This window comes from Pararhizobium arenae (assembly GCF_001931685.1).
GTDB classification, from domain to species: domain Bacteria; phylum Pseudomonadota; class Alphaproteobacteria; order Rhizobiales; family Rhizobiaceae; genus Pararhizobium; species Pararhizobium arenae.
The window spans coordinates 1-57671 of sequence record NZ_MOOY01000011.1; the positions used below are offsets into that span (position 1 = coordinate 1).

The following is a 57671-nucleotide window of genomic DNA, read 5'->3' on the forward strand; positions in this document are numbered from 1 at the left end:
AATGAAAATGGCTATGGAAAAACAGGCCGCATGAGGCCAGATTAAAAGCCCAAGACTCTCCCCAAAACTGGAGGAAGATTGGGTCTCAGGTCACCACGCCCATCCCGGCAGGCGGGGCGACCACACAGGGGGCTGTTGAAACCGCGCGAGAGAGCGAAGCCATGCGAAAGAGCTTAGCCCGGACGCGCGGTTTTGGCCAGTAATAGCACCTAAAACCGCACGGCCCGCAACCAATATAATTAGTCCGATAATCTTGCATTATCGGACGTTCTTGTCATTATAGAGAAATGGCCCAAATCATCGAGCAAAACAGCGAAAATCACGTCGAGGAGATCTCGGCGCCGTCTTTCAGCACAGCCTCCGGCGGTGATATTTCCGCGCCGGAGGTGTCGGGCGATAGCGCACTCCCATCTCTTGCCGGCAGTGATCACCCACCAGCTCATCTCGCCGAACTTGCCGATCGCGCCCGCGGCTATGTCGAAGCCGCCAGTTCCGCCAATACGCGCAAAGCGTATGCCTCCGATTGGAAGCACTTCTCCGCCTGGTGCCGCCGATCGGGCCTCTCTCCCCTCCCCCCGCATCCGCAAACTGTCGGGCTTTACATCACCGCCTGCGCCTCGGGTGCGGCCGAGCGCGGCATGAAAGCCAATGCGGTCTCGACCATCGAACGACGCCTCTCTTCCCTCTCCTGGAGCTTTTCTCAGCGCGGCTTAACACTCGATCGCAAGGACAGGCATATCGCTACCGTCATGGCCGGCATCCGCAACAGCCACGCCAAGCCACCGCTTCAAAAGGAAGCGGTCATGGCGGACGATATCATCGCTATGCTGGAAACACTGGACCGCGCTTCTCTCCGCGGTATGCGAGATCGGGCCATGTTGCTGGTCGGCTTTGCCGGTGGTCTTCGACGCTCCGAGATCGTTGGCCTCGATCTCAAAGCCGACCAGACTGAGGACGGGCGCGGTTGGATCGAAATCCTCGACAAAGGCATGCTTATTGCCTTGCGCGGTAAGACCGGATGGCGAGAGGTCGAGATCGGTCGCGGCTCGGCCGATGCGACCTGCCCGGTCGCCGCAATCGAGACCTGGATTAAGTTCGCCAAACTGGCTCATGGCCCGCTTTTTCGCCGGGTGACAGGACAAGGCAAAGGCGTGGGACCCGACCGTCTCAACGATAAGGAAGTGGCGCGGCTGGTGAAGCGGGCGGCCATGGCGGCAGGCGTTCGCGGCGATCTGAGCGAAATTGAACGCGCCTTCAAGTTCTCCGGCCATTCCCTGCGGGCTGGTCTTGCCTCCTCCGCTGAGGTCGACGAACGCTATGTCCAGAAACAGCTCGGTCACGCGTCCGCAGAGATGACCCGCAGATATCAGCGGCGGCGGGATCGCTTCCGTGTGAATTTGACCAAGGCAGCAGGGCTTTAGGTGACCCTCCCCTGCTCTGGAGTGAAATCATAAGAGGAGAGCGCAGTGCCGAATTCTTCGCTTAGCGCTTCAATTGAAATCGGAAGCTAAAAGCCAGCGCCCAGCGCGCCCGCGTGCTTTTAGCTCAATGTCACTTGAGCAACGTTGTCCTTATAATCTTGCTTAGGATCCGAACCGAGCAGCAACTTCAATCCGGCCCAAAGGCTTGACCCGTCCTTCCAGATCTCAGCTCGCTGAGCGTCAAGCCGGAGGAGAACCAGTTTGGGATCATCCTTGCCGCCCTCATACCAAGCTGCCACGAACCGGTTCCATAGCCGATCGATGACTGCCCGGTCGTTGTCTATGACGAGGTCGCCGTGGATGGACGCGAAAACGTCATGACCCTTCGATGCAAAAGTAGCGATAGCTCGATGTGCACCTGAAATCTGTCTCACGAGATCGGATTCAGTCGATGTAAAGAACCAGATCGGTCCATGGTCTCCGTCGAGCTGCGCCGTCATCGGCCGTGTGTGACTTTCATCGACACCCGCGAGACCAAGCATCACCGTCATGTCAGATTTCAACGCCTTCCAGAATTTTTCCTGAAGCTCTTCCCGATCTACCATCATTTCCTCCAATGCAAAGTTTCCTAAATAGGCAATGTGACGAAATCGCTTACACAACTTGTGGCTTAATTGACGGAACCGACGCTGGTTGACCCGAAGGCTCTACATCGTCCTCGACTGGAAGCTTCCCATCGGGTGTGAGGTGATCAACTGCGGCAGGTAGATCTCGGCTAAGACGCAGAAGAAGTTCGTCCTTGGCTAAACCTGTCCTAGCAGCAAGCTCGTCGAGCAGTTCTGGGCCAAGCACTTCCGAAAGCTTACGGTCGTCAATCGGTCGATTTTCTCCTGACTGAACCCAGGATTCTGCGGTTTCGCCCTGCCCTCTCTCTTCGAATTGTCGAAGGAGATCACCGAGCCCGGCTGCGAGGCCCCCGCGCGCTCCACTACCGAAAAGACCGCCGAGGCCACCAAGGCCGCCACCTCCTAGAAGGTCACCGAGCCCACTTGCTTGTCGTTCGCGACCGGGTTGATCCTGCGAATTTCTCATCCCGCGGAAAACCTCCGCAATTTTATCCCTGTTCTGATATCCTGCAACCGCGAGGACGCCCAGAAGGGCTTTAAGAGCGCTACTTGCCATGCTAATGATCCCTTGAACTGACTAAACTGGAACACTCGTCGAGCGTGATCACAAGCAACGACCGTGCGAGGCTACAAGTTCCCTCCAGGTGGATCAGCTTGGTCCGTATCTAACGGACAACTTCTAAGCCCTTCGGGAACCAATAGAGTCCATCTGAATTGCAGGTGATCAGTAGTAGGAGGGTCAGATGCCCGAGCACGCGATCTCAAAACGCTATTTCTTCGACATTACGAACGGCGACGGATTTGTCGCCGATGATACAGGGCTTGTCCTAAATGAGAAAAGCAAAGTTGAGGAAGAGGCAACGATGATTTTGGCCGATATCGCTCGTGATGAGCTGCCTGGTAAGCCCGAAGGCAACGCGATCGTCGATGTTCGCGATGAAAAAGGTGAGCGTGTTTACAGTGCCGCTCTCCAGTTTCAAAAACGCTGGATCTCGGCCTATTAGCGATATCGCTTAGACGATTTGGTTGCGTAGCACCCCTGAGTAAGTTACTGAGAACCTTACTTGTGATCGCCTGGGGGGTGGGTGACCCATGAAAAAGCGACTGTTCGCAGTAGCAGCGGCTGCTCTAATCCCAACCCTTGGATTGTTGATCTATAACGAGGTTGCTTCCCGTTATCGTCGATCGGAAGAGATTAACATACAGGCTGCTGCGTCCGCGCGTCTCGCCGCTTCCGAAATTGAACGCATTCTGGAAGGCACCCGCAGTCTGCTCATCGCTGTTTCAGCCATCCCGGCGGTTAACGATCTCAGCGGCGAGGGCTGCACAAAGACGCTGAACAGCGTTGCCAGCCGAATTCCCCAAACGGGCGCGATCCTGCTCATCAATACGCAGGGCAAACTCGTCTGTGATAGCCAGGGACATGTCGCTGGAACCGATTTTTCCGACAGATCCTATGTTCGCGAGGCCTTGCAGGCCAACGACGTCGTTGTTGGCGAGTACACCATCAGCAAACTTACCGGTGTGGCGGTCCTACCGATCGCAATGCCTATTCGGCGCGACGATGAGGTCGTCGGGGTGCTCAGCACAGGTATTCGGCTTTCTTGGCTGCAGCAGCGCATTCAAGAGCGTGGAGTTCAGGAAGGCGGCGCTGTGACCATCGCTGATCGGAACGGAACCATCCTTGCTCGTGCGCCCTTTCCGGAGAAGTTTGTGGGTACGCGTATACCCGAGCGATACCATCATCTTCGAACCGCTAAGTCGCCCGGCACGATTGAAGTTATGAGCCAGGATGGCACGGAGCGGATCCTTGGTTACGAGCCGATCACGCCGTCGAAACCACTCTATGTCAGCGCAGGACTTTCCACGAAAGAGGCTTTTGCGGAAATCAATCGTGCGACATGGGCAGCGGCACTTTCCCTGCTGCTCAGCACGCTGGTCGCGGTGTTTGCAGCCCACTGGGTCGGTAAACGCTTCATCCTCCAGCCAATTGATCAGATCATGGGTGTTCTGGAGCGTTGGCTGTCTGGGGATTCGGCAGCGCGCACGGGAATGCCAGGAACCTTCGAACTCGAGGTTCTGGGACGCTCGCTGGATGCGCTTCTCGACCAGCTTGACCGTCAGCGCGCGGAGATCGAAGAAACCGATCAAAAGCGCGCCCTGCTCGCTCGCGAGCTCAGCCATCGGGTGAAAAACACCCTGACGATCATTTCCGCGCTAGCCCGCCAGTCGTTTCGTAAAGACCGGGACGCAGTTGAGACTTTCGACGAGCGTGTACGGGCTCTGAGCGGCGCTTACGATCTTATGCTGTCAGGCGAAGGGCACAGTACAGAGCTGGGTACCCTTGTTAGCGGTGCACTGCGGCCGTATGCAGATCTCGCAGATGAAAGATGCCATGTTTCAGGCCCCCGGATAGAAATCACGCCTGAAGTCGCGCTCGGTCTGTCTCTCGTCATTCACGAACTGATGACAAACGCCATCAAGTATGGCGCGCTCTCTAACGGATCCGGCCATATCGACATCGATTGGACGTTGACTAAGGAAGAGGTCATGTTTTCCTGGCACGAGCGGGGAGGACCTGCAGTAACCCCACCCGCGCAGGAAGGCTTCGGATCGAAGTTGATCCAAAACGCCATGCCCACTGGAGTGGGCACAAGGATAAAGATTGACTACTTTCCCCAGGGTCTCCGCTTTGTGCTTGTCTTTGCCAACGAGGCAGGCATCCGTGATTAGCCGGCCGCGGTGAAGTGGACCATCTGCTCATCGGCTGAGGCGCCTCACTGGCCGGACTCGTCGTTAGGCGCAGCACGCCAAAGGTTACTTAAGCCGCCCGTACTTGATCGTGGTCACCGCAGCCTATTTAAAATATTCACCGCCGGCCTAACGAGACCGGACCATTATGGATTGTCAGGGGAGTACATGATGGACGACAAAAAACGTCGCCACAGAGGCTCGTCGCCCTTTGGAGATTTTGAACAATCTAAGAAAGTCGCGGTCGAAGAAGAGCGCAAAAAGCGGGAAGCCGAGAAGCTGAAAACCGAGCGGCTTGGAGCTTTGCGCTTGGCCCAGATTCAACAGCAGTCCAAAAATGTTTGATCTTTGCTGATAGAGGCCATGCCGGGGCGTGTCACGGCAACGCCTAGTCGTGCCGCCTGTCCTCGCACGCATGCTAAAGCATGATCCTCGATTGTAAACGCGATCTCAACGACGCGCCCTTCTTCGAACACCCGCACAACAAACGAATTATCGCCGGTCAAGATACGAACCTCATCAATAATGGATGGCCCCAAATCATATCTTGAACGTTCGGCCTACATTGAGCCTTAAAGAAACGATTTCACTATGAAAATCAGAACCCGAAGCACCCGTTAGGTCGTATTCATCCTTCGTTATCCGTCCGGATCCGTCACCCCTCGTTTTTTAGGGGCAAGGCGCTATTCCTTTAGCATCTAATCTGGATACGTGGATGATCTCGGAACTTCAGCATTGGTTGGGGATGGCGAAGGGGCGACGGAGCGTTCGCCACACCTATGAACTCGCTATGAGCGCCATAAGCCTCAGGAATGTGACCGAAGAAGTACGTCTGCTTGCGTGTGACGTTCTGCAACGCGCTGGTCCATTCATCAATCATCCGATTGCCGAAGCAGCAGACTTGCAAGCGATCGAACAGTTGTTTTTGAGATTGAGCAGTGAAATCAGCGCTATAGCGCACGCACCTGATGAGACGAAACTAACTTGTGCAAACGGTCCATCTAGGGCGCTGAATCTTAACGATCTTTTAGATCCTGAAGGTTGAGCAATTCCTCATACATCCTTTCTGGAGATGAGACGTCTCCCGCCCGCTCCTGTCAAGCATCTGTTTTATTTCCACAGGAACGGAACGACAACCCTTATAGTACGCATGATACCTCCGAGGGTTGCACGAAAGTCTCTCAGTCAATAAGCTGCCGACGCGGCAATGACGCCGATGAAATTGAGGGGACGGCATGGCGACCGGTACAGTTAAGTTTTTCAATCAGGACAAGGGTTTTGGTTTTATCACGCCTGAGAATGGTGGGCAGGACGTATTCGTTCACATCTCGGCGGTTCATGGCGGAGCACTGCGGGACGGTGTGAAGGTAAGCTACGAACTCGGTCAGGATCGCAAGACCGGGAAATCCAAGGCTGAGAACGTCCAGGCACTTTGATCGCCGAAAGGCTGAGCTGGGCTGCCCTAAGTTCTGCAGTCTATCTGCATCGATGGTTGCCGACTGTTACAGTTGCCTCTGTACGGCGATCAAACATACAAAACCCGTGGTAGCTTTGCTCCGCGGGTTTTCGTTTGTTGGAATGAAGCGGGATCTCTCCGAGGTGTCTTGCATCTATGCAAGCCTCCAACTCCTTCAGCTCAGCTCAGCTCTCGTCTGTTGCCCAAAGCTCTGTAATCTGTTTAGCTAGCAAAGCCCGCTCTTCAAGGGTTGTAAGTGGCAGCCCCGGGATCTCCGGTACCGCTTGCCGGATGTCATCGAAAATTGCCTGCATGTCCTTCCCCTCGCCCAGCTGCTTCGCGTTGTGTAAGGTCCGGTGTGTTCGGATCAAGCCTGCGTAACGCTGCTGCACTTCGGACATGGTGATGTCGCCGGCAATCCATTCTTCAATCCACGCCAGGAATTGAGGGTCGCGCTCGACTTGAAAGCCAGCCGTCTGCTTCTTTGAAACCGAATGTTCCCAACGCGCCCGGCGTTCCTCTGCAGTCCATCTCGTCATTTCTCATCCCGGTTCGCTGCCATTTGGCTCTTTGCTGTATGACCGCCCGCAACTTTTCGCTCTTGAGCCGGTCGGCTTACTTCTGACGGTCGATCACCTTAGGCGCGAAAGCCTTCAATGTTTCAAAATCGCCCCGCGGAGATGCGACACCTCGGGCGTCGCTGTTTTTTTCTGCCATGTGAGCCCTCCGTTTTGTTTTTAAGTAGAGAGGTGCGGGCGCAGACCAGCATTTTACTATTTTAATCCGGCTTGGCGCGAAAGTGAGGAACGAGCTCCCGCGATCACCACACTAGACATCCGCGTTGAGCTGCCTCATTGAGCATCGAAACGAGGCATGCTGGATAAAAGCGCTGGATGAATAGAGCTCTAGCAGGAGAAGGGCCCCGGAAGGATCAGCACCGGAGGCTCTTTTCTTCTTGCTGGCCCGGAATTTCCACCTGTCCACTGCGGCTGTCTCGACCTTTTGCCTATTGACGGTCACCCCGGAGAAATGCTGCTCTGCGACGCCGGTAGAAATCGAACGCTCTGGCCAACGAGGTCCCTGCTTGATGAGAGGCAGGGGCCTTTTTGTCCGGATCGGACATCAACCCTTGAACCGGTCGAACGCGCTCAGCCGGTGCTCACCAAACGGCGTCGCCTGCCCTTCTCTTTCGATTCGATACCTGAAGCAGAGCAAAATAATCGTCAGCGGCGCAATGTCCATCATCGAAGAAACCGACTGTCCGATGAAATAACCGAGCTTCGTTCCGTCGAAACCGCGGCTGGACCAGTCGATCTCTAACAAGAACGAGCCCACGCCTTGTCACCGAACATGGGTGAGAAAGTATCACAGAATGGGAGATGTCGGGCAATAGCGCCCTCCCCTCTCTCGCCCGCTACGACCAAACGCGAGCTCATCTCACCATTCTGGCTGATCGCGCGCGGCGCGTTCGGGCACCGTCTCACGGCGGCCGCTCGATCCGCAGTTGGCTAGTGCCAACCTCAAGCGGCGGACGAAGATGGCCGGTTGGAGTGGGATGAATATTCAGCGCATGGACTGCGGTCAGGATTTTTGACCGAGGTCGCCAACCGCGGCATTCCCCTGATGGAGGCTATGGAACAGTCGCGACACCGGTCACTACAACAGGCGTTCAGATAGTATAGAAACGCAACACAGCGCAGTGGACCAGCAGCTATGATACTCCGATACGTCGCCGAGACTTTATGCCGGCGCCTCAAATTTCATGAGCAAGCTGAAAATCGTTCTCGTCGGGAACAGGGCGATGCCCTATGAGCGGCTTAATTCTTCAAGGCAAGCCCTGGATAGAGCATTTCGCCCTAAATGCAAATGTTCCCAGAAATACACGAATCAGGCTCACTGAAGCCGCGCTCATCGGGTGCTACAGTTCGGCCTAGACAAGACCTACAAGGACGTTTTTCCAGCCACTCACCTTAGAGTCAAGGAAGCCGACCGCTCTATCGATATAACCGGTATCAGCGGCGTTTTCTACTAAGCTTGCGGGTAGCCGAATGTAAACTTCCACCGTGCCGCGTTCTCAGTTCTCCCGGCTTTCAAACCCGTGCAGTCTGGCGCGTATTAACTGTCCATCTTTGACTTCTCTTAGCGGAAGACATCAGCCTGAAGCAGATGTGGAGATAGTCGCTGCAGTCTCCGACAAGCTCGAACATGGTATTCATTTCCAGCTTTAGGGGGCCAATCAGCCTCCATCAAAGCAAAGCGATTTTTTTGACATGGACCTGTCGGGCATTGAGATGGCGGCGCCATACGCATTCGAACGAGGCGGTTGTTTGATCAAGTCACGCTTAATCTACGCCACGGGAAGCTTCTGTTCCTACGCTTGACCGTTCGCCTCAGATGCCTCAGATCGCTGCTTTCAACGCGGTTAACCCAATGTTTCAGAAAAGAAAATCGAGAAAAAAAACGGCTGACAAGGGACCCTTCTAGGGAGGGATAAGGGCCATTTTCTGCGCCTGCCAGCCGTGCGTCTTGCCAACATCACGCAGTCCTTCGATTTCCTTGCTCACCTGCCTTCAAGAGAGCCATCAGCATCGGCCCTAGCGAAAACTCCCCTCGACCCGCACGCTTGGTCAGATCCCGAAGATAGCCGCCAGCCGACGTTATAAAATTCGATCGCTCAAGAATGCAGGCCACAGCTACAGCGGCATTTTCCGGCCCCATGGCGTTGCACGCCTCCTCGTACGCAGAGGGGCTGACGCCTAGCATCGATCGCACAACGACGGCCGCTTTCATCAGCTCGCGCCAGTGCTCGATGCGCCCGCCGGGTCCGTAATCGGTGATCTGGGGGCAGGCACGAAGGACCATTCCGAGCGGGAACGTCTTGATCGGATCGCGTTCCATCCTCTGTGGTCCATTCAGCTCATTCCTCGTCGGAGGTTCGTCCGCTAACTCTTCGCCCTGCTCTTTTTCAGAGCTAGGTTCAGATTCATTTATAAATTCTGTATTTGAATTCTGTATGTGGCGGCCATTCCGAATGCCATTGCCATGCATCTCGTCAGCTTTAAGCTGGATTTCCAAGATGTTAAGGATCTCTTCCCGGAGAAGCGCCATTTCATCGAGCGTAGTCTCTACCTGAGAGCGGTTCGGGTAGCGGGGGAGGCGAGCGAGGATACTGACATACTGAGACTCCACATGATCCCAGTTGCCGGCAGCGCCCTCTTCGACGGCCGCCGAGATCAATTTGCGCACATCGCGACGGCAGATCGTCAGCGCTTCCCTAGCGCGTCGGAAGCGTGTCCGTTCCCCGGCGACGTCCTGTGCCATCAGGGCAAGCTCCGTGGCACGGGCTAGCAGCGGTGTTAGGTCAAATCCGTAGGCCTGTTCAACCTCGCCATCCCGGTTACGATGCGCGTAGCGTTTACCGTTCGGACTGTCGCGTCGCAGAATGAGGCCGGCATTGACAAGTGCGGCGAGTTGCCGACGCAGCGTCGTCTCGGTCATTCCGTGCGCTCGTACTGACAGTTGAGCGTTGGATGGGAAGACGACCAGGCCCTGGCTCTGTTCGAGCTCCGCATGAGGATGAAACGTCAGAAGGGCATCAAGGACGGCAAGTGCCCGGTCCTGGATCCCCAGGCGTTCCCGTGCCTCACAGACGTCTCGAAAGACCTTCCACTTCTCGATGCGCGTTTCCGGCCGCGGATGCTCGATCGCGATCTGGCTTCGCACCAGGGCGAGCGACATCGGCCGCCGCCCAAAAGGCGTCGTCACATGTCCCGTCTGCATTTTTCTCTCACCTTGCTTCAGGCAAAAGAAATCCGCTCACCAAATCGGCGCCAAGACTCTTGACTGTGATTCCGGGAAATGCGATTCTCGATCCTGCTAGAGATGACGAGAGAGGCTTCCACGGTTCGCCGTTTGGGGGCCTTTTTCTTTTGCGGTTCAGTCTCCGTTCGTTTCAGTTTTTGATCCTTTGTACTCCTCGTACAAACGACCCATGTGGGAAGACAGCCATTCGCTAAATGGCCTGGCTTCAGCATTGGTAAGTTCGATGGCAACCTTCCTTGCCTTCGCATTTATTACCATGTTCAACGCGCGATCTGTGGAGGTCCAATCCCGGACAGGAGCTTCAGCCTTCGGTTTCTTGGCGGCTGACCGGGCCTTGTATCGCTTCAGGTGATCATGAAGTTTGTCGAAGCGGTCGCCTTCAGGGAGGGCCTGAAATTCGGCGGACTCCACTTGCTCAATCGCAACCTTGGACAGGGCAGGGGTAAGGACAAGTTGACGGAGGCTCAGCCACCGGTCGCGTCCGATTTTCTTGGACGCACCCAAGGCCGTGATGACCGATGCCGGCACTGCCTCGACGACCGAGAGCATCTTTGACAGCATCGCTTCATCGATGGCAAGCGAGGAACGAACAGTTTCCTTGGTCATGCCCGACGCAATCAGGTTCCGGGCGAAATAGGCGCGCTCAATGAAAGACAGGTTGGAACGGGCCGCGTTTTCCTGACCCTGCACGATCGCCGAAGCGGTGTCGTCGAGCTGCTTTACGATTGCCTTGACCGGGACTCCAAGCTCGCGCGCGACCCTGAGGCGACGATGGCCGAACACCACCATATATCGCTTGGCGTTTGTCGAGCTCGGACGAACTAGAATAGGTGTTGTCTGACCTGATTCCCTGATCGCCTGAAGCAGTTCCTGAAATTCTTCCCCATCGTCGGACAGACGGTCGGCAACGAAAGAGGCATCGATCTGCCGCGGATCAAGATCCACGATAACCTCGCCTTCCAATAGCTTCTTGGTGTTCTCGGCCATATCCTCGATGGAGCGCACAACCGTCTTAGCGGCTCCTGTCATGCCGTATCCGGGCTTGGTTGGCGTCTGGCTTGCCGAGATGGCCGCCATGTCCAGCTTGGCGAATGGATTTTCACGCGACATGGCTGGCCTCCGGACGAACGTTCAATTGCGACAAGCCATTCATCGCGCTTTCAAAAATGGCAGAAAAAACGGCTGACAAGTTTCTCATTTTCGCCCCCAAACACCATGGATGAGTTCGACGATTTCCGCGTTGGCGGCATTGAGACTTTCCATAGCCCGATCGTAGGTCGCGCGGACGAACTCGCCCCGCTCGACCTCGTACAACGTCTGCTTTTTGATCGAGGCATCTGAGATCGCCGTGGATTTTACCACGTGGTTTCTCAGCATCTGCTGTGCGAACATCGACTGCATGAACCCGACCATCTGCGTCTGGGGAATATCCGTCGGCTCAAAGCGTGTGATCAGATAGCGGAACCACTGCACCCGCATCTCCGCCCCGGCCTCTGCAACCGGTCCCATGATCCCACCGAGCATCATGAGAAACTGGCTCATCGACATGATGTCCAGCATTTGCGGGTGGATGGTGATGAGGATGCCTGTCGAGGCCATGAGTGCTGTAATCGTCAGATACCCTAGCTGAGGAGGGCAGTCGATGACGACCACGTCATATCTGTCATCGACCTGCTTCAAGGCACTGGCGATCCGCATATAGAACAGCCGGCCGTCCTCCCCCTTCCTGGACGAGATCGCCAGCGGCACGTCATATTCATATTCCTGGAGAACCAGGTTCGCCGGGACCACATCCAGTCCCGGAATGTTGGTCGGCTGGATGACGTCCGCGATCGACTTTCGCTCATCGTCAAAACGAAGCGCCTCGTAAAGAGAGGCAGTATCATCAAGTTCAGGCTGGATCCCGAACAGCGAAGTCAGAGAGGCCTGCGGGTCAAGGTCAACCGCCAGCACACGATGACCGGTGAGGGCGAGATACTGCGCAAGATGTGCGGCCGTTGTGGTTTTGCCGCTGCCCCCCTTGAAATTGACGACCGATACAACCTGCATCGGCTCTCCTTCCCGGCGCCGGGGAACATAGTAGCGCTTGTCAGACTTCTTGTTTGCCTCGAGATAGTCCCGGAGCTCGAGCATCTGGTGGGCCGTATAATACCGACGTCCGCTGACCGACTCGATCTCTGGGCCCTTGCCATCAGAATGGAGTTGCCTCAGATGTGTCTGCGTCACCCCCATGAAATCGGCGACTTCCGCGAGCTGGAACTTGCGCAGTCCCTTGCGAGCGTCCGGCGGGTACTGCTGGCTGCGCAACATATGCAATGCGCTTGAGATCTTCGACCCCTGCTGGGCGATCTCTATATCAAACCTGTTTTGCAGCTCGGTGCTCATTTTGCGAACTAATTCCCGGATGTCTTCACTTTCGAAAAAATGGCTTTGTGGCCATCATTTGCGAAACTATCATCCGATTCCTATCACACCGCAAGACATTTAAGGTTAACAACAAGTTAACGCCGTTGTCGGAAATCGGCCTGGATCAACGAATCCACGATATCTTTCCGCCAGTTAGGCAGATTCCATCAGTTGCGTATAGTCAGTGGAAACTGCAGATCTGCAGTTGCGGCAGCCGCTCTCGACTGCCCAGGCACTTATTGTTGACGGCTGCTTCGTCGTTCATCAGGCAGAATTACGGACTGCAGATCTGCAGATGGCCACACCGGTATTCAGGTGATCTTTTTCCGCATGTCCGAAAAAACCGGAGAGAAAAATGCGGATCCTGACCATCCCACCTGATCGCTATGCCGATCATCCGAATCAACTGGCACAGATGCATCGTCTGCGCGCGAATGTGTTCCGCGGCTGCCTCGAATGGGATGTTACGGTCACCGAATCGGGCGAGTTCGACGAGTACGACAGGTTCGATCCTACCTACATCCTTGCGATCACCGACGACGCCCGCGTGGTCGCGTGCGCTCGCCTTCTCTCTGCGCAAGGCCCAGCCATGCTGGAGGTAACTTTCTCCCAGCTCCTGGGAACCGGTTCACTCGGCGCCTCGCCGACGATGGTTGAAAGTTCGAGATTTTGCGTAGACACGTCTCTGGCTGAGGCGAGGGGACGGGGCCAGGTTCATCTCGCTACGCTCACCATGTTCGCCGGCATCATCGAGTGGTCGATGGCCAACGGCTACAACGAGATTGTAACATCGACCGACCTCCGCTTCGAGCGGATCCTCAGCCGCGCCGGTTGGCCGATGAAGCGGCTCGGGGAGCCGAGGGAAATCGGCAACACGGTTGCAATTGCCGGCTTGCTGCCGGCCGATCCTGAGAGCTTCGACCGAGTCCGGCCAATGGGCTATCAGTCCGTCATCTCGGATATTCAACGCCCGAACATCCGGAGCGCTGCGTGACCCTGCTCCGCTCCCATCCCCACCTCGTCCGAAAGCTCCAGAATGCGCTTGGCGATCAACTCTTTGTCGCGCTTGAAGACACAACTGTCGTCGAGATCATGTTCAACCCAGACGGCAGGCTCTTTATCGAGAGGCTCGGGCACGGCGTTGCCCCAGCCGGTGCAATGACGCCGGCAGCCGCGGAGGTTGTCATCGGCAGCGTCGCCCACGCCCTGCAGTCAGAGGCGCACACGGATCGACCGATCGTTTCCGGAGAGCTGCCGATCGGCGGGCATCGTTTCGAAGGTTTACTCCCCCCGCGGTGTCCGGGCCGGCCTTCACCATTCGCCTTCGGGCGTCACGTCTTATTTCCTCGGAGGAGTACGTAAAGACCAAGATGATGACGGAGGCGCAGGCCTCCATACTGCGCAGCGCGATCGATTCTCGCATGAACATCGTCATTTCAGGGGGTACGGGTTCGGGAAAGACCATGCTTGCGAATGCTATGATCGCAGAAGTGGTTGCTACTGCTCCCGACGATCACATGGTGGTCCTCGAAGACACAGTCAAAATGCAGTGCGCTGCGGAAAACGCGATCTCGCTCCATACCAGCGACACGATCGACATGGCTCGTCTGCTGAGAAGCACGATGCGGTTGCGTCCGGACCGCATCATCGTCGGCGAAGTCCGTGACGGGGCAGCGCTCACACTCCTGAAAGCCTGGAATACCGGCCACCCCGGCGGCATCACCACGATCCACTCCAATACAGCGATGTCTGCCTTGCGACGGCTTGAGCAACTGACGGCGGAAGCCAGCCAGCAGCCAATGCAGGAGGTGATCGGCGAGGCTATCGACCTTGTCGTCTCCATCGAGCGACAGGGAAGGGCAGGCGCGTCCGGGAAGTGATCTACATCGAGGGATATCGCAACGGCCGCTGCCGGACCGAACACTACGCCCAAATTGACGAGGACAGCCATGTCGCATAAGATAAAACTTATCGTGGTCTCCCTGGCATTCGCCACTGCAGCGGCAAGCCTTTGCGAGCCCGCGCTCGCCTCTTCTGGAGAAGGGGCCTTCCATGGGAATCGCCGCTGCAACAGATCCAGCAGTCGATCACCGGACCCGTGGCGAGCTTCATTGCAGTGGCGGCGGTTGCCATCGCCGGCGCCATGCTGATCTTCGGGGGCGAGCTGAACGATTTCGCGCGGCGGCTCTGCTATGTGGCGCTCGTCGGCCGCGCTCTTCTCGAGCCGAGCCAGATTGTCGCCGGGAAGAACAACGACTTAGAATTGATCCGCCTTCTAATAACGACAAGGTAACGGTTCAATTCTTGTTACGGTAGACATCGCCTTCGGCCGTTCGATAGATTTAGAGAATCGAGCCACGAAATCTGAGATGTCATCCGGTTTGATGCTATCTAGGCCCGAGCAGAACTTAGTCCCTATCCACACAATCGTCTTAACCCTTCGATCGTCGTATCGGGTTTATCGACTTGCCGGGGCAATTCGTGCCCGGCATATGTCACTCGAGTGAACTGATTGGAGTTGGGCAGATGGCAGCTTCCGGAAATCCCGCATACAGCGCGGCCATGGGCAACTTTGCGGGCATGGCGTTAATTGCCGGCGGCACAATGGCACTGGCTGACGGTCTTCTTGCGGGCCTCGACGCCATCGCAGAAAATCGACGACGCCACGCTTATGTTGACGCGCTCGATGCAGCTGCCGCACATTCCGAAGAGATGGAGCAGGTCGCGCGCGCAGCGGTAACACTGATTGCGGAACTGGAAGGGGAGGTGGCACAGCTGCGCGCGGCCTGCCTTCAACGACAGGAACTGATCGATACCCTCGTTGGTAACACGCGATGACGCCGGCAGAACGAAGCTGGCGACTGCTCCGCCAGACATATGGCGATCTTGCCTACGAACATCCTGAGCTTCACCACATGCTTCTGAAGCTCGGTTCGCTCCCGACCCTGGTCGTCGATAATGCGAAGACATCCCGGCCACGTCGGACGATTACGGCTGCATCGTCGTACCTTGGGTCTGACCGAAATCATTCATAAGACGAGCTCTGACGCGCCCGACGATTGGATTGTCGTGCACAAGGTCAGGAACCGGCCCAGGAACGGCATCTGGCAATCGGTAGCGCTTAACCGACGGTACGCCGTGAACACCCGGGTCCTTGCCGGCACAGAAGAGGCGAATAGCGGCTAATCCGCCATTTCTTAGTGCCGCAAATTCAGCGTCGTCCATTGTCAGCAATGTTGCGCGGACATCCTTGCTGACAGCACTGAGGTCCATGGTCTTTCGTGCCTGAGGAGGAGCCCTGAGATAGCGCAGAACAGCTTCCACTGCATCGCGATTTTCCAACGAGGCGACTTTTCCTCGAGCTGATTTCAGGTCTTCAAGAATATCAGCTTTGGACGTGGTCGGCGTGTAAGAGGGCAGGGGGCTGTCACCTGAGCCGAAGAGCACGGAAAACGGCCAGCGAATGACCTGCTCGCACCAATCGATTACAGACGGAATGGTACTGCAGAGCTTCTTCAAGGTGGCGGCTATCGCGGCGGCGATTCTCGAAAACATGGTGTTTCCTCCGTTTCTGCCACCACAATGCGGAGGTAGATTGCAAGAAACAATGGAACTGACGCGCGACAGGGAAATGACTTTGCACCTTACGGCCGCCGCCCTGATTGGGCGGCGGATAGGTTCGTGCAATGCCAACCGCTCAAGCCGATGCGAGCGCACGGGCGGTTTCGAGGATCTTGGTGACGTCGGTCTGGTGGCGGCGCCATTTCTGTACCAGCGGAATGAAACCGCCGGGGACCTCACGCGCTCCGTCGCAGCGCATTTCATCGCCCGCGATCATATAGACGCCTTGGACCAGTTCCGTCCCATGAACGAGTTCCGATACGACCTGCACCACCTCCGGGGTGACAGAGAATTGAAGTTCGGACCGCACGCCACTTGGCATAACTTGTTTGGAGGCAGCATCATCTGCCGGCGATCCAGCAGCATCCTTCGTCGTCTCTGCCACAGGCTCCTCAGACAGGTACTTCTTGATCGTGTCGAATGCACATCCTGTTTCACGCTGAAGCCAGGAGAACGTCGGCATCTTGCCTTGTTCTGCAAGAAATTTATCGCGAGCATCCCGGATTTTCGCCGCCACCATCGGTCCGCGAAGTCCGGAATAACGCTTCTTCTTTGGTGCAGCGGTTTCCACCTGATTATCTTCGTGGGAGGCGGAGAGAGTTTCGTTGATTTCAGTCATATCAGGTTCCTTTGCTGTGAGCGTTTGGACGGTATCGTGAGTTCCCACCGGGGCAGACATCGTTCCGTCGAGTGTTACCCCGGCCCGACGGCATGCATCGCGCAAGTGCATCGCCGTGACGTCGAGCGACGATCGAGCGACGTCAAACGTGAAGCTGGCCGCCTTGATCAGATGCATTAAGGGTGCCATCTGGTAGCGCTGAGGTGGCTGCCAGGTGCTCGAGGGAGTCGCGAGGGAAGGGGGATTTCGTTTCATTGTTCGGCATATTCTCTCCGGAACAGTTGGGAGCTTGAGCGTTCGCGCTCGGAATATTGGGCTGTCATTCCTGCATGCCTGCGCCTACCCGGAATCCCAGATCGGACCATTGAGCTTGTTGTTTGAGCGCGACTGAGCGTGTGTCGGTTCCGATTTGCCAAGCGTGGCACCGTGCGGAGGGCACTGGTAGACCGCCAAAGTTGACCAACGCGACGCGCGCGAGGCCAGTGCCTGGGCTGCAGATTTCTGGGTACCGGTAATAAAGGTTATCGGCACGCAGGTCGGAATCCGGCCATAGCTCGGTTTGGAAGTTTCCGTAGCTCCAGTACCATTACGGCATGTGGAACCCTGACGCTGACAAGCATTGTCAACGGTTTCCGCGACGATATTGGACTCATGGACTCCCCGTCCCAACCTAATGCTAGCGGTTTGACCGCCAAACCTGGTGGCCAAGGCAAATACGACGCTACTTTCAACTTCACTCATGGAATTTCCCATCGGCTTCATTAGGACCGGCACAGATGTCCGGTGTTACGATCTGTGCTCAAGCTTTCGGGTTGCGCTTCACAACGCGTCCGTCCGTGGCCCAGCTGTCGAACACTATGAAATCGGCGAGCTCATCTTTGGTGGTGGTCGCCACCGCGCCGAGTTCGGCGATCGCGTTGCGCTCCAGGTTCTCGAGAAGCTTGATCGTCGCCGTTAGCTCGGCCGTATCCGTAGAATCTGGATCTGCGTGACCGAGCGCTTGCCGGCCACGGCCCAACATCTCGGGAACCATGATGTCGAGCTCACACCGGATTTCATCGACCCTTGAGAACAGGTTGAGGATGCGCCGGATATCGGCTTTCGTAACGGTGCCCCTTTTCGTCGCCGACGTCGCGCTGTGCAGGGCGACCGGTTTAGCTTTTCCAGAAACAGACGATGATGTCTGCTGTTGGCCCCCCGTCTTTCCAAACGGAGGAATACCTTCGATGTGTTTCAACGCGACCCAGAGTGCAGCGTCGATGACTTCGATCTGGCGGTAGGTGATGCCGGGAGAATTTCGGAGCCATTCACGCTCCGTATGCAGTGAAAGTGAGCCGTCGCTTTCGACAGTGACAAGCTCACGCGCACACGACCAGATGGCGCCATCATCGACAGAGAACTCGAAGTGCAAGGCTTTGATGCCGGGACGGACGTTGATGAGCGTCGAAGCGATGTTTCGGATATCAATCCGGGCCACAACCTCACCATCGACGTCACGCCGCAGGTGGAACTCGTTCAGGACCGCGTCGATCTCCTTGTCGATGTCGGCGACGCCGTATTCTCCGTAGCGCCGACAGGCATCCGCACTCTCGGCAACTGACGTGACCCTGTCATAGATCTCAATCAGATCAATTTCGCTCTCCAGATCATGCCGCAAATCGGCAATGTCACGGCGCAGGTCTTCACATGCATCGAACACCACGATCCAGAACAGCAATTTTGCACGCGGGTCATTCGACAAGCCCTTCGCATCAAATGCCGGGCCTCCGCCGCCGGCTTCGACACTGTAAACAGCGACAGGTGTCCCCCCGGAGAACTTGTGCACTGCTTGATCGTATTTGCTGATACGACCGGTCTGCCCTTCAGTTCTGTCAGCGTAAAACGCTCGTCCTTCACGTCTGGACCGGGCAAGCAACGTTTCATCGATGGCCGCAGAGAGCGTTGGCACATCAGTCCCGACGCACGCGATCGGGCCCTCCACACCATGCTGACCAGCCAGATAGATCAAGGGAGAGTTTGCAGAGACAAGGCGCAGTCGCGACATTTGAATTTCCTTCAGTTTGTAATCGAATGAGATGCTGGTGATGCCGGAGGCCCGGTTGAAGCGAGTGTGGGACAGGTGCCAGGCGCTTTAGCCAGCAACCGCGCCGGTTTCGGTCCGGACGCATCAGAGCGGGGCGAGAGAGAGAGGTGGGAGCGGCCCGAGGAGGAGGAGACGAACCTCCTGATCCGGCGCTTCATGCGTCGGCTCGTAAATCCAGTCGCTCGCGTAACGATTTCCCAGAAAGTCGTCTTCGTCGATATTGTCCGAGCGTTCGAGGACCTCATGCGGCCACTCGGTGCTCGCGCCGAAGAACCGGAAATGAGATGAGGTCGGTCGCCCGCAAGAGCGGACCTGAACCCAGTAACCGATCACATCGAGGGCTTCCGCAGCCTCCGCAAGCTTGAGCTTGCGCGGCCGGTGTGACGCTCTGTCCACGTCCTTGCCGCGAAACCATCCACCATCCGTCTCGATCTCTCTGAACTTCGACATGATGGCGGCGGAAAGTGAGCCATCGCCGATGATCGGCTGGCCTGCGAGAAAGCCTTCGTCATCCTCTTCGAATTCGGATCCGACTTCGGTCGCGGCCGTTACGGGCGAAAACAGAATAGGCATCGTGCCGTCGCGATCTGCCGACCAGATCATCCCGCCGACCATACCGAGGCCGCTCGTCCCCTTATATTGGCCACGCTGCTCGGAGGCCGCGCGCTCTGCCGACAGGTGAAGGCTCGCCGCGATCTTATCCAATCCGCCGATTAGCGTTTTCCCGACGCCGTAGCCAGCACGATTGGGCTCGTCGTCCCATTCAAAAATTCGCTCGTTGTAGATGGTGCTGACGACCGCCTGGTCTTCTGCGATGACGTGTGTCAGACAGCCTTCGAACCGCGGGGTCGCATCGAAGTCGATATGATGCCAGGTTCCTGCGAAAACGATCTTCTGTGTTTTCTCAGCCTGGTATGACTTCGCGGCGGCTACGATTTTGTCGCGGTACCGTTCGATGAAACGCGCCAGCTGGCCCGTCGGATGCGATGGCTGCCCGTTCACGAACCCGTTGACCGTCTCGCCGATCACTTCGATCGCCGCGTCCGGCCCGGCGAAAACCGGGCGTGCCAAGAGATTGACCAACGGGGGCTCGGCGGTAAACTCCTTCACGCGGAACTGCGAGAGGCGATAAAGATCGCATTCTTTCATTGCTTTTGCTCCTTGGTAGCGCGACCCCGTTTCCGCCAGAGCTTTTGGCCGGGGGTGGCGCTCAGATGTTCAGTTTGAGATTTTGTGATTTCCTGGCCGCGGCTCATGTCCTCACGCGGCGATCATCGGCCCGGTGGAAGGCGCGTTTTTCATCGCCAGTGCCTCGGCGTCGCCTGCCGTCGCCTCTGCGTAGAAGCGACACGTGTTCTCCACCAGCAGTGCGCGCCGCGCGGGCGAAGCGTCTGGCGCATATCGCCATGCTCGCGTCGCCAGATCGACGGCTCTTGTCAGCTTAAAGTAAGCGATGCGATGGCGAACGCCTTCATCCCGATATGCATGCCAGTTGAGAATATTGGCATGGTGTCCGTCGCCAAGATCAAGCGTTTCACCTGGGGCGAGTCGCGTCAAAAACGCCGCAGCGCGAGGCGAATTGTTCCAAGGACGCTTGGTCTGGCCGTGCGTCGGGTCGAGCCAGACGTTGCCGATGCGAATCGTCATATGTGCATTTATAGCGTTCGGGAGCTTGGGAGCTTGCGGCGTACCGATGCAGAGCGACTGAACGGTGAAAGCCATCTCTCGGCGAACCTCCAAGCCGGTGCGCGCGATTTTTGCGTCAGCTCGACCCAGGAGATGCAGAGCGTCGCGTACTGTGGTCGCAGCAAGGATGCAGCATCCAACCACTGTGTCCTCCTTGGATCCCCAGATCGGGTCAACCTCAACGGCTGCCCAAAAAGCATCTCCGATCATCTTAGCGAGGCGAAGATCGCGTGCATCCTGATCAGAAAGTGGTTCGTCGTCGAGAAAGGCTACGCATTCATTGCTATTCATGTCGTTCTACTCCGTTCGAGGAGACAACGCCGATTGTCCACGGCGTTCATCTGAAATTGTGTCGGTGAGATGCGTTGGATTTGGCCAGCTGGCGTCCATCAGGACGCCGTTGCGAGACCGACACTGACGGTGTCGTCACCATCGTTATGACGGCAGATGAAGCAGGTGCCGGCGAGCAAGCGGTCGACGTCGTCCTTCCACCGGATGACCGCCCCGTGCTGTTCCTCAAACTTTGTCGCACATGAAAATGCCTGGCCGACAAGACGGTTGACCTGCGTCAATTTCGAGGGATCGTCTTCACCTGCCGCGCTTGCGAGCTTCTTGATCGCATCGTTGTAGGCGGCCAGCGCTTTCAACTGAGCGACGGCGAGGGCGAGCTTTGTGAGAACAACATCGCGCACGTCGACTTTGACATCGTCAAAATCCATACCGCCAAACATCGCGGCATCAGCGACGACCCGAGGCCAATTTGCATCACCATAGGTGAGATGGTCGTCCTGCCGAACAAGATCATAATTTTCGTCCAGCCATTCGAGCGTGTAGTGTACGATGTGTCCATCCACGCTGATCGAGAAAAGGACACACAGGCCGTCGTCTTCTTCAAAAATCGGATCGACAATGGCGATACGTTCCGCCAGCGGTTTCAGAGGCTGAACTTTGATTGTTCGGATGAACAACTCGACGCTCTTGAAACCGTATTGCAGGGCCGCATTTACAGCGCCTTCAAAACCCGCATCAATACAACATTGATCAATCGTATGACGGGCGCTTTCAGCGTGATAGATAGTGCCCTTCTCGTCAGGACGTGTGACAATATACGGCGCCAGATGAATGGCGGTCTGGGCGTTTAGAGCGTCGGTCATGTCGTAGTCCCTTCGGTATTGTTGAGTGCCTTCTGGCGTGGGCAGTTCGCACGCGCCCATCAGTCACCATCGTCGCTGATGGAAACGGAAAGAAGCGTCTTGTTGGGTGGGGTTGATTTTGACGCGCGGCCCGTCAGGCCACGCGCCATGGACGCCTAGAACAGGAAATCCAGCTCATCATTGTCGTTTGCGACCATGTCACGAGCGAGTTTGAGCTCGACATCGACCGGTGTGTGCCGTTGAAGAGCGCGGGCTGCAATGTCGCTTGAAATAAGCGTCTCTGCTTTGGCGATGAGCTTCCGAAGTCCGCGTGAGAACGTTGTGTGTTCGGCAATATCGATCAAAGCCATGAACGCGATGATCAACGGATCGTCCTCCATACTTGCGGCGACGTCGCACATCGCGGAACCGTAAACGAGGGACAGGGGATGGTCGTCATCTCGGCGTTTGTTATCTCCGTCGAGCAACTGCACGTGGCCTGTCGTAATCCAAACCTCCAGATTGAAATCGTCCATTGGCTTGATACGGACCGCTGGCTCTTGTTTCGAAACATGCTCGATGAAGCCTCTGACATCCTTGGCCAGCTCGTCGATGTAGCGATATGCAAAATCCCCGACCGGGCGGTTGGCGAAGATGTTGTCGAGGTAGCTATCTTTCAGTCCTTGCATCGTGTCTCTCCAAGTTTCTTGCGACCAGCGGCGAACCGCGCCACCGTCGCAAAGCGACCGTGTCGGCAGAAGGCAGCCAGTATTTCGTTGAAATGCCTAGAAGCGCCCGCGTTCCCGCATCGCTTCTGCGGGACCACGCCCAGGCGGGCGTTGGCTCCATCGCTTTGTCATCTGCGACGATGAGATTGCAGAACCAGCCGCCCGGTTATATCCAAACTGCTGGCGGGACCGACGATATACCATCAGAGCCTGTGCACCGGCGCCGTATGCTACAGTCGCGTTGACGAAACAAATGAGGGGCGTGGTGGTGATCGTTTTCGATTTAAACATATCCAGCGCTCCTTTCGTTGTTCTCTCAACTGATCCTGTGTCAACGCTGCCGTGGATAACAATTCAGGTCAACAGCGGCGACAGAAGAAAAATGAAATTAGATCGGTGATCGAATTTTGACGATGTATCTGTGTTGACAACTGACACGTAAAACGCGCACCAACGGCCCCCTATACTTACGTAAAATCTTACGGAAATTCTTGAACCATTGTTTTTGTTTAAGCGATCCGAAATTTTATTAAGCGTCTGTATGTGACCCGAAAAAATGTCCCGTATCGTTACAATTGTCTCGTTTTGGCTCACCTTATTGAAAGGCTTCAGTCTGCATGAAGGTCCCCACAGCAAGAGGGGAACACAATGCCGGATATTGAAGTCGAAAACGCAGCCCACGCCGACAAGGACCAGAACGTCGCAATCCCGGTAATTAACAACACGGCAAGACTAGCTGAAATCTTCGACATCATTCGCAATGCAGAGGAGGGCAACCAGGTTCTCCTGCCCGCGGACGTTATTCGGGACCGCGATATCGCCCTTCTGGCGCTGAAAAAGAAGGCAGAGGCCGCCAGAGCCAAACAAACAAAGGTCTACCTTGAGCTTCTCGGCCGCGTGCGCCAGCTTCGCGGCCTCGTTCCAAAAAAGGCGCGTCAGCTCGTCATCATGAATCGTGAATGGATGATATCGCGTTCCGAGGCTTTACGTCTGCTGAAGTCCAGCGAGATTTCAGAAAAGGACGCGGAGCTCTACTTGGCCCACCACGTCACGCCAGACATGATCGCGGCGCTCGCACGGTCGCCGGCGAGGATCGTAGAAGAAGCCCAGATGCTAATCGAAGCCGGTCGAATCTTGTATCCGAGTGATTTGCGCGGAATGAAGATGCGTTTGAACGCCGCCAACCCAGAAAACGCCAATCTCGCGCAAAGCAGAAAACTCAAGCGCGCCGCGTCGGCTAGCGTTGAGATGCGCCTCGGCGAATTCCGTCAGCGTGTCGCCCGCATGGTCCGAGCGCTCTCGCTCGCCTATATGCGTCTGGACTGGACGCGACGGGAGCGTCGGGAAGCATTCCTGCGACAGACCTCCACGGAGGCAGCAAAAACTCTTTTGGCCGAGTTCGACGCGCTGTTCGTACGAGAGATGCCGGTGGTTCGTGACTGGGACCATCTTGACCCATCGGACAATCTCCAGTCGTTAGCCAAGGTGCGGGTGTGCCTTGCCCGCCTCGCTACGGATGAATATCTCCTGCCTTGGGTCTCCAGTTCTGAATATGGTCCCATAGAACTCGTTTTGATCCAGTCGCTTGCCTGGTTGGCTGGAGTCGACGTTGATCACCTGCCGAACATCACCGAGCAATACCTCGTTGACCTGGCGATTGCGGCAGGAAAAATCGAAGACGACCGGATTGCCCCGCACAAGGTGGTGCCAGAGCCCACGAAGCTAACATCGCTGGAAATATGCAGTGGCGCTGGCGGGGCTGCGATCGGACTGCACGCGGCAGGTTTCGCATCGGTCGGGCTTGTCGAGCGCGACGCCGATGCAATCAAGACGTTGGTGCATAACAATCAGATCGGACCGGTCTTCTGGGGCGATGTCCGCGCGTTCGACTTCAAGGAGTACGCTGGCAAGGTCGATCTTTTCGCCGGCGGTGTACCATGCCAACCGCATTCTGCACTCGGCAACAGGGCAGGGGAGGCCGATGAACGTGACCTCTTCGCTTTCTCGGTGAAGATCATCAAGATCGTCCGTCCGAGGGCAGTCATCCTGGAAAATGTCCTCGGCTTCGGTCAACGTCAGACGGCTGTTTATCGGGCTCGTATTCTCGCTGAATTGCGAAGGGCTGGCTATGACGCCGAAGTGTTTGCTGTCCGTGCGGCGGATTATGGGCTCGGTCAGGCTCGCCCGCGACTGGTCCTTGTTGCGATGCGCGACGGATTGTTGAGCCGGTTCAAAATGCCGCCAATCCAGACAGCGGAACCCGTTACCCTTGGGGAGGCGCTTTATGATCTCATGGCAGCCAATGGCTGGCCTGGAGCAGCGCAATGGGCCGATAAGGCCAACCGTCCCGGCCCGACGATCGTCGGAGGCTCCGAGCGATCCGGCACGATGGCGTTCTCCTCAAGCTTTCAGCTTGACGAGTGGGAGGCGCTTGGTGTCGATGGACGTGCGATCGCGCGCTCCGCACCGTCCGCTGATATGCCGATCGATCATATGCCGTCGCTAACACTTGAAATGGGTGCGAAACTCCAGGGCTTCCCGAAGGCGTGGTCTTTCCAGGGGCCTCAGAAAGCACAGCGGCGTCAAATCGCAAACGCATTCCCGCCGATCCTGGCTTGCGCAATCGGCTTGGCAGTCCGCGAGGCATTGACCGGGGTGTCGGTGAACTATGCAAAAGAATTGTCTCAAGAAGTCATTGAAGAGACCGGTCGCCGCTGGACTGAAAAATCCGCAAGCCATGATCCAGCTTGGTCTGCAGCGATCGAGCTGCAACTGCCGCTTGGAAACGCACACATGGAAAGCTTTGTGGAGAGTTTCGCTGGCGGCAGATTCAGGATTGAAGACCGTGCCGCATTCAAACTTCAAAACCAAGAATTTCTGAAGAGAGCGCGTGAAGCAGAAAAAGGAAGAGCTCGTCAGGCCGGTTAACCCCATCGGTTATCCGAATTCTGAAAGGCTCCAGTCTCTCGGATCACTCTGGCCGCTGGCAAACTTCCAGCGGCCAGAGTGGCTGATCATTGCGAGCCTAGACAGAAAGCCGCCTTCTACCCCCCTGTAGGCAACAGGAGGCCAGCTTCAGCAATCTGGTTTTGCCTCTCCTGCGCGATCAACGTTTCGATCCGATTGATGACGGCATGCGCCATCGATTGCCTGGATGAAGTCGCCACAACGCGATCGACGTTTCCGAGTGTCGCAAGAAGACTACTCAGGCCGCGTTGTAACACCAGACCCTCATCCGCTTCGCGATTATCGGTAACATGCGGTAGGTATGCCTCCAGTGCGGCATCGATCAATTTCAAAGTCGTTGCAGAGAGCATCGCGCAGCCTCATCGTATGAGTATCAGTTTGGTATGCTACGAGAAAGCCTCGCCGGCGACAAACCGCTATGGATCGATGGCGAGAAGTGCACGATTTCAAAGTGAGATACGTGAACCGACCTGCAATCTTCGCGGCTATCGAAGCCGTCACCGATCGATATGTCGCGCCTAAATCCTCAACGGAGCGACCGTCGCGTCAGCGACATCAAGGAGCCACTGCTCGTGAGTGCGCCGCTCGTAAGCTTCCGCCGTCATCGTGACCGGGGTCAACCGCCAGGTACCGCCCCCGACCCACGCCCGATGTGGGGGACCTTCGCGCCAGCGAGCGACGATGTCACGCTCCGCAATCTGTTTGACGCCGCCCTCGGCAGTCTCGTTACCATCCTGCGAAACTCTTTGGTCAGTCGTGATCAAGTAAGCTCACTCCGAATAGGTTGGATTGCGACGACGGCAAGCAGGATTGCCTCATCACCAAGTTTCAGCACCTCGTTCTCACCGGGCTGAGGCGAAGACAATGTCGCGACCACTTCATTCTTGATCCGTTTGCGACCGGCATCAACCACGCCGGCGTGACGGTGGCAGATTTTCGAGAACGCGTAACGCGGCGTGACCATAAGGCGCATATCGGCCGTCCGCTGCTTCCAATAGTCCCTTCCAGCTCCTCTCGTCAGCAACACCGGCCAACAGATGGACAACATGCGCCGCCGGGTCAGTGTTGCACGGCCCCCGAAACTGGCGAACGACGTCTCCATCGAGTTCCAGCGTTGCCAAGGGCCTGCCATCGGGATCACGCACCGAGAGAAGGCAATAGTCATTGTCCGCGAGCCTGCTATCGTAGGAACCGAAACCGATGCAGTGATGCATACGGCTACCTTCACGCTGCAGCGCTTTCGGGGTTAGGAGGTGGACCAGCGTGTGGCCGACGCCGAGATCACAGACGAAGCCTTCGTCTTCAGATCCAAGAGGGGCGGCGGCCGCGGATTTGCGATGGCGAAGGCCCTTGTCGGCTTCGCGAACGAGCTCGAAGATTGTCTGGCACTTAACGAGCTTCCTGGGCCGCCCGCTCTCGTCGAGATTATAGAGCCACCGCTCATCCCGCCGTCTTGCAACGATGAGCCAGTCGATCACATGCCAGACATGCACGCCAAAGAAGTCGAGATACAAGGCCGCCCGGCGTTGCCATTTCCGCTGAACGACGTCCTCGGTTCTCCCACCTTGAGATGGAACTCCGTCGATTTGCCACCACATAGGGTCCTCTGAATCGGAGAACGGATCGAACAGGATTTCGGGGTCGATGGCGTCCTGCCTGATCCACCATTGCAGGAAAACGCGGACAGGACCGAGTGCAAGAAGAGTACGGATCGGCAGAAGTTCGCGATCCGGCATATCGAGTGCGCTCGTATATGCAAGTGCCGCGGCGGCCCATTCAGGGTGCGTCGCGTCGGCCTTGGCCTTGCTCATCGCAGTACCTTGCGACGGATATCGATGACGGTCGACGCCGCAGCCGGCGACGGACACAGCCGGTCCATGGAACGAGGAGAAGACCCGTTGGATTTTGCCCGCATCAGGCATTGCTTTCCGCTGATGTTCGGTACCGCGGAATCCTCAATTGCCAAGCCATGCTTCGCAATAACGTTCTTTAATCTTCGATACGGTCTCTCAGCCAATGTAACCAGTCTTGTCATATTCCCGCCGCCCTCTGAGCCGGTGCTGTTGAAGGGATTGTCGAGGGTGGCAATGCAAGCGACAAGGTAACGCCGTGACCTTACGAATTCTCGATTCCAAATTCTGGGTCCGCGTGTCCAAACAAGGGAGTAATGGGGGGAAAACAGCCAAAACCGTGCTGAAACACAGCGCAGGCAAGCCCGTAGGACACTGAAACCGACTCTGGATGATGTCCGGGTCATCCCTTTTCAGGGACAACGGTCATATACTGCCGTCGCTTGAACAGCCGGGCCTGAAGCGCAAGCTTGCACTGATCGCGATCCAGGCCACGCACGGTGACGAGGTGGTCTATGGCCGACGCCAGCAAGCTGTCGTAGGCGGCAAGGATTGAGGGCGGGATCGGGTTGCCGGCCTTGGCGCTCCTGACGTTGCGGATGGATGCCGCCTGTATCGCGGCCGAAAGCGCCTCGTCGACGATATTCGGCTGGACCGGTTTGCCGAGCAGTTTCCGCTTCCGTCGGGTGTTGGCCGACAACTCCCGACGCCTCGACGAAGTTTTGTATTTTCGCTGCATCCCCTGCGCCATAAGCATTCTCCCTGTAACGGCGTGATCAGCACCATGTAACGGCGTGACGACGCAAGACACGAGAGGCCGACCGCGGAAGCGGGTAGGGCGGCGTCGATAAATTATCGATGGGACAGATCTGTCCCATCCGCAATTTGCGCTGATTTAAGAAACTTCGTCCTGATTTTTCTCGATTTTATCCGCTTTTCGATCGAGGCCGGCACATCGGTATGGGTCGAAAACACGCTCTCGAGAACGCGCAGAACCTCGGCTTTCCCGGCTGCGTCGGTCACAATGATGTGGATAGCCGCATCGGCAAGCGCCTGGCGGATATGCGCCGCCGTCGGCTCGACGATACCGTTCTGGAGCGCCTCGGCAATCCGCTTGCGGTGGCGCTCGACGCCGTTAGCAATGTATTGTCGCCTGAGGTGTTTCGGCAATTCCCGTACTGTTGGCGGCTTCTCATCTATGAGCATTGAAAGCAGTTGGAGATCGAGTGCAGACATGTCCATTTCCCTTTGTGCGTTTAAGGAAATGGTGCCGGCCGGCGGTGCACGAAACCAGCGTTTTACAGGTAACCCAGAACTGCAAGCTGCGGCCGCTTACATCAAGCGTCTGCACGCTCCGTATCATATATGAGACGTAAGCCCGACTTACGTACAAGATATGAGACATAGCGGGCGCTTCGATGCCCGGACACATCGAAGGTGCAGCCTCGGATGCCACCCGTTTCGCGACGTCACTGGCGACGATGACTTCGATGTCTGATCACAGGCTCTTCGCATCTGCCGGACAGAGATCACGATTGATGAGGAGGAAAGTCGAGATCGTCAGGCGAGGCTGTGTGGCATCGGTTTTCAGTCCAGATTGGCCCGGATAGGTCCAGGCTCGATTTATGTGCTTGGCGGGCTTGCCTGCCTGTTTCTGGCGGATCGCTCAGCGTCTCTGGTGGCTGACCTCACCTCCCAGTCAACGGGAGTTGAGTTTCCATGACGAAGGAATGCCGGCGCTGGGCGTCGGACGACAGGCTTCAGAGGTTCGATGACCTGCGGAGTGCCAAGGTCACCGGCTGGCCGAGAAGACGCCGCGACGCTGATGGCAAAGGGAACGGAGGGAGAGGAACCAGAATCCACAATTGACGGCAGTGCCACAGGAGAGGTCGGAGCGGTCGCCGGGGAGGAGCTATTCCATTTGTAGTCCGTATGTCCGCAAGTCTCTGTTACGACTTCCGTATTTCTGACGTTTGCCTTGACGATCTGCTCCGGGTCCGATGTCTTCCCAACGACCCGTTCGAATGCCTTCTGCATAACCCGGACGAGCATCGTTCTGTGGCTCTCGGCGACGACGAAGGAGTCGTGGATCGGTAAGACCGGTATGCCGCGCTTGACCGTCATTTCAGTGAGGACGATTTCGGCTATCCTTGCATCCAGTCCTTGAAGACGAAGGCCAACGCCACTGTGGAAACATTCGGCGACGTCGCGGTGGCGCTCTTTGATCGCGTCGATCAGCTCTTCAGCGCCCTGACGATCGCCACCCATTTCCCACGCAAGCGCCCCGAGAGCCGACTTGTAGCACGTCGCATTGACCAGGATGTTGAACGCGGCTTTGCAAAGGTCGCGGAGCTCTTTCGTGCCCTTCCAGCCAGGAATGTCATAGGCGTCGCCGACAAGCTCGATTCCGGCTTCCTGGTAGATGATCCTGGGGTGAATTTGCGAATAGTCGATCTCAACGGTCCGCTCCCCATCAAGACGCAAGTGTTTCCGGTCCTCGGATTTCACGGCCTGCCACCATCCGCCATAATAACGGCCGCCCAGCGTCCACTTGCCATTGAACACCCGGTAAAGGCTTTTGAGCGCCGGATACATCACGTAGTCGCCCTTGCGAAGCGTCACGCCCTCAGCCACGATGCCCTCGGCGTCCAGCACGATGCCTGTCTCGGCCAGGACCTGATTGACCCTGCGGACCACAGCTCGCATGTCGTGGACGCGACCCGATTCAGCGTACGGGATAACATCGCCGTCCTCGTCTTTCATGATGATCTCGCAGCGCACCGGCTCCAGGACAGCATCAACCCGCAACTCTGCAAGCAACGGATTGGGCCGAAACGACGATTGTGTTCCCCGCCGTCCCGGCGGTCGGCGATCGTGATCGACGATGTAGCCGAGCTGCTCCAGGAGGTCGATGGCGGCCGTAACGGTCGCTAGGGTATAGCCTCGGGGAGAGTATTGTCGGCGGCGCTTGTAGTGGCCGGCAGAACGGGAATACGAGATGCGACGTCCCGAGTACATACGCGCGGACATGAGGATATCAGCCGCGATCAGGTGCAGTACATCGTCAGCGGCCTTCGTTTTTAGCTTCGGGAGATGAAGCTTCTCCACAAGCTCGGTATCGGCGATCCGCCACTGATGATTGAGCGGCCGGTCGCGCGATGGGTCGTGGAGCCAGTGATCGTCGTAACTGTGCATCGCCGATGGCGACAATTCATTTTGTATTTGCGTGAACTGCAACTTAATCGATCCCGTCTACGTGGGATTGAATTACTCTCTCCCGACGAGATAAATCGTGCTGCGATTATAGTATCCCGGCAACGAATATTTTGTTGACGCGCGATCGCACTTGATTAACCGGATCAGCCGGCCGCCATTGACCCAGCGCGCCGTGCCCGGCATAGGTGCGGGCAGTGAGGAGATACGGACATGATCACGACACTGCGAATAGCCCGATAGCCCCACGCCCCCGCACAAGCGGCGGCGAAGCTATCCATGTTATCGCAGGAGCACGTCATGTCACGTTACGACACCCGGCCCTCGTTCGAGGCCACGATCGCCCGCCTTCATATTATCGAGTTTATTACCAGGCTTGGCGCTGCGGCGACCGGTACGATTGTCATCGCTGTCCCGACATCGTCGGAAGCCGAGCTGTGGCTCTCGCCGGCCTTGAACTATTTCCGCAAAATCCGGGACGCCGCCGTCAAGGCGATGGCCGAGCTCGTTTTCGAAGACGTCGAGCACATTGGCGACAACCAGCGCCAGCCTTACGACGCGGCCATGCTGACGTCCAACGGCCTGACCTCTGGGTTCAGCGGTGCGAAGTGCATGCTGAACATCACTGAAATGGGCCATGAGGACCTCAAGCATCCTTCGGTCCGTCTCGCGGATGAACTTGTCTATATGCACCTCGATCCCACGCTCGTCATCAAGGCAGCCGCGGAACACGGCCGTGCCGTCACAGTGGAAGAGGCTGAGCTTCTCATCGCTATGCCGCACCGCTACCGCCATATGGCACTGACGTCATCGCGCGCCATCCGTGAAAGCCATACGTTGCACTTTGAAGTTATGGAAAAAGAAGCCGAGCTCAAGGCACAGGAAGGGGCAAAGGAGAGCAAAAAGACGGCCGCACCGGTGCGCTGCGTTCCTGACGTCCGGCCGCTCGACGAGCTCCACGGCTATGGTGATGCCAAGCTTTGGGGTCTCGAGCTTGCCCGAGACGTCGCGGATTGGGAGCGGGGCGATATCGGCTGGTCCGACGTTGATAACGGCGTCCTCCTGTCCGGCCCGCCGGGTTGCGGCAAGACGACTTTTGCCGCCGCACTGGCAAAGACGCTGAACGCTCACTTTGTCGCGGGTAGTTACTCCGCATGGCTTGGAACCGGCGATGGACATCAGGGCGATCTGCTCAAGGGCATGCGTCAGGCTTTCCGAGAAGCCCGTGAACACGCGCCGTCCGTCATTCTGGTTGACGAGATCGACAATTTTATCCAGCGGGGTTCGATCGGCGATGGTAAGCACGACGAATGGATGCGTGGTGTCGTCAACGGCCTCCTAGAATGCCTCGATGGTGCGATCGAACGGCCGGGCGTGATCGTTGTCGGCGCAACCAACGATCCAAGCGGCATCGACGCGGCGTTGCTCCGTGCCGGCCGGCTGGATCGTCATATCGCCATCCCGCTCCCCGACGCCGAAGCACGATTGGCGATCCTTGCGCAGCACCTGGACGTCGACGAAGCCTTCGGCCTCGGCGCTTTCAAGCGACACACAGAAGGGATGTCGGGCGCAGACCTCGAGCGGCTTGCCCGTGACGCACGACGTCATGCCCGCCGAGATGGAACGGAACTACGTCACGCGCACATTGCCCGGGCCTTCCCGCGCCGCGAGCCTCGCACGCCCGCCGAAATCCGGCGCATCGCGACGCATGAAGTGGGCCATGCCATCGTGGCGGCCGCTCTTGGTGGGCGACTTGAACAGGTTGTTGTCCATAAGGATCGCGACCCGTCCTGCGATGGCGAGGTTGCCGGCTTTGCCGCCATCGAGCCGCGCGATGGTCCTCATGACGCGACGTGGTATCTCGACCGGGTCGCTCACATCCTCGGTGGTCTCGCGGCCGAAACTATTGTGTTCGGCAGCCATTCGGATGGCGTCGTCATGGACCTGGCGGAAGCGTCTAACATGGTGACCTACACGCTGACATCGCTCGGCATGGGCGACACGCTGCTGTCCGATGGTCATCGTGATCCCGCCGCATTCGTCAGCGCCCGATCTTACGATCCTGTTCTCCGTCGTCGGGTCGAAGACGTTCTTCAGGAACAGTTGGAGCGAGCGGTGGACATTCTCCTGGCGCACCGCGAGGCGTTCGATGACCTGGTCGAATTGCTGATCTTGCGCGGCCGCCTCGACGGCGCTGTCGTGGCCGAGACAATCGCGTCGTGCGCTGGTCGCGCACCGGCGCAGCTGTCGCTCGCTGTGTAGGAGGGAGGCCGGTGTTTACGCGCAAATTCTATATCAGTGACACCCACTTTATGCATGAGAGGCTTCTCGACATGCAGCCGCGGCATTTCCCTTCGATCGAGGATCACGACGAGCATATGATCGAGCAATGGAACGCGGTCGTCGCGGATACGGATATTGTCTATCATCTGGGCGACTGGGGGTTTGCGTTGTCCAGGAACGCGGACCGTGTCCGCGAGATTTTCCATCGCCTACGGGGTCGCAAGTATCTTGTGATCGGCAATCACGATGTGCGCAAAGACGGCAACCTACACCCCACGCTGGCGGCTCTTGCCTGGGCCGAACCGCCTTCGCACGCCCTTCGAACAAGAGATGGTGGACGCGATCTTTATCTCTCTCATTATGCCTGCCGGACATGGCCAAGTCAGCAGTATGGAGCCTTGCACTTCTACGGCCACTCCCACGGAAAGCTTCCCTCCTGTGGCCGGTCACGGGACGTCGGCGTCGATATGCCTGATGTCGCGTTCACGCCGCGGACATTCGATGAGCTGACAGCTGGCATGGACCTGGGGAGCGCCGCCTAATGACCTCTGCTGCCGACCGACTTCAACCCGTCCCGGTTTCCCACGCAATTCTGTGCCATGGCAATCATCGGCGCATACCCGCGAGCGCGCTTGCGTCTCAGCCATAGCAGGAACTCGACCATCGCATCGCGTTCCGACTTGAAATGCTGTTCACGCGTTCGCCCATACGTTCCGATCCTTCCCCATCGCCGGACGACAATAAAACCGTCGAGGAGAGAGGGCTCGATCGCGACCCGATAAAATCTGGCCATGCGTGCGACGGTGTTGACCTTGTAGATGCAAATGTCGAAGCGCGTGTTCATACGCGGGATACTGCGTCTGGACGCCCGTCCAGGTCCAACAAGACTTTTGAATCGGTCAGTGTCATCCGATTCATTTCCGTGAAGTGTTGGCAAAACTATTTTTCGCCGGCCTGAACTTTCTTGTTGCCGGGTCCCGATATACGGGCAACACTTCTTACATGCCCCGGTTTACAGGGGATCATCTGGAGATCAACCGCCGCGTTGCCAAGCCGACCAGGAGTTCCTGGCCGACCGGAAAACTGTGGCCCTGAAGGACCCCGAATGCCCTATAGCCATCACCTTTACTGCCTGTCAGCCTTCGAACAGACGTTCGATCTTCAAAACGCGCCAGCCGAACGCACCTATAAAGGCCAGCTAGTGTTTTCCGGCCCGGATGCGGCAATCGAAATCCGGGGCTCGATGATCCGTGGTTACATCGACGGCGCACCGTCGCATCCAGAAGGCCAGCTGGCGGCGATGATCGACAACTATGACCGGTCGATTTTGCGCGGCGCGCGAGCCCTGCGGCGCGACAAGGCCGACACTGTCATCCTCTCGGGCAAATGGCACCATATCGAATTCGACGAAGAGCCACGCTTCGAAGCCTACCTCGTGCACGTCGTTTCGCCAGAAGGCGCCGTTTCGACCCGGCGCTATCGCTCCGAAATATTCGATTGGGATGATCCGGGGCTGAACAACGGCGGCGGTTTTGGCTACACGCTCAGAGGGCAGCCGGACGAGGACCCCGGTACGCTCAGACATCTTGCAGCACGCAAGCTGGGTGGGGGCAGGCGGTTTCGCTACGGGCCAGGAGGCCTTCCTGCGCTGGACGGCATTCTGTGGTTTCCCGCCTCAAAGGCTACCCTGCCGATCGTAGCGTCGATGTTCCGCGACGATATCCAGCTCGCTGAGTTTGAAGGCGAGACCGAGAAGAGTTTTCGACCGGGGCAGGGACCAGTGAGCAGCGACGGCACGATCTTGTCTGCGCTGAAGGCGAGGGAGGCTTTTGTCGGGCAAGCGATCGGCGAGTTTCGGGGAACAACGGTTGATCGGCGCGCACACCGGCCAGAGGAAATGACGCTGGACGAGATACTGGATTCGACCGATACCCCCGGCTACTGGAGCCAGTCATGGTACGACGGTTCAGAGCCATATTCGGTGTTTCATCTTCCACATGACGCGCTACTCGATGGGAACCTTGTCCTGAAGCGCACCAGCGATGAAGCCGATCCGTATCTCCTCGGCAATACTTATGCGAGCGACTGGAGCGCCGCGGAAAACAACCTGTTTCGTGTGCTCGCCGTCGGGCCTGCGCCCGATCACTCCAGAGTGCCGCTTTGAGCCTAAACCATGTAGCCCGATGACATCATCAACCTGGCAGCGGGAGGCCGGTCGCGGAGACCGCTTTCCTAGCCTGCCTTTTTTAGGCCGGACAAATTCGGCCGACAATCAACCTTGCGTCGCCGGCTGATCGCTGCCGCATCCTGAAACCCCAGCAAAACGAAGTGAACAATCACATGTCGAACAAAACGCACCTTGTCCGCACCATTTTTCAAAACGTCGCCGCTGATGGGAAAATTTATGACACATCATATGGTTTCCGCATCTACGACGACAATTTTTCGACGCACACGAACCTCTACGATACCCTCGAAGAACTGCTGTCTCGCTCGCCAAACGAGCTTGTCGAGACCGCACGCGGGCTTGATTCCATCGGCCGTGGTTTCATCGAATACGCGGAGGAGATGAACCACGCGATTATCGTCGATGGCAATAGGCGTGTATATCCGGGGAGAAACCGTGCTCCATCAGTGCGATAGGCGAGGTGACCGTTCGTCGCGCCGGGGCTCTACCGTACCGAGCCATTCCAGGCGCACTCGTGCATCCGCAAAAGATGCCAGACCAAAGAAAACTGAAAGCAGACAGACCTTAACCGATCAGACGAGGAATTTCCAATGCGCAGATACTTGATTGACGTACCGACGAAGACCTCCTTTTGGGTCGGCGCAAAGTCCGAAAAGGATGCGATTGACGTTCTCTATCGGACAGCGGGCGAGATTGAGTTTCGGATGCACATTGGTGATGAAAACGTAGTGGAGCTGATTGACATGAGCTGCCGCGGCGACCACGAGCTCGTATCCTGCGACGGCGAGGATGATGATGACCTTAGCGAAAAGGATGAAAGTTTTCCTCCGACATCTTATCTGACTTGGCTTGCAAACCGATGATGAGCGTGCGCGGCGCGTTGCCAGTTCTCGCGAAGAGTCGCTTAGAGACAAGCCGTTCACCGCTCAGGGTAGATGGAACGCTCGCGGGGCGCGATCGTCACATACTCCAGCGCGGTGTCGGCGACTGCTTGTACGCACGAGCGATCGCCCATGCGACGAGGCGTCTTACGCTGCAAAGCGTCGATATTCGGGTACCACGGTCACGGATGTCTTCGACGACTTTGAGATCGAAGACGTAGAAAGTAATCCTCCAGCCCCGGCCGTTTAGCCGGACGGTGCGCGTGCCGACGTTGGGCAGACGTCCATGCTCCAGCCAGCGATACCGCTCGGCCGGCTTGATCTTCAGGACATCCTCATTCTCACGAGGAATGACGGGCAGGGCGGCCGTTTTATCAATTGTCCGGACAATAATCGTTGCGGCGACCTTGAGCTCCGTTTTTCATTGTGAGGCATTGCCAGGGTGACGTCAGTGGTTTCAAGCTCGACCGATTGCTTCTACGCAAATGGGAGGCAGGCGCGCATCTCCAGAAATATTTCTCTCGCACGCACAGCTGAACCCAAGGTTGCCGGGGCGGGTGGAGCCCACGAGCCGATCATTTCGATCTCCAGGCTTTTCCGGTATTTGCACGTACGTAACCTCGATCCATCTGTGTTCAACACTCACAATCTGCACCGACACCAAAGCGGTGAACTTCTCCAGCTTCAACGTCGGTCGACTCGATCTGAAGTGAGGGAAATTGCGACGCCAGCTTTTCAATGACAGGCAAAGGAGGGTAGACCGGTGTCTCAAAAGAGAACGCCAGCAAGCCATCGCAGCGTCCCTCCAGTGAAGTTCTGCTCGCATTCCACTTTGTGCCCCAGTGGGTTCGGGCCCAGGATTCAGCCTCAAAATTTGAAATACCTGGCGGCATGGGTAGTATGGATCCAAAGTCGAACCTGCGCGCATATGTCGACGTATTCTTGAAGCACTGATCTTCCATTTCAGACACCAGCTCGCCAGGGCCGCGGAAGAGTGGCTTTCGGCGTAATCCGACATGTGTACTCCAACATTTCAAGAAATTGGTCTCAATGACAGGGTCACCTTAAAACAAGCCGCGTGCAACCGCTCTAATAGCAGAGCACCGAGACTAGACGTCTGCTTTGAAGAGAAGCGCTTAATGGAATGAGGATATAATCGCCAGGTTTATGCCTGGTCGTGCCGGCCTTGGAGACTTTGACGACTTTTCCGATTCCTGACGACGCGCCAAAAGCTGGACAACCCCGCTGGTACGATTCACATTGACCATAGAATTGACAATGGCGCTGCTTGCAGGCGCTCCGAGAAGGGCGTGACACGATGATGATCATGCAGGACAAGACCACGCACGAAGCGATCCCCGACAGCCGCCTGTAGCTGTCTTAGGCCGCGAAAATCATCCGCCTTGACAGTCGCGGACGCTTTCACCTCGATACCGATGATTCGGCCGCGCCGGTCTTCGATCACAACATCAACCTCATCCAGATCCTTTGTTCTGTAGTGAGAAAACGACACACGTCTTTCTGACCAGGAAGCCAGCTTCATCAATTCGGAAACGACAAAGCTCTCCAGGAGAGCACCAAATCGGGTTTTATCGTCGGACAGCCGGGCCAGTTCATCCTCACGAATGGCAGCAAGAAGTCCCGTGTCGATGAAATGTAGCTTCGGCGTTTTGACGAGCCGGCTAAGCCGATTATTCGACCACGGCATCAGCGTTTTGATGAGGAAAAGCCGTTCTAGAATGGCGATGTATTTCCGAGCCGAAACTCCAGACAGTCCTAGCGCCGAACCGAAGCTGCTGTTGTTAACCAGCTGTCCCGCGTGTTCCGCAAGGATATTCAGGAGGCGCGGCAAACGATCAAGCTGATCGATGTTGGCAATCTCGCGCACGTCGCGATCAAGTACCTGGCCGACATAGTCTTCCAGCCACGAAACTCGCCGGGCTGACGTGGTTCGCCTTAGGGCTTCAGGATAGCCGCCAGCGAGAACCATTCCCATCATGTCTCTGCCAAGAATGACGTCGCCATCAGCAACCGGCTCTTCTCCTGCAAACAGACGATCAAGCATCAGGCCAGGCTTGGAGCGGATTTCAGCCTGCGAAAAAGGAAGAAGCGGAATGACTGCCATCCGGCCCGCCAGAGAGTCAGCGATGGCCGGAATGGTCGCGAGATTGGCAGAGCCCGTGAGGAGAAACCGTCCGGGCTCCTGATTATCATCCACGCTTGCCTTGATTGCGAGCATCAGATCAGGAGCACGTTGTACCTCGTCTATAACCGCACGCTTGATCCCGCGGACGAACCCTGTGGGGTCGGCTTTTGCAGCGTTCAAGGTACCCGCGTCATCCAACGTGAAATAAGGTCGATCCTTATCCGAAAACATGCGCGCAAGCGTCGTCTTGCCTGACTGCCGTGGCCCGGATATCAACACAACACGGGTATCAGCCAATGCGGCTTCGACCAGAATATGCGCCTTACGATCAACAAGCAGCTTTGAACTCGGGTAATACGTCATGCGGCCATTCTTAACTCACATGCCGTCCAATTTAAAGTGGCTTTCCGTCCAATGTTAATTTTAATGGCGTCTACTCTTAAACCTCACATGCCTCAACTTTACCAGGTCGATACGGAAGCCGACATTACTAGCTGCAATGATTTTTTGGCATCCACAAACTCTACGAATGTCTGAGCCGATGTCGCTGACCAGACGTCCAATAGACCAGTGGTGCATTTGCCCTAACTTTCTACTCCCAAACGATCCATAGCCAAATCTCATGAGATAACAATACGCCATACTGACCGACAAAGGCCAGCACGCGCTCCCAGACAAGCCGGCCACGCTCGAAGACCTTTAAATACAGCAGACTTTCTCACCGCAGGCTGCTTGACGGAAAAATTTCTGCGGCTGATCCTTGTCATAGGCTAAGAGCCCTGAGATCGGCATCCGGCGAAGGAGCGCTAGTCTTTCAAAAAAAAACGAGAAGACCTTCGAATACAGCTCCGATCCGTGAACCGGTTGTGGATACGAAGAAGTCTTTTGTGCCGACAAACCAAGGAACGAATTGTGATCACCGACTTGAAAATTTCACTCGACTGCGAACCCACCCGAACGACAATCGAAGCAAAGGGACCAACACTAAGCGTCGCGGTTAGTCAGGCATGCAGTGAACTCTCCCAAAGATATTCTCAGCTGAGCAAAGTCGTTATAGGCGTCCGGCGCATTGCAGATCAACACGAGGAAGACGAGACGGCCCCGTTCGCGACAATCGAACCGCGCTGCAACCTTTCGGATTTTGAAAGCCCGTTCACTCTCAAAAACGGCTTGGATTTCATTCGTGATGCAGCGACACTCGATGACATTCTTGTGATGATCGATGTTACAGACGTCTACCAGCGCGCAACAGCCCGCGTTCTCGGTATCAACTTTCCCGAAACTTTGGACGAGAGCTTTGAGGATGAAGAACGTGATCCACAAAGGTGCCTAAAAGACTTTGTAGCCGCTGCCCATGGGATGATGCTTTGGGACAACAATATCCCACCGATCGATGTTCGCGGAGAGCTTGACCGCCTTTGGGGAAGTAACGACTGGACACAGATCCTCGCCCCAGAGCAAGTCCAAATTGCCGAAGTCAAAATCTACTCGATTTGCGTCGTCGGACAATACGCGAACGGCTGGATGATCCGTTTTGACTACACCGAAGGCGAACGGATTGGGCGGGAAGTGGAATTCGTATGGCGGGACCGGGCTGGCCGTTACCAAGTAATCCGCGACGAAAGAAGCGCTCTGCGCACCTACGACACGGCGTTTCTCGGCGGTCAATTAGACCAGGTACACGACGCCCTGCAGCGTGCTTTGGACGCTGGGGAATATGTTGAGGAGTTCCGTGTCGCCTCACAGATCAGAAAGTCCCGCTCTGAAAAAGACAGTGCCACCATAGCTTGATCGCTCGGCCGTCGGGCGAATACGCGAACTTATAGATCGTTTCGTGAGTGACCGATATCGGATGCCGCTCCAAACGCATCCTTCCTGCGATCTGCTGCGGCGACTAACCTTGCTTGATCCGATCAATCACCGACTGACGGACGCGCGAGAACCGCGCCAGCTTCCTCAGCTTGGCGCGTCGTTCGCAGGCCATGTCATGCGCCGTTACGCAGTAATAGCCGTTGAGATCCGGGATGACCTCGTCGATGAACATGATGCGCTCGATCTGCCGAAAAATCGTCGAGCGATGACGCCCAAGCTTTTCGGCGATAATGCCAACAGCCAGGCCCGCCATGCGCCAACGCGCGATCTTGCGCCGTTCATCCATGTCGATATTCGAGTAGGGACGTTTCATTGCAGCTTCCTTGCGAGTGACAACCGATTGGTATCATTCGCAGGTCGCACTTCATCCTTGAACCCACCAACGGAAGATATCCGAGTTCATCAAGGATCAGCATATCGAGGCGAACCAGTGCTTCGGCGATCTGACCGGCTTTGCCTTTGGCCTTCTCCTGCTCGAGAGCGTTGACCAGTTCGATGGTCGAGAAGAAGCGGACCTTTCGACGATGATGCTCGATTGCCTGGACGCCGAGAGCGGTCGCGATGTGTGTTTTTCCTGTTCCGGGCCCGCCGACGAGCACGATATTCTGCGCTCCGTCCATGAACTCGCATCGGTGCAGTTGGCGCACCGTCGCTTCGTTGATCTCGCTGGCGGCGAAGTCGTATCCCGAGATGTCTTTGTAGGCCGGGAAGCGCGCAGCCTTCATATGGTAAGCAATCGAGCGGACCTCGCGCTCAGCCATCTCGGCTTTCAGCAACTGGGACAGCACGGGCACTGCCGCATCGAACGCCGGCGCTCCTTGCTCGATCAGGTCCGTGACGGCTTGGGCCATGCCATACATCTTCAGGCTACGCAGCATGATGACGACGGCTGCGCTGGCGGGATCATGACGCATGGCGACCTCCCGCGATCCGTACACGCAGACCATCGTAGCGCTCAACGTTGGCCTTGGGTTCACGCAGCAAGGTCAGCGCCTGTGGCGTCTCGATGTCAGGGTCGTCAGTCGTCTTGCCATCTATCAGGCGATGCAGCAGGTTCAGCACATGCGTCTTGGTCGCGACGCCTTGATCCAGAGCCAGTTCTACAGCTCTTACGACGATTTGTTCGTCGTGATGAAGAACGAGAGCGAGAATGTCGACCATCTCACGATCACCACCGGGGCGGCGAAGGATCTGGTCCTGCAATTTGCGTAAGGCGGGCGGCAATTCCAGGAAGGGTGCGCCATTGCGCAGGGCACCGGGCTTGCGTTGGATGACCGCAAGGTAATGCCGCCAGTCGTAAATCGTTCGCGGCGTTTTGTCGTGGCTGCGTTCAATGATCCGCGGATGCTCGCAGAGAATATTGCCCTCGGCCGCAACGACCAGCCGCTCGGGGTAAATCCGCAGGCTGACGGGTCGGTTCGCAAAAGATGCAGGCACGCTGTAGCGGTTCCGCTCGAAGGTGATCAGGCAGGTGGGGGAGACACGCTTGCTCTGCTCGACGAAGCCGTCAAACATAGTGGGGAGCGCCATCAATGCTACCCGCTCATCAGCCCAAACATCCGCGATCGTGCCGGGCAAGGTACCGTGAATTGTGTCGCACCAAAGGTCTTGGCAATGCTGTTCCAGCCAGACATTCAATGCCGCCAGATCCGGAAAGGGCGGCATCTGTTGCCACAAACGTGGTCGGGCATCCTGAACGTTCTTCTCGACCTGCCCCTTCTCCCAGCCTGCGGCGGGATTGCAGAACTCGGGCGCAAAGACGTAGTGGTTCGTCATTGCCTGGAAGCGGACGTTAACTTGCCGTTCCTTGCCGCGACCAACACGATCGACCGCGGTCCTCATGTTGTCGTAAATGCCACGACCCGGCACGCCGCCGAACACCCGGAACCCGTGCCAATGAGCGTCGAAGAGCATCTCGTGCGTTTGCAGCAGGTAGGCTCGGACCAGAAAAGCTCGGCTGTGCGATAGCTTGATATGCGCGACCTGAAGCTTCGTACGCTCACCGCCGATCACAGCATAATCTTCACTCCAATCGAACTGGAATGCCTCACCAGCGCGGAAGGACAGAGGAACGAATATGCCGCGCCCTGCTGTCTGCTGCTCAACCCGCCACTCACGGGCGAAGGCGGCGACCCGACCATAGGAGCCAGCAAAGCCCAGAGCCACCAGATCGGCATGAAGTTGCTTCAGCGTTCGGCGCTGTTTGCGTGACCTTCCGGCCTCGGTTTTCAGCCAGCCAGAAAGTTTGTCGGCGAACGGATCAAGCTTGCTCGGTCGTTCCGGTACCGTGAACGTCGGCTCGATCGTACCCGCGTTCAAATACTTCGCGATCGTGTTGCGCGACAGTCCCGTGCGCCGGCTGATCTCGCGCACAGACAGCTTCTCACGCAGTGCCATCCGACGGATGATGTTTAAAAGTCCCATGTGGATCACTCCGTTGCCCCCGTCGCTTTCCGCGTTGGGGGAAGGTTCACATGGCTCAATTCTCAATGGAAATTATGCGCCTAACCGGCTCAGTTCCGCGTGGAAACCAACAAAATGTATTCAGAAGCTCTCGTCCCATGATACCTCCTCGTATCTTGTGCATAAATATTCACTATTGAAATTGCATTTAAAGCTCAGACATCATACCTATCCGTGTCAAGCTGGATCTCGGCGCAATAAATTTGCACGGTCGATTCGCGTTGAATCGACTGGCTTACGCTAGTTGAACCGACCAGATGAATTTGGGAGCATGAAAATTATATGGCAATATATCAACATGTTATATCTGGAACGGAATGTATTTTCTTAAACTTCTCAGACGCCGACCCGGACTGGAGTGCTGATGTCAGCCGACGTAAAATTGATGGCAGGCCATCAAGAATCCAGCGTCAAGATCTAGCGGTGTATATTTATTCATGCATGATTTGACCGTGAGCTAGCCGCTATCGCTGAAGAGCATCTGTACGAACAGCCAGCCAAAGCGGAGGACGATCAAGATCAATAGTCGCCGATTTCATAATGGGAGAAGATATGAGCCGCTTAAACGAACTCCGTCTGGTCGCTCGTGTCGCTCAGATGTATCATATCGAAAACCGTCGTCAGGGCGACATCGCGCAGCACCTTAACCTGTCTCAGGCGACGGTCTCCCGGATGCTGAAACGTGCCAGTGTCGAAGACATCGTGCGCACGACCGTGGTCCCACCGCTCGGCACCTTCCCCGAACTCGAAAGCAAGCTTAGGGAACGGTTTGGTCTGCCAGAGGCGATCGTCGTCGAGTGTTCGGAAGATCGTGATGCGGCGGTCATGTCCCGAATAGGCGAAGCCGCGGCACATTTTCTCGAAGTCACGCTGTCCGATGGCGACGTTTTGGGTGTTTCGAGCTGGAGCCAGACTATTTACAAGATGGTGGAAAACATCCACCCGCAGAAAAGCGCGTCTGTCAGATACGTGGTTCAAACGCTCGGAGGCATGGGCGACCCGGCGGTTCAGACCCACGCGACTCAGTTGACCGCCAAACTGGCACGGCTCACGGGCGCGGAACCCAAACTGCTGCCTGTTCAGGGAGTTGCCTCTTCCAAAGAGGCGAAACTTGTTATGATCGACGACCCTTACGTACGGGAAACGATCGGCCTTTTTGACCGTATTACAACCGCAGTCGTGGGGATCGGAGCGATTGAGCCTTCTGAACTCCTGGCGCGGTCGGGCAATTTCTTCTCGGCAAGCGAATTATCCCGACTGGCGGAGTCGGGCGCTGTCGGGGACATATCGCTGCGGTTCTTCGACCTGCAGGGGACTCCGGTGAAAACTTCTCTTGATGAGCGGGTGATTGGGCTTTCCCTCGACGAACTGGCGAAGATCGATCGCGTCATCGCGCTCGCGGGCGGAAAACACAAGACCGCTGCGATCGCCGGTGCCTTACGTACGAAGACGATAGACGTTCTCGTCACCGACAAGTTCACGGCCGAGCGCCTTGTGACAGAGGATTTCTAGAGCCAAAGCGCATTCCAGGCGACATGGACCCGCGTGAGTGATGTCCCCTGGTTGAGGCGGCGCGTTACAAAGTGGTCCCGCCCGCAGGCGCATGGTCAAGCCGTCACCCCGACTATAGACCTCGTGATCGAACAGCTCTTTACCGCGCCCTCACAAGAGAGAGCGACCACGTTCCTTCTAACGCTATCTCGCACTCGTGCAGGTGGCGACCCGTGGCCGTCTCGTGATGCCCGACCTGCATCGTTGCATCATACGAAGCCCGGCTACGGCCTCCACTCACGGAAACTCGTCGTGGGACGGCTTCGAAGCGTCGTGTTGCAACCACGGCTTCGCATGCGAAACCCAAACGTTCGACTCGGCGACGACACCGGGATCGGTATCGAAGGTTCCGGCGCGGACCACAACAGCGCCCGGCTGGGCTGGTCGCTCCGCGTAGACGTGGGTCCCGCATGTCTCGCAAAACCATCTGAGCTTACCCGGAGTGGATTCGTAGCTCCTGAGGCTATTCTCCCCCGAAGTAATCTTGAAATCCTCGCTTTTGACCCGCGCTGCCGTGTTGTGATCGGCGGCATGGGACTTTCTGCACGTCTGACAGAAGCAGTTCCACAGGGGGCCATCGATTTGAGCAGCCTCGTACTGAACTTTCTTGCACTGGCAAGATCCCAGAATCTTCATAATCATACCTTTCGCCGTTCTAAGGCAGGAGAATTGTATTGTTCTTCGACCGACCGCTTGCCCCTGCCGGGCGGCGTCAACGGCCATTCAATCAAACCGGTCGAGCGGTGATGCCGCGGCTGCCGGGAGTCAGCCTCCAGCGCACATGCATCGCGAGATGCCCGGACTTCCAAGAATATTCCCCTTCCGCGCCTGCCGGAATGGATAGTGCGGAAGGGAGATGCGTAGGTGCTACTGCTTTGGTTTCCAGGTCAGGGGATCTGAGGGCCTTTCGAAGTATTGAGCGGCGACATCGGCGGGCCACCACGCGTCGCCCTTCGGTTCGATCCAGTCGGTCGAGTTCAGGTCGCAGTCCTCTCCGAGAACCTCCTTCACGTCATCGATCGTGTAGGGCAGCACGGGGCGGAGTATCGATTGGATTTTGGGACCCTGACCCTGGAGTGTCCGCATCATCACGTCCCAGACCATGCTGATGTCCGCCCGCGGCGGCCAGATATGGAAACTCTTGCTGACGAAATCCGGATTCTTGCGCCAATAGCAGGCGGCGGATGCCTCACCTCCGAGAACGATCGGCATCCGGTCGCGACCGGACTGCAGAATGGCGTTGAGGACGCCGTTCTCCGAGGCTGACTGGACGACCATCCCGTCGATCTGCGCGGGATTGGTCGCGAGGAACTTCTGCACCTCGACCTGAGCCACCTGGTCGGTCCACTTTCCGGCGACGTTGCCGACGACCTTGATGTCGGGATACTCCGTGAGCGCCTTGTTAGCGCCGATGTCGAAGCTATCGGACGACGCGAATCCAGGGATGCCCGATACAAGGAGCACGTTCCCCTTGCCGCCGATCTCTTCGGCCAGCCATTTCGCCGCCGTGTAGCCGCCCTGCGTGTTGTTTTCCGTTGCGCTGATCGCGTAGGGCGATGTCACATAACCGGAGACGGAGAAGACCGGAACTCCCTTGGAGTATGCGTACTCGATCGTCTGGTTAAGCGCCGTGACGTTCGAGCAGCAGATGATGATCGCGTCGACGCCGCTATCCACCATTTGCCGCATCTGCTGGATTTGGACCGCGTCCTTCAGGTCAGACTGGGTGACGACAAGCTCCGACACGAGTCCTGCGTCCTTGTACTTGGGCAGCAGGACATTGTTGAGCTCGTCGAGCATGGCGGCGCGCCAGGTATTTCCGGCATACGTGGAGGCGTAGCCGATCTTCCAAGGCGGCGGCCGCTTGGCGACGAAATCCTTAAATACGGTTCCCCCGAGAGGGATCGCCGGATCCACGTGTTCGTATATCGCCTGCTGTTCGGGCGGCAGCGAATCCAGACCGTCCGCATGCGCGACCAACGGCACCTGATAGACGCCGCAGAGCAGCGCGATAGCGGCTAATAGCTTATTCCGCATGATAGGGTCTCCTCCCCCAGGTTCTCCCGCGCCACCCGGTCTTCCCGATGAATCCCGGACGCGGAAATCCGACTGTTCCCGACGGAAACAGGACTATTTTGCGCGGCGTATCGCCGCCCGTTTGGCTAGTTGCGAAGGCCGGCCTGTTTCAGGAGAGGCATGACCCTCTCGTTGAAAAACGGCAGTTCTTCGTTGTAGTCGACCATCGTAAGCAGCGCGCCGTCGACACCGGTCTTGCTCAAGGCGGCGAGTTTCTCGGTCACCTGGTCGGGCGTGCCGACGATCGGGAAACCACCCCAGCCCGCGATGAAGCGCTCCTTGAACTTCTGATACATTTCCGCGGAGTGGTTCTGGGACTGGACCTGCAGGACCTCGCAAATGTTTTCGCAAGCCTCCCAGTCGCCCTTCTGCTTCACGTAGTAATCATAGTATTCGAGGGCTTCCTTCTCCGTTTCGCGCACCACGACAGGGCAGGCCGTGAAGGTCCCGAGCTCTCGATTGTACTCGGTCCGTGCAAGGTCCTTGACCTTCTTTACCCACGCCGAACCGGATTCCATGTCCTGCATGAAGCCGAAATTGAAGTCGCAGAACTTCGCGGTGAACTGCAGGCCTTTCCCGGATGCGCCGGCGCAGATCAGCACTGGCCTGCCGGCCTTGTTATAGGGCTTGGGCTCGCTGAATGCGTCCTTGACCTTGAGGAACTGGCCGGAGAAATCGACGCCATTCCGTTTCCAGAGCTCCTCGACGATCTCCATCCACTCGGTCGCGTATTCGTACCGCGTGTCGTGTTCCATCATGGGAACGCCGAACATCTCCATCTCCGGAGTGAACCAGCCCGTGACGAGATTGAGGCCATATCTCCCTTTCGAAATATGGTCGATCGTCGTTGCCATCTTGGTCGCGACTATGGGGTTTAGCGTCGGAATATGCGTCGTCGAGAAGAACTGGAGCTTTTCTGTAACCGCAGCGAGCGCCGCGGCCCACGTGAAGGTGTCCATGTTGACACCGTTGAAGTTCGTCGGGCCACCGAAGCCCCGCCAGCGGGCGATCGGAACCATGCACTCCCAACCCGCCGCTTCGAGCTGTCTGGCGATTTTGACGTTGTGGTCGAACGTCGGCTCGAAAGTCGTTTCGGCCAGGGTGATGGCGCAGGCGTTCGAGCAGTTCGTACCGAAGACGCCCAGTTTCAACTTGTTGTCGTTGAACATCGGGTTGCCGGACGCGCGGAATTCCTCTTGAATACTCAATATTTCCTCCCAAGGTATGCTTTGACGGTGTACTTTTCGCCGCCGATCATGCTTTTCAGATATTCATCTCGTCGAATACTTCCTGGGCGCACCGAAAACTGTCGATGGCCGCGGGGACGCCGCAGTAGATCGACACCTGAAGAAATACCTCCCGGATTTCCTCTTTCGTGATCCCGTTGTTGATAGCGCCCCGGACATGGAGCTTGAGTTCGTGGGGACGGTTGAGCGCCGAGATCATTCCAAGGTTGAGGATGCTGCGCATCTTCCGCTCCAGACCCGGACGGTTCCAGATTTCGTCCCAGCAATACTCCGTGACGAGTTGCTGCATCGGCCAATTGAAGTCCGTAGCCTTCTTCACAGAGGCATCGACATATTCGCCGCCGAGAACTTCGCGGCGTGTTTTCAGGCCCCGCTCGAAGCGGTGGGTTACGGTCCGACCATTGATGGCCGGTTCACTTGCGGTTGCTGCTGTTGTCACGGGTTTCTCCTTTGGATTGGTTCGCGAACGCTGAACGTTCGATGGTTTGGCGTTCCATGAAGTGTCGTGGAACGCGCGGGATCAGGCTGCGGTATCGATGAGGGCAGACGACCGCATCAGCTTGCCGTCCTCGTAGAGAAGCGGTGCGATCGCATCGAGGTACTGCGCTTGCCGCACTTCGCCGAGCACCACATCGTGGGTCTGGACACGCACAACGTCTCTGAGGTCGCAGGCGAACGAGGCTTGCGCGTCGCATAGAACCGGGAGGCCGTTCAATGAAATCCAGTCGCCGTGCTGGAAGCGATCCTGCCCCTTCAGTTTGCCGCTGAAGAGCGGCACGAGCGGTGCGTGGGACAGGTGCAGCATGTTGACCGCGAAACGCTTTGCCTGCTTCAGCGGCTGACTGATTGACGCGGATTGGTTGATGCACACGAGTATGGTTGGAGGATCAGCCGTGACGGATTGTACGGCCGTTGCCGCCATGCCGTGTCGGACGCCGTCGCATTCGGTTGTGATCAGGCAAATGGTCGAAGTAAACCTGCGCATTGCCGACCTGAACTGGCTTTGCGCATCGGTTAGTGTTTCAGTCATCGCTCCCTCCCATGGGCAATGTCGGTTGGCGAGAAATAACCAGATTCGCAGACAATCTGTCAAGACGTTTTTGTATCATTGACAGATTGTCTGATAGCTGGTTCCGTGTGCGCGTTTTTGAATTCGGGAGATGTCTATGGAACTTGAAGGTAAAGTCTGCATCGTCACGGGCGCAGGCAGCGGTATCGGGAAAGCGACCGCGAAACTTTTCTATAGTGAGGGCGCGCTTGTCGTCGTCGCCGATGTGAACGCAAGCTCGGCAAACGACACCGCCGCAGAGCTCGGGAACCGCGCTTTGGCCGTACGCGCTGACGTGTCGTCGGCGGAAGACGTGGAAGCGATGGTTTCTACGGTCACCGGAAAATGGAAGCGCATCGACGTCCTCGTCAACAACGCCGGGTACGGTATGCGGGGAAATGTCGTCTCGACCGCTGAAAGCGATTGGGACCGCTTGATGGCGGTCAACGTGAAAGGAATTTTTCTTTGCTCTAAGTTCGTCATCCCTGTGATGATTGCCAGGGGCGGAGGATCCATCGTGAACACCACATCGTACACCGCGGTATCCGCGATCGCGGACCGCACGGCCTATGTCGCATCGAAGGGAGCTATCTCCTCGCTCACTCGCGCCATGGCCCTGGACCACGCGAAACAGAATATCCGCGTGAATGCTGTCGCGCCCGGTACGGTTGACTCGCCCTATTTCGACAAGATCTTCAGGGAGACGCCGGACCCGGTGAAGCTCCGCGGCGAATTTAACTCCCGCGCTGCCCTGAACCGTATGGCACGGCCCGAGGAGATCGCCGAAGCCATGCTGTTTCTTGCCTCGGACCGATCGCGCTTCGCCACCGGAAGCATAGTGACGGTAGACGGTGGTTCGTCCATCGGAAACCATCTGGTGGAATAGGTCAGGTCGACGGCGGCTACTTGCAGCCGCCGTCGTATTCTCCTCCGCCTACCTGGATCGCCGGGCGATATGATCCAGGCCCGCCATGAGGTAGCTACGGAAGTAGTCGGGATGCTCGCACATAGGGAAATGTCCGAGACCCGGCATGGTCAGATGGAGGCTTCCCGGTATCAGGGCTGCCAGCTTCGCCCCGTCCGCGGGTGTGGCGGAGTAGTCGTAGTCGCCTGACAGGAGTACGGTAGGAACATCGCCCGCGTCGATTTCCGGAGCCGTGACGGCACCGTCGAACTCATCGCTATAGAACGCCAGGTCACCAGCGTAGATCCCCGGGGCCGCCTGCGAATATATCCAGCTTGCCCTTCGGCGGCAGTCTTCGGGGCTTATAGGGCTCATTAGCCCTCTTACGTACGCGGCGTTGTGGAGCGATCCGTGAACGTGCGCATGGTTCTGGTAGGCATTGCGCCTACCTTTCGATCGGAACGGAGGCTCGATGGCAATTATGCCTCGGAGAAGCGAAGGCCGTTTCGCTGCCAGGGTCAACGCCATCGCCGCACCCATCGATCCCCCGGCCACGATGGCCTGCTCTCCCACGATCTCTTCGATGATCGCGGCGCACCATGCCAGGTACATCTCCGACGAAAGGGTGTAGATTCCGCCGCCCCAGGAAAGTGGCGGCATGGACTTGCCGTGGAACGGGAGATCGACGGCTATCAGGCGGTGATTCTCGGCCAGTCCGATATCGGACAGTTGCGGTTGGAACTGACGACCGTCGGCACCTGCCGTGTGAAGGAACAATACCGGCGTGCCGTGCCCAGCTTCTTCGAAGTATATGTCGTATCGCTGTCCACCGATGTGCAACGCTCGATACCTGCCTGCAATCTGCGCCAGGTCGCGTGGAGTGGACGGCGCGGCCGCCGCGGTCGCTCTCACCGTTCGCTCGATGACCCGTTCGAGTACCGGGCGAGCCCTGGCGATCGCGACAGCCGCCCCTTCGATCTGGAACTCGGCGTTAGCGAGCTGGAACGCGGTGAAGGAGTGGAACGTCGCTGGCGGAGGCGCTTGGAACACCTTGGCCCAGGTGTCCGCCGGAGCGGCAACGCGTATATCGACTTCTCCGGCGGTATAGGCATCCAGAACGACCGCACGTTGATCCGCGATCTGAAGCACCAGACCCTCTTCCCCGACTTCAAACCTGATCGCGACTTCCAGTCCCGCCGACAGGCGCGGCAATTCCTCGTCAACCGCCGCTTCTTTCAGGCGGTCGCGCAACACTTCGAACATTGCCAATTATCTCCTCCCATTCAGAAGGCAAGATGTCGGTATGGCCTCACGCCCCTATCGCCCTCGACAGGAGGGGGTTGGATGTCGTGACCGCGCGATCTTGCCTGACCATCACCATGCCTCGCTCAGCGACCACGGCAAGTAGTTTTAAGCAGATCATCAGACAATCTGTCAAGGCAAGCGAGCTTCAGTCCCGGGGTAGATGTTCCAGCGCGACCCTCGCTGCCATGTCGATGTGATACTTGCACGCTGCAGCGGCTTTTGGACCGTCCCGCTCGCGGATTGCCGCAGCTATTGCCTGGATCTCCTCCACGCTGTGTTCAAGCCGCCCGGGTTGGGTCATCGAAGTCATTCTCAGGAGCGTGACGCGGTTGTGGAGCGATGTCAGTATCTGCTTGACGACAACGTTCTTGCTTCCGTTTGTGAGGCACTCGTAAAATGCGGTTTTGGCTGCGAGAAGCCGTTCTCGGGAATCGGCTTGCGCGGCATCCGAGAATTCCTTGACCCTCAGTTCCAGGTCGGCCATGTCCTCTTCGGTGCCCTGCTCGGCGAATTGCTGTCCGGCGAAACTCTCGAGAAGCGCCCGGACCGTGTACAACTGGGCGGCCTCTTCGTAGCTTATCGTGCTGACCACAGGGCCACGGTGCGGGAAGCTGGTTATCAAGCCTTCCGCTTCGAGCTGGCGGAGCGCCTCCCTTATCGAGGTACGTCCCACTCCGATCATCTCGCATAGCTCGCGCTCGACGAGCCGCTCGCCGGGCTTGAAGCGCCCTACCGATATCGCTTGGCGCAGCTTTTCTTCGACCTGCATTCGAAGAGAGGCATTTTGCTTCGCGATTTGAAATTCACTGTCTCGCATGGCTAGTTGGTCTTCCAGTGCGCTTGCTGTCGTCGGCAAGCTTTTATATGACCTCCGAATCAATGTCCGGCAAGCCATTGTAGTTAGTGCGGCGGTTAAGTGCTTTCTAAAACCGTTGACCTATTGTCCGGAAGTAAATCTCGTCCAGCCGCGGGTCTCGCCCCTCGAGCAGCGACGCCAGTCCTTTTCTATTTGATCCGGGAGTGACGCGCCTAGTTTGCGGCTCCCGCCTCCTCCGACAGCCCGGCCATGTCGGATTCGACCCGATCGTCTTGAACCCCATCGAGGGCCTCGACGGGGTCTCACGTGTTCTCACATGACGCTCAACGTGAAGGCAACGCACAACCAATCGTTGAACCCGAACGCGGGCATCGCTCGGCGGCACTGTTGACCAACGCCCCCCGTTGCCGTGTTTATTGCCCACGTCCGGATATCGCAATCTTCTATGCTGCCCGGAGCAGCATGCCGAAAAGGTCTCGCGACTCGTCGGGATCGGCAATGATATCGAGTCGCTCGGAAAACTCGCCACCCCCGAGTTGGCTTCTGATGTAACGCAATGCCGAGAAATCCTCGATCGCGAAACCCACGCTGTCGAAGAGGGTGACCTGTCTCTCGTCGCGGCGGCCGATGGCGGTGCCCGTCACGACCCGCCAAAGCTCTGTCACGGGGTACTCGGCATCCATCTGCTGGATTTCTCCCTCGATCCGCGTCTGGGGCGGAAACTCGACGAAAGTGTCGGCGCGCAAGAGGATGTCCCGGTGAAGCTCCGTCTTGCCGGGGCAATCACCACCGATGGCGTTGATATGTACCCCGCTGCCGACCATGTTGTCGGTGAGGATCGTCGCATACTGCTTGTCGGCCGTGCAGGTCGTGATGATCTGCGCGCCTTCTATCGCCTCCTGAGACGAAGAGCACACCGTCACCTCGACACCGAAATCCTCGAGGTTTCGCGCGGCTTTTGCTGTCGCCAGGGGATCGATATCGTACAGCCTCACCCTCTCGGTGCCCACGATTGCCTTCATCGCGAGCGCCTGGAACTCCGCTTGGGCTCCGTTACCGATAAGCGCCATGGTGGTCGCGTTTTTCGGGGCGAGATAACGCGCTGCCATTGCGGACGTCGCCGCCGTTCGCAGGGCCGTCAAAAGCGTCATTTCCGTCAGTAGCACGGGATATCCGGTCGACACTTCCGCGAGTAGCCCGAACGCCGTTACCGTCTGGAGGCCGCGCCCCATGTTGCTGGGATGCCCGTTGACGTACTTGAAACTGTAGATTTCACCGTCGGAGGTAGGCATCAACTCGATCACGCCCTCGCTCGAATGAGAAGCGACGCGCGGAGTTTTATCGAAGGTTTCCCACCGACGGAAATCGGCTTCGATCGCGGCGGCCAGCCCTATCAACATGGGCTCTATACCGACGTGGTGAACAAGGCGCATCATGTTGGCGACGCTCACGAATGGGACAAGCGCTTTTTCCGAGGGGTTAGGGGCTGGCATAGACTTCTCCGTTCGTGCGGCGTTGCCGTGTCGGTACGACAGGCGTTTGATTTCTTAGGGGGCGCGGATCAGCTCTTGGTCGCGCTGCGGCTTGCCAGCGCCGTCTCCAGCTCGGGGAGCAACTCGAACAGGTCGCCGACCAGGCCGTAATCGGCGACCTGGAAAATGGGGGCTTCGCTGTCCTGGTTGATCGCAACGATCACCTTCGAGTCCTTCATGCCCGCGAGATGCTGGATCGCGCCCGAGATCCCGCATGCGATGTACAGGTCCGGCGCGACGATCTTACCCGTCTGGCCGACCTGCCAGTCGTTGGGAGCATATCCCGCGTCCACCGCCGCCCGGCTCGCACCCACGGCGGCTCCGAGTCTATCGGCGAGCGGGATGATCGTGGCGTTGAATTTCTCCGCGGAGCCGAGCGCACGGCCGCCCGCTACGACAACCTTGGCCGATGTAAGATCGGGACGCTCCGACTTCGCGAGCTGTTCGCTTACAAGAGACGACGCCGGATACTGGTGCTGGCCGGTTGTCGCAGGCACGATCGGAACTTGCGGGCCTTCGGACGCCACCGCGAAGGCGGAGGTTCGGACCGTGATAGCCCGCTTGGCATCCGTGGACCTGACCGTCTGGACGGCGTTACCCGCATATACGGGCCGCTTGAACGTAACTCGATCCAGGACTTCGGTGATTTCCGAGATTTGCGAGACGTCGAGGAGTGCGGCAACCCTCGGCATGACGTCCTTACCGCTCGACGTAGCAGCCGCTACGATGGTGTCGTATCCGTCGGCCAGCGAGACCACCAGGGCCGCTAGTGGCTCCGCCAGCCCGTCTGTATACCTCGGATCGTCGGCGACGAGCACCTTGCTGGCCCCTGCCAGCCTTGCTGCTCGCTCGGCGATGGCCGTCACGCCCTCGCCCGCGACGAGAAGATGAATTTCGGTCCCGGCCTCATCGCCGATGAGGGACGCGGCCGTCAGGGCTTTCGCCGTCTGTTCGGAGAGCGATGTGTTGTCGTGATCGACGACTAGCAGAATAGCCATTTTTGAGTTCTCCCGTATTTCCGTTCAGATGGTGCCTGTTTCCGCGCTCAGTCGCTGGACCAGTTCTTGCGCGCTCGCGACAATGACACCCGCCTTGCGGCCCGACGGCTCCTCCGTTTTCATGACGATCAGACGCGGTTCGGTAGTGACCCCGAAATCCCCGGGCGTTCGACGCTCGAGCGGCTTCTTCTTCGCCTTCATGATGTTCGGCAACGACGGATAGCGCGGCTCGTTGAGCCTGAGATCGGTGGTTACGACGGCGGGAAGTGCGATACGTATGGTCCGTGAACCGCCGTCGACCTCGCGGACGACAACCGCCGATCCATCGGCGATCTCGATATCCGAGGCGAACGTCCCCTGTGGCCATCCAAGCAGCGCCGACAACATCTGCCCGGTTTGGTTGGAGTCGTCGTCGATCGCCTGCTTGCCCGTCAATACGAGATCGGGTTTCTCCGCCTCTGCCACGGATTTCAGGATTTTCGCGACGGCCAGCGGCTCGATCGTGTCATCCGTCTCCACGAGTATCGCCCGGTCCGCTCCCATGGCGAGAGCGGTGCGAAGCGTATCTTCCGCCTTAGCCGGACCGATCGACACGACCACGATCTCGGAGGCCTTTCCCGCTTCTTTCAACCGGAGCGCGGCCTCGACGGAAACTTCATCGAACGGATTCATGGACATTTTGACGTTCGTCAGTTCGACGCCCGATCCGTCGGCTTTTACGCGGACATTGACGTTATAGTCGACGACCCGCTTTACCGGGACCAAAATTCTCATAGGACTTCTCCCTCGCTTTCGATGTCGCCTTCACTGCGGCGCGTAGCTGATCCAGAGTTTCTCGACATCCGCTTTCGAAACCCATGTCGACGCGGACCCGGGTGTCACGACGAGGACCTCGCCAGCCGCAGCGCGGAAGTCACTCTCATCCCGCTGACCCAAGGTGACCTCCCCACGCAGAAGATGCATGAGCTCGTAGTAATCGTATTCGACCGACTTTCTGGAGTATGCCTCCGCGTCCCAGTAGCCGACGCCGTATTTGCCGTCAGCGCTTTCGAACACGGTGAGCTTGTTGCAGATCGGGACGGGCGAAAGCAGTACGGACTCCGACGGCCCGCGCGAAGGCTGGCGCTCCGCGCGCGGATCGAGGTATGCGATCCCGGGCGAATGCTGTGCCGGGAAGTAGGATGCGACTATGCATTCGCAATCTCGCTCGGCGCGCCAATCGACATGGGTTCCTCGTCCGAGAACCGCTGCTTGTCCCGTCTTCAGGGTTACCTTTTGGTCGCCGTCAAGCGTGAGGATCCCGTTCGTGACGATGACGGTTACATGAGCGGCGAGCGGACCGGAGCTTCCGTTGCCGTCCAAGGCAAGATGGGCGATCTGAAGATCGCCATGGGAAGATATGTCGCCGGAACCGTCAAACTCGAACGGACCCCCAACCCGAGACGGTGCGCGCGTCCCGAAGCGGTGTATCTCGCCTGTCATGCCGCTCACCATTCCGTCGAGATGTATTGGGTTTCCAGGAACTCTCGGATGCCTTCCTTCCCGCCTTCGCGTCCGAGGCCGGAGAGCTTCACGCCCCCGAACGGAGCCGCGGGGTCCGAGAGGAGGCCCCTGTTCAGCCCGACCATTCCGACCTCGAGCCGTTCGGAAACCCTGAGACCCCGCTTCAAATCGGAGGTGAAAACGTACCCGGCCAAACCGTAATCGGTGTCGTTCGCACGGGAAACGACATCGTCCTCGTCGTCGAAGACCTGGATGGCGGCGACCGGGCCGAAGATTTCGCCAGCAACGCAGTCCGCGTTCTGCGGCACGTCGAACAGCACGGTCGGCGGATAGAAATGGCCCGGTCCTTCCGGGACGACACCCCCGAGTTTCAGCTCCGCTCCCTTTGCGACCGCGTCGTCTACGAAACGCGAGACGCTGTTTCGGGCTCCCGCGTTGACCAGCGGGCCGACATCGACGTCCGGGTCAAGCCCGTTTCCGACGCGGAGCTTGGAGAACTCCGAAGTCAATTTCGACGTGAAGGTCTCGGCAACGGACCTGTGAACGTATATGCGGTTCGCCGCGGTGCAGGCCTCTCCGAGATTGCGCATTTTGGCCAGCATGGTGCCAGCCACTGCCTGCTCGATATCTGCGTCCTCGAAAACGATGACGGGAGCGTTGCCCCCCAGTTCCATGGCTGGCTTGAGCACGCGGTCAGCCGCAGCGTGTAGAAGCTTCTGCCCCACGGAAGTGGATCCGGTGAACGACACGACGCGAACCCGAGGATCGTGCAGCATGGCATCGACGACCGCACCTGAGGTTTTCGACGGAACGACGTTCACGACCCCCGGAGGAACGCCTGCCTCCTCTAGCAGCGGCATAAGCGCAAGCATCGTGAGCGGCGTCTCCGACGCGGGCTTGATCACGACGGTACATCCGGCGGCGAGAGCCGGGGCGATCTTGCGTGTTCCCATCGCGGCAGGATAGTTCCAGGGTGTCACAAGCACGGCCACGCCCGCAGCCCTGTGTTGGACGAGAATCCTCGCCCCGCTCGACGGGGCCATGGACACCGAACCCTCGATGCGGACGGCTTCCTCCGAAAACCACCGGAAAAACTCCGCGGCATATGCCGCCTCTCCACGGGCGTCTGCTCCCGCCTTACCGTTCTCCAGGGTGATGAGGCGGGCGAATTCGTCCAGCCGTGCCGTCATCAGCTCATACGCCTTGCGCAGCACCTCGCCCCTGGCGCGGGGACTTTTCTTCGACCAGGCAAACGCGGCTTCGCTCGCCGCGTCCACCGCCGAGATCGCTTCCTGCACCGAAGCGGAAGCGACGGAGGTGATCACTGTTTCGTCGGCGGGATTGAGAACGTCGAAGCGTTCGCCGCTCGCGGAAGGCAGCCATTTGCCACCGATGTAGAGTTCGTTTTTGTACATCGTTTCTCTCGTCTTGAAAGTTTACGGATGCGGGAACTACGCAGCCAGGGCGGCGGCGTGAGCCTCGACGCTCCTTCTGACCGCCTGGGGAGTTAATTGACCGTCATGGCCCTCTAGCTCCGCTCTCGCGCGGGACCCCACGATTCCGCGCAGGCCGAAGGGCAGCGCGAGGATGGCTTTCGAATACTCGACGCTCGCCTCAACAGGCCACAAGGCTTCGAAGGCCTCCCGCGCGGGTCCGATGGCAATCGCGGTGTCGGCGAATTCGCTTCCTTCGCCACCTCGTGAGAGGTTTTTGTCGGCTGCGATCCGGTCTCCGTCGATCTCCACGCCGTAGATTTCCCGCGCTGTTTCCGCGCTGATGAAACCATCGAGCACGTCGCGCAACACCAGATCGGGATCGCGGGTCTCCGCCGGGCCGAAACCGCCCCCTGCCGACGATGTCATCAGCAGGCGGTCTCCGGCGAAAAGCGTGAGCACTTTCACCATCCCGATGACCTCCCTGCGGCCGTCCGCTCTGATAACCTCTCCCGCGCTGTTGCTCCCCGGGTGGCCGCCATACACGCCCCACGGCTGAAAGCGGAACCTGTCCAGACCTCGCACCGCGATTTTGAGCTCGGGAACGCGGGCTTCGATTTCTATGCGAATTGCTGCGCCCCCCCGGTATTTCCCGTGTCCGGCCACGTCGGAGACGAGTTCGTAGCGGTGGACGACGAGCGGAACCTCGACCTCCACGTATTCGACGGGCGTGCTCTTGAGATACCCGATCATGGTGTCGTTGGCGTCGACGCCGTCCCCGCGGACACGGGCCCCGGAACCGCCGGAAAACGGCTCCACGACGCTGACCCGGCTCCGCCCGGTTGCCGCGTCGATCCAGGACGCGGAAATGATGCCCCCCTGCCCGGCTCCGCAAGCCGCGATACCGCCTTCAATGGCCTGGTTCAGGCAGCCGATAAGGGTGTCGTAAATCCGCATCACGGAGACCCAGCGGTTTCCGGACGAAGCGGGAAATTCCGCGTTCATCACCGATCCGAGCGGAGCTCGTGCCCGGATTGGCCGG

At 57.8% G+C, this 57671-nt stretch carries 53 protein-coding genes and 5 pseudogenes (1 of these 58 running past the window's edge); 20 read left to right on the forward strand and 38 right to left on the reverse strand.

Annotated elements, in window-relative coordinates:
• The first annotated feature begins 287 nt into the window (after nt 1-287).
• The gene (locus BLX89_RS21120; protein ID WP_075292963.1) at nt 288-1421 is read left to right on the forward strand and encodes a tyrosine-type recombinase/integrase; all 1134 of its coding nucleotides are present in this window, start codon (nt 288-290) and stop codon (nt 1419-1421) included.
• Nucleotides 1422-1540: 119 nt separating this feature from the next.
• Here BLX89_RS21120 and BLX89_RS21125 read toward each other — a convergent pair whose 3' ends face one another.
• Both BLX89_RS21125 and BLX89_RS25120 read right to left on the reverse strand, forming a co-directional pair.
• Nucleotides 1541-2029, reverse strand: a complete 489-nt coding sequence (locus BLX89_RS21125) for a pyridoxamine 5'-phosphate oxidase family protein (RefSeq protein WP_245292893.1) — start codon at nt 2027-2029, stop codon at nt 1541-1543.
• A 46-nt stretch (nt 2030-2075) separates the two neighbouring features.
• Nucleotides 2076-2603: a YidB family protein gene (locus BLX89_RS25120; RefSeq protein ID WP_075292965.1), complete on the reverse strand. Its 528-nt coding sequence runs from the start codon at nt 2601-2603 to the stop codon at nt 2076-2078.
• 187 nt (nt 2604-2790) lie between these two features.
• Between BLX89_RS25120 and BLX89_RS21135 the strand changes: the two genes are divergently transcribed.
• From BLX89_RS21135 to BLX89_RS21150, 5 genes are all read left to right on the forward strand, one after another.
• Nucleotides 2791-3051, forward strand: coding sequence for a DUF6894 family protein (locus tag BLX89_RS21135; RefSeq protein WP_075292966.1), 261 nt, complete (start codon nt 2791-2793; stop codon nt 3049-3051).
• An 88-nt stretch (nt 3052-3139) separates the two neighbouring features.
• Nucleotides 3140-4780 (forward strand): sensor histidine kinase, encoded by a 1641-nt coding sequence (locus BLX89_RS21140; RefSeq protein ID WP_075292967.1) that lies wholly within the window; start codon nt 3140-3142, stop codon nt 4778-4780.
• Between the two features lie 186 nt (nt 4781-4966).
• Nucleotides 4967-5143, forward strand: coding sequence for a hypothetical protein (locus tag BLX89_RS24705; protein ID WP_158025984.1), 177 nt, complete (start codon nt 4967-4969; stop codon nt 5141-5143).
• 370 nt (nt 5144-5513) lie between these two features.
• The gene (locus tag BLX89_RS21145; RefSeq protein WP_075292968.1) at nt 5514-5843 is read left to right on the forward strand and encodes a hypothetical protein; all 330 of its coding nucleotides are present in this window, start codon (nt 5514-5516) and stop codon (nt 5841-5843) included.
• Nucleotides 5844-6033: 190 nt separating this feature from the next.
• The gene (locus tag BLX89_RS21150) at nt 6034-6234 is read left to right on the forward strand and encodes a cold-shock protein (protein ID WP_075292969.1); all 201 of its coding nucleotides are present in this window, start codon (nt 6034-6036) and stop codon (nt 6232-6234) included.
• Between the two features lie 205 nt (nt 6235-6439).
• Here BLX89_RS21150 and BLX89_RS21155 read toward each other — a convergent pair whose 3' ends face one another.
• Entirely contained in the window at nt 6440-6793 is a 354-nt protein-coding gene (locus BLX89_RS21155) for a hypothetical protein (protein WP_075292970.1), read from the reverse strand.
• Between the two features lie 583 nt (nt 6794-7376).
• Nucleotides 7377-7589, reverse strand: coding sequence for a hypothetical protein (locus tag BLX89_RS24835; protein ID WP_075292971.1), 213 nt, complete (start codon nt 7587-7589; stop codon nt 7377-7379).
• Nucleotides 7590-7719: 130 nt separating this feature from the next.
• Here BLX89_RS24835 and BLX89_RS25125 point away from each other — a divergent pair.
• A pseudogene (locus BLX89_RS25125) lies at nt 7720-7931 on the forward strand (tyrosine-type recombinase/integrase); the annotation flags it as partial.
• A gap of 858 nt (nt 7932-8789) precedes the next feature.
• On the opposite strand, the gene repC reads toward BLX89_RS25125, so the two are convergent.
• From repC to repA, 3 genes are all read right to left on the reverse strand, one after another.
• Entirely contained in the window at nt 8790-10034 is a 1245-nt protein-coding gene (gene repC / locus BLX89_RS21170) for a plasmid replication protein RepC (protein WP_075292972.1), read from the reverse strand.
• Between the two features lie 156 nt (nt 10035-10190).
• Nucleotides 10191-11186, reverse strand: coding sequence for a plasmid partitioning protein RepB (gene repB / locus BLX89_RS21175; protein WP_075292973.1), 996 nt, complete (start codon nt 11184-11186; stop codon nt 10191-10193).
• Nucleotides 11187-11270: 84 nt separating this feature from the next.
• Complete coding sequence (gene repA, locus BLX89_RS21180) at nt 11271-12461, reverse strand: plasmid partitioning protein RepA (RefSeq protein WP_075292974.1); 1191 nt, start codon at nt 12459-12461, stop codon at nt 11271-11273.
• Between the two features lie 376 nt (nt 12462-12837).
• On the opposite strand from repA, the gene traI reads away from it, so the two are divergent.
• The 4 genes and pseudogenes from traI to BLX89_RS21200 all read left to right on the forward strand — a co-directional run bounded on the left by traI (nt 12838) and on the right by BLX89_RS21200 (nt 15320).
• The gene (traI, locus tag BLX89_RS21185; RefSeq protein WP_075292975.1) at nt 12838-13476 is read left to right on the forward strand and encodes an acyl-homoserine-lactone synthase; all 639 of its coding nucleotides are present in this window, start codon (nt 12838-12840) and stop codon (nt 13474-13476) included.
• Nucleotides 13473-14442, forward strand: a pseudogene (trbB, locus tag BLX89_RS21190) (P-type conjugative transfer ATPase TrbB). Before traI ends, trbB begins: the two are co-directional and overlap by 4 nt.
• Nucleotides 14432-14724: pseudogene (locus BLX89_RS21195) on the forward strand (TrbC/VirB2 family protein); the annotation flags it as partial. The pseudogenes trbB and BLX89_RS21195, both read left to right, overlap by 11 nt.
• 284 nt (nt 14725-15008) lie before the next feature.
• A complete protein-coding gene (locus BLX89_RS21200; RefSeq protein WP_075292976.1) occupies nt 15009-15320 on the forward strand; it encodes a hypothetical protein in 312 nt (103 codons plus the stop codon).
• A gap of 150 nt (nt 15321-15470) precedes the next feature.
• On the opposite strand, the gene BLX89_RS21205 is transcribed toward BLX89_RS21200, so the two are convergent.
• The 7 genes from BLX89_RS21205 to BLX89_RS21235 form a co-directional block, all read right to left on the reverse strand.
• Entirely contained in the window at nt 15471-16037 is a 567-nt protein-coding gene (locus BLX89_RS21205; RefSeq protein WP_075292977.1) for a hypothetical protein, read from the reverse strand.
• A 142-nt stretch (nt 16038-16179) separates the two neighbouring features.
• The gene (locus BLX89_RS21210; protein ID WP_075292978.1) at nt 16180-16899 is read right to left on the reverse strand and encodes a hypothetical protein; all 720 of its coding nucleotides are present in this window, start codon (nt 16897-16899) and stop codon (nt 16180-16182) included.
• 622 nt (nt 16900-17521) lie between these two features.
• Nucleotides 17522-18766 (reverse strand): hypothetical protein, encoded by a 1245-nt coding sequence (locus BLX89_RS21215; RefSeq protein WP_075292979.1) that lies wholly within the window; start codon nt 18764-18766, stop codon nt 17522-17524.
• A gap of 123 nt (nt 18767-18889) precedes the next feature.
• Complete coding sequence (locus BLX89_RS21220) at nt 18890-19954, reverse strand: hypothetical protein (protein WP_075292980.1); 1065 nt, start codon at nt 19952-19954, stop codon at nt 18890-18892.
• Nucleotides 19955-20065: 111 nt separating this feature from the next.
• Nucleotides 20066-20782, reverse strand: coding sequence for a hypothetical protein (locus BLX89_RS21225; RefSeq protein WP_075292981.1), 717 nt, complete (start codon nt 20780-20782; stop codon nt 20066-20068).
• Between the two features lie 98 nt (nt 20783-20880).
• On the reverse strand, nt 20881-21645 hold the full coding sequence (locus BLX89_RS21230) for a hypothetical protein (RefSeq protein ID WP_075292982.1): 765 nt from the start codon (nt 21643-21645) through the stop codon (nt 20881-20883).
• Between the two features lie 155 nt (nt 21646-21800).
• Nucleotides 21801-22313 carry a hypothetical protein gene (locus BLX89_RS21235; RefSeq protein ID WP_075292983.1) on the reverse strand — a complete coding sequence of 171 codons (513 nt, stop codon included), beginning with the start codon at nt 22311-22313 and terminating at the stop codon, nt 21801-21803.
• A gap of 687 nt (nt 22314-23000) precedes the next feature.
• Between BLX89_RS21235 and BLX89_RS21240 the strand changes: the two genes are divergently transcribed.
• Nucleotides 23001-25280, forward strand: a complete 2280-nt coding sequence (locus tag BLX89_RS21240) for a DNA cytosine methyltransferase (protein ID WP_075292984.1) — start codon at nt 23001-23003, stop codon at nt 25278-25280.
• 116 nt (nt 25281-25396) lie between these two features.
• On the opposite strand, the gene BLX89_RS21245 is transcribed toward BLX89_RS21240, so the two are convergent.
• The 6 genes from BLX89_RS21245 to BLX89_RS21270 form a co-directional block, all read right to left on the reverse strand.
• Complete coding sequence (locus BLX89_RS21245; RefSeq protein WP_075292985.1) at nt 25397-25669, reverse strand: hypothetical protein; 273 nt, start codon at nt 25667-25669, stop codon at nt 25397-25399.
• Between the two features lie 168 nt (nt 25670-25837).
• Nucleotides 25838-26083: a hypothetical protein gene (locus BLX89_RS21250; RefSeq protein ID WP_075292986.1), complete on the reverse strand. Its 246-nt coding sequence runs from the start codon at nt 26081-26083 to the stop codon at nt 25838-25840.
• A gap of 141 nt (nt 26084-26224) precedes the next feature.
• Nucleotides 26225-27130 carry a PcfJ domain-containing protein gene (locus BLX89_RS21255; protein WP_075293074.1) on the reverse strand — a complete coding sequence of 302 codons (906 nt, stop codon included), beginning with the start codon at nt 27128-27130 and terminating at the stop codon, nt 26225-26227.
• A 442-nt stretch (nt 27131-27572) separates the two neighbouring features.
• On the reverse strand, nt 27573-27869 hold the full coding sequence (locus BLX89_RS21260; RefSeq protein ID WP_143523718.1) for a hypothetical protein: 297 nt from the start codon (nt 27867-27869) through the stop codon (nt 27573-27575).
• Between the two features lie 152 nt (nt 27870-28021).
• Nucleotides 28022-28405, reverse strand: coding sequence for a hypothetical protein (locus tag BLX89_RS21265; protein ID WP_075292988.1), 384 nt, complete (start codon nt 28403-28405; stop codon nt 28022-28024).
• A gap of 387 nt (nt 28406-28792) precedes the next feature.
• A complete protein-coding gene (locus BLX89_RS21270; RefSeq protein ID WP_143523719.1) occupies nt 28793-30406 on the reverse strand; it encodes a hypothetical protein in 1614 nt (537 codons plus the stop codon).
• Nucleotides 30407-30682: 276 nt separating this feature from the next.
• On the opposite strand from BLX89_RS21270, the gene BLX89_RS21275 reads away from it, so the two are divergent.
• The gene (locus BLX89_RS21275) at nt 30683-32644 is read left to right on the forward strand and encodes an AAA family ATPase (protein WP_083637794.1); all 1962 of its coding nucleotides are present in this window, start codon (nt 30683-30685) and stop codon (nt 32642-32644) included.
• Between the two features lie 11 nt (nt 32645-32655).
• Entirely contained in the window at nt 32656-33207 is a 552-nt protein-coding gene (locus BLX89_RS21280) for a metallophosphoesterase family protein (RefSeq protein ID WP_075292990.1), read from the forward strand.
• On the opposite strand, the gene BLX89_RS21285 is transcribed toward BLX89_RS21280, so the two are convergent.
• Entirely contained in the window at nt 33204-33509 is a 306-nt protein-coding gene (locus tag BLX89_RS21285) for a WGR domain-containing protein (RefSeq protein WP_075292991.1), read from the reverse strand. The genes BLX89_RS21280 and BLX89_RS21285 overlap by 4 nt on opposite strands.
• A gap of 261 nt (nt 33510-33770) precedes the next feature.
• Here BLX89_RS21285 and BLX89_RS21290 point away from each other — a divergent pair, with 261 nt between their 5' ends.
• The 3 genes from BLX89_RS21290 (at nt 33771) to BLX89_RS21300 (ending at nt 35716) form a co-directional block, all read left to right on the forward strand.
• Nucleotides 33771-34829 (forward strand): hypothetical protein, encoded by a 1059-nt coding sequence (locus BLX89_RS21290; RefSeq protein ID WP_075292992.1) that lies wholly within the window; start codon nt 33771-33773, stop codon nt 34827-34829.
• Nucleotides 34830-35005: 176 nt separating this feature from the next.
• The gene (locus BLX89_RS21295; protein WP_075292993.1) at nt 35006-35308 is read left to right on the forward strand and encodes a hypothetical protein; all 303 of its coding nucleotides are present in this window, start codon (nt 35006-35008) and stop codon (nt 35306-35308) included.
• Between the two features lie 135 nt (nt 35309-35443).
• Nucleotides 35444-35716 (forward strand): hypothetical protein, encoded by a 273-nt coding sequence (locus BLX89_RS21300; RefSeq protein WP_075292994.1) that lies wholly within the window; start codon nt 35444-35446, stop codon nt 35714-35716.
• A 1273-nt stretch (nt 35717-36989) separates the two neighbouring features.
• On the opposite strand, the gene BLX89_RS21305 is transcribed toward BLX89_RS21300, so the two are convergent.
• Nucleotides 36990-38243: an ATP-binding protein gene (locus tag BLX89_RS21305; RefSeq protein WP_075292995.1), complete on the reverse strand. Its 1254-nt coding sequence runs from the start codon at nt 38241-38243 to the stop codon at nt 36990-36992.
• A 549-nt stretch (nt 38244-38792) separates the two neighbouring features.
• Here BLX89_RS21305 and BLX89_RS21310 point away from each other — a divergent pair.
• Complete coding sequence (locus BLX89_RS21310) at nt 38793-39671, forward strand: hypothetical protein (protein ID WP_075292996.1); 879 nt, start codon at nt 38793-38795, stop codon at nt 39669-39671.
• On the opposite strand, the pseudogene BLX89_RS21315 reads toward BLX89_RS21310, so the two are convergent.
• From BLX89_RS21315 to istA, 3 genes and pseudogenes are all read right to left on the reverse strand, one after another.
• Nucleotides 39655-40065: pseudogene (locus BLX89_RS21315) on the reverse strand (transposase); the annotation flags it as partial. The gene BLX89_RS21310 and the pseudogene BLX89_RS21315 overlap by 17 nt on opposite strands.
• Nucleotides 40066-40135: 70 nt before the next feature.
• A pseudogene (locus BLX89_RS21320) lies at nt 40136-40666 on the reverse strand (ATP-binding protein); the annotation flags it as partial.
• Complete coding sequence (istA, locus tag BLX89_RS21325; RefSeq protein WP_075292997.1) at nt 40656-42176, reverse strand: IS21 family transposase; 1521 nt, start codon at nt 42174-42176, stop codon at nt 40656-40658. The gene istA and the pseudogene BLX89_RS21320, both read right to left, overlap by 11 nt.
• A gap of 591 nt (nt 42177-42767) precedes the next feature.
• Between istA and BLX89_RS21330 the strand changes: the two genes are divergently transcribed.
• The gene (locus BLX89_RS21330; RefSeq protein WP_075292998.1) at nt 42768-43727 is read left to right on the forward strand and encodes a sugar-binding transcriptional regulator; all 960 of its coding nucleotides are present in this window, start codon (nt 42768-42770) and stop codon (nt 43725-43727) included.
• Nucleotides 43728-44003: 276 nt separating this feature from the next.
• On the opposite strand, the gene BLX89_RS21335 is transcribed toward BLX89_RS21330, so the two are convergent.
• From BLX89_RS21335 to BLX89_RS21355, 5 genes are all read right to left on the reverse strand, one after another.
• Entirely contained in the window at nt 44004-44489 is a 486-nt protein-coding gene (locus BLX89_RS21335; protein ID WP_342587609.1) for a GFA family protein, read from the reverse strand.
• A 144-nt stretch (nt 44490-44633) separates the two neighbouring features.
• Nucleotides 44634-45803, reverse strand: a complete 1170-nt coding sequence (locus BLX89_RS21340) for an ABC transporter substrate-binding protein (protein ID WP_075292999.1) — start codon at nt 45801-45803, stop codon at nt 44634-44636.
• A 125-nt stretch (nt 45804-45928) separates the two neighbouring features.
• Nucleotides 45929-47011, reverse strand: coding sequence for an LLM class flavin-dependent oxidoreductase (locus BLX89_RS21345; protein ID WP_425348631.1), 1083 nt, complete (start codon nt 47009-47011; stop codon nt 45929-45931).
• Nucleotides 47012-47105: 94 nt separating this feature from the next.
• Entirely contained in the window at nt 47106-47528 is a 423-nt protein-coding gene (locus BLX89_RS21350) for a carboxymuconolactone decarboxylase family protein (protein WP_245292889.1), read from the reverse strand.
• An 81-nt stretch (nt 47529-47609) separates the two neighbouring features.
• Complete coding sequence (locus BLX89_RS21355; protein WP_075293001.1) at nt 47610-48119, reverse strand: flavin reductase family protein; 510 nt, start codon at nt 48117-48119, stop codon at nt 47610-47612.
• Nucleotides 48120-48255: 136 nt separating this feature from the next.
• On the opposite strand from BLX89_RS21355, the gene BLX89_RS21360 reads away from it, so the two are divergent.
• Nucleotides 48256-49023, forward strand: a complete 768-nt coding sequence (locus BLX89_RS21360) for an SDR family oxidoreductase (RefSeq protein WP_075293002.1) — start codon at nt 48256-48258, stop codon at nt 49021-49023.
• A 48-nt stretch (nt 49024-49071) separates the two neighbouring features.
• On the opposite strand, the gene BLX89_RS21365 is transcribed toward BLX89_RS21360, so the two are convergent.
• From BLX89_RS21365 to BLX89_RS21400, 8 genes are all read right to left on the reverse strand, one after another.
• Nucleotides 49072-50304 (reverse strand): alpha/beta fold hydrolase, encoded by a 1233-nt coding sequence (locus BLX89_RS21365; RefSeq protein WP_075293003.1) that lies wholly within the window; start codon nt 50302-50304, stop codon nt 49072-49074.
• Nucleotides 50305-50491: 187 nt separating this feature from the next.
• Nucleotides 50492-51163 (reverse strand): GntR family transcriptional regulator, encoded by a 672-nt coding sequence (locus BLX89_RS21370; RefSeq protein WP_075293004.1) that lies wholly within the window; start codon nt 51161-51163, stop codon nt 50492-50494.
• Nucleotides 51164-51606: 443 nt separating this feature from the next.
• Entirely contained in the window at nt 51607-52656 is a 1050-nt protein-coding gene (locus BLX89_RS21375) for an ornithine cyclodeaminase (protein WP_075293005.1), read from the reverse strand.
• Nucleotides 52657-52724: 68 nt separating this feature from the next.
• Nucleotides 52725-53693, reverse strand: a complete 969-nt coding sequence (locus tag BLX89_RS21380; RefSeq protein ID WP_075293006.1) for an electron transfer flavoprotein subunit alpha/FixB family protein — start codon at nt 53691-53693, stop codon at nt 52725-52727.
• Nucleotides 53694-53717: 24 nt separating this feature from the next.
• Nucleotides 53718-54467, reverse strand: a complete 750-nt coding sequence (locus BLX89_RS21385) for an electron transfer flavoprotein subunit beta/FixA family protein (RefSeq protein ID WP_075293007.1) — start codon at nt 54465-54467, stop codon at nt 53718-53720.
• A 30-nt stretch (nt 54468-54497) separates the two neighbouring features.
• Nucleotides 54498-55175 (reverse strand): cupin domain-containing protein, encoded by a 678-nt coding sequence (locus BLX89_RS21390; protein ID WP_158025986.1) that lies wholly within the window; start codon nt 55173-55175, stop codon nt 54498-54500.
• A gap of 5 nt (nt 55176-55180) precedes the next feature.
• Nucleotides 55181-56611, reverse strand: coding sequence for an NAD-dependent succinate-semialdehyde dehydrogenase (locus BLX89_RS21395; protein ID WP_075293009.1), 1431 nt, complete (start codon nt 56609-56611; stop codon nt 55181-55183).
• 36 nt (nt 56612-56647) lie between these two features.
• Nucleotides 56648-57671, reverse strand: the 3' portion of a protein-coding gene (locus tag BLX89_RS21400; RefSeq protein ID WP_075293010.1) for a hydantoinase B/oxoprolinase family protein. It continues 935 nt past the right edge of the window; 1024 of the gene's 1959 nt are visible here — the last part of the coding sequence; the start codon falls outside the window, past its right edge; the stop codon is at nt 56648-56650.

Bases quoted from the DNA above. Each gene is read 5' to 3' on its own strand.
- BLX89_RS21200 (WP_075292976.1), top strand. From the start codon at position 15,009: ATGGCAGCTTCCGGAAATCCCGCATACAGCGCGGCCATGGGCAACTTT.
- BLX89_RS21145 (WP_075292968.1), top strand. From the start codon at position 5,514: ATGATCTCGGAACTTCAGCATTGGTTGGGGATGGCGAAGGGGCGACGG.
- BLX89_RS21290 (WP_075292992.1), top strand. From the start codon at position 33,771: ATGCCCTATAGCCATCACCTTTACTGCCTGTCAGCCTTCGAACAGACG.
- BLX89_RS21245 (WP_075292985.1), bottom strand. From the start codon at position 25,669: ATGCTCTCTGCAACGACTTTGAAATTGATCGATGCCGCACTGGAGGCA.
- repA (WP_075292974.1), bottom strand. From the start codon at position 12,461: ATGAGCACCGAGCTGCAAAACAGGTTTGATATAGAGATCGCCCAGCAG.
- BLX89_RS21385 (WP_075293007.1), bottom strand. From the start codon at position 54,467: ATGAGAATTTTGGTCCCGGTAAAGCGGGTCGTCGACTATAACGTCAAT.
- BLX89_RS21275 (WP_083637794.1), top strand. From the start codon at position 30,683: ATGTCACGTTACGACACCCGGCCCTCGTTCGAGGCCACGATCGCCCGC.
- BLX89_RS25120 (WP_075292965.1), bottom strand. From the start codon at position 2,603: ATGGCAAGTAGCGCTCTTAAAGCCCTTCTGGGCGTCCTCGCGGTTGCA.
- BLX89_RS21305 (WP_075292995.1), bottom strand. From the start codon at position 38,243: ATGACGTATTACCCGAGTTCAAAGCTGCTTGTTGATCGTAAGGCGCAT.
- BLX89_RS21210 (WP_075292978.1), bottom strand. From the start codon at position 16,899: ATGCATCTGATCAAGGCGGCCAGCTTCACGTTTGACGTCGCTCGATCG.
- BLX89_RS21220 (WP_075292980.1), bottom strand. From the start codon at position 19,954: ATGAAAGAATGCGATCTTTATCGCCTCTCGCAGTTCCGCGTGAAGGAG.
- BLX89_RS21360 (WP_075293002.1), top strand. From the start codon at position 48,256: ATGGAACTTGAAGGTAAAGTCTGCATCGTCACGGGCGCAGGCAGCGGT.
- BLX89_RS21295 (WP_075292993.1), top strand. From the start codon at position 35,006: ATGTCGAACAAAACGCACCTTGTCCGCACCATTTTTCAAAACGTCGCC.
- BLX89_RS21380 (WP_075293006.1), bottom strand. From the start codon at position 53,693: ATGGCTATTCTGCTAGTCGTCGATCACGACAACACATCGCTCTCCGAA.
- traI (WP_075292975.1), top strand. From the start codon at position 12,838: ATGCGGATCCTGACCATCCCACCTGATCGCTATGCCGATCATCCGAAT.
- istA (WP_075292997.1), bottom strand. From the start codon at position 42,176: ATGGGACTTTTAAACATCATCCGTCGGATGGCACTGCGTGAGAAGCTG.
- BLX89_RS21125 (WP_245292893.1), bottom strand. From the start codon at position 2,029: ATGATGGTAGATCGGGAAGAGCTTCAGGAAAAATTCTGGAAGGCGTTG.
- BLX89_RS21215 (WP_075292979.1), bottom strand. From the start codon at position 18,766: ATGTCGCGACTGCGCCTTGTCTCTGCAAACTCTCCCTTGATCTATCTG.
- BLX89_RS24705 (WP_158025984.1), top strand. From the start codon at position 4,967: ATGATGGACGACAAAAAACGTCGCCACAGAGGCTCGTCGCCCTTTGGA.
- repB (WP_075292973.1), bottom strand. From the start codon at position 11,186: ATGTCGCGTGAAAATCCATTCGCCAAGCTGGACATGGCGGCCATCTCG.
- BLX89_RS21335 (WP_342587609.1), bottom strand. From the start codon at position 44,489: ATGGCCGTTGACGCCGCCCGGCAGGGGCAAGCGGTCGGTCGAAGAACA.
- BLX89_RS21395 (WP_075293009.1), bottom strand. From the start codon at position 56,611: ATGTACAAAAACGAACTCTACATCGGTGGCAAATGGCTGCCTTCCGCG.
- BLX89_RS21355 (WP_075293001.1), bottom strand. From the start codon at position 48,119: ATGACTGAAACACTAACCGATGCGCAAAGCCAGTTCAGGTCGGCAATG.
- BLX89_RS21135 (WP_075292966.1), top strand. From the start codon at position 2,791: ATGCCCGAGCACGCGATCTCAAAACGCTATTTCTTCGACATTACGAAC.
- BLX89_RS21255 (WP_075293074.1), bottom strand. From the start codon at position 27,130: ATGAGCAAGGCCAAGGCCGACGCGACGCACCCTGAATGGGCCGCCGCG.
- BLX89_RS21340 (WP_075292999.1), bottom strand. From the start codon at position 45,803: ATGCGGAATAAGCTATTAGCCGCTATCGCGCTGCTCTGCGGCGTCTAT.
- BLX89_RS21390 (WP_158025986.1), bottom strand. From the start codon at position 55,175: ATGACAGGCGAGATACACCGCTTCGGGACGCGCGCACCGTCTCGGGTT.
- BLX89_RS21365 (WP_075293003.1), bottom strand. From the start codon at position 50,304: ATGTTCGAAGTGTTGCGCGACCGCCTGAAAGAAGCGGCGGTTGACGAG.
- BLX89_RS21205 (WP_075292977.1), bottom strand. From the start codon at position 16,037: ATGTTTTCGAGAATCGCCGCCGCGATAGCCGCCACCTTGAAGAAGCTC.
- BLX89_RS21225 (WP_075292981.1), bottom strand. From the start codon at position 20,782: ATGAATAGCAATGAATGCGTAGCCTTTCTCGACGACGAACCACTTTCT.
- BLX89_RS21235 (WP_075292983.1), bottom strand. From the start codon at position 22,313: ATGCAAGGACTGAAAGATAGCTACCTCGACAACATCTTCGCCAACCGC.
- BLX89_RS21265 (WP_075292988.1), bottom strand. From the start codon at position 28,405: ATGTCTGCACTCGATCTCCAACTGCTTTCAATGCTCATAGATGAGAAG.
- BLX89_RS21150 (WP_075292969.1), top strand. From the start codon at position 6,034: ATGGCGACCGGTACAGTTAAGTTTTTCAATCAGGACAAGGGTTTTGGT.
- repC (WP_075292972.1), bottom strand. From the start codon at position 10,034: ATGCAGACGGGACATGTGACGACGCCTTTTGGGCGGCGGCCGATGTCG.
- BLX89_RS21140 (WP_075292967.1), top strand. From the start codon at position 3,140: ATGAAAAAGCGACTGTTCGCAGTAGCAGCGGCTGCTCTAATCCCAACC.
- BLX89_RS21375 (WP_075293005.1), bottom strand. From the start codon at position 52,656: ATGCCAGCCCCTAACCCCTCGGAAAAAGCGCTTGTCCCATTCGTGAGC.
- BLX89_RS21370 (WP_075293004.1), bottom strand. From the start codon at position 51,163: ATGCGAGACAGTGAATTTCAAATCGCGAAGCAAAATGCCTCTCTTCGA.
- BLX89_RS21120 (WP_075292963.1), top strand. From the start codon at position 288: ATGGCCCAAATCATCGAGCAAAACAGCGAAAATCACGTCGAGGAGATC.
- BLX89_RS21300 (WP_075292994.1), top strand. From the start codon at position 35,444: ATGCGCAGATACTTGATTGACGTACCGACGAAGACCTCCTTTTGGGTC.
- BLX89_RS21345 (WP_425348631.1), bottom strand. From the start codon at position 47,011: ATGTTCAACGACAACAAGTTGAAACTGGGCGTCTTCGGTACGAACTGC.
- BLX89_RS21230 (WP_075292982.1), bottom strand. From the start codon at position 21,645: ATGACCGACGCTCTAAACGCCCAGACCGCCATTCATCTGGCGCCGTAT.
- BLX89_RS21285 (WP_075292991.1), bottom strand. From the start codon at position 33,509: ATGAACACGCGCTTCGACATTTGCATCTACAAGGTCAACACCGTCGCA.
- BLX89_RS21330 (WP_075292998.1), top strand. From the start codon at position 42,768: ATGAGCCGCTTAAACGAACTCCGTCTGGTCGCTCGTGTCGCTCAGATG.
- BLX89_RS21240 (WP_075292984.1), top strand. From the start codon at position 23,001: ATGCCGGATATTGAAGTCGAAAACGCAGCCCACGCCGACAAGGACCAG.
- BLX89_RS21155 (WP_075292970.1), bottom strand. From the start codon at position 6,793: ATGACGAGATGGACTGCAGAGGAACGCCGGGCGCGTTGGGAACATTCG.